Annotated in this window: 48 protein-coding genes, 1 tRNA gene, 2 pseudogenes and 1 riboswitch (2 of these 52 only partly in view); of the genes and pseudogenes, 14 read left to right on the top strand and 37 right to left on the bottom strand. The window is 53.9% G+C overall.

Annotated features, from left to right (window positions below; all coding sequences use genetic code 11):
• From coaBC to CBW42_RS02125, 15 genes are all read right to left on the bottom strand, one after another.
• Positions 1-38, bottom strand: the beginning of a protein-coding gene (gene coaBC / locus CBW42_RS02195) for a bifunctional phosphopantothenoylcysteine decarboxylase/phosphopantothenate--cysteine ligase CoaBC (RefSeq protein WP_087017312.1). Its footprint begins 1,171 nt before the window's first position; the window shows 38 of its 1,209 coding nt (coding positions 1-38); the start codon lies at positions 36-38; its stop codon lies off the left edge, out of view.
• A 3-nt stretch (positions 39-41) separates the two neighbouring features.
• Positions 42-374 carry a DNA-directed RNA polymerase subunit omega gene (rpoZ, locus tag CBW42_RS02190; RefSeq protein WP_087017310.1) on the bottom strand — a complete coding sequence of 111 codons (333 nt, stop codon included), beginning with the start codon at positions 372-374 and terminating at the stop codon, positions 42-44.
• Positions 375-425: 51 nt separating this feature from the next.
• On the bottom strand, positions 426-1,010 hold the full coding sequence (gmk, locus tag CBW42_RS02185; RefSeq protein WP_087017308.1) for a guanylate kinase: 585 nt from the start codon (positions 1,008-1,010) through the stop codon (positions 426-428).
• On the bottom strand, positions 1,003-1,269 hold the full coding sequence (gene remA / locus CBW42_RS02180; protein ID WP_087017306.1) for an extracellular matrix/biofilm regulator RemA: 267 nt from the start codon (positions 1,267-1,269) through the stop codon (positions 1,003-1,005). Before remA ends, gmk begins: the two co-directional genes overlap by 8 nt.
• Before the next feature lie 16 nt (positions 1,270-1,285).
• Complete coding sequence (locus tag CBW42_RS02175; protein WP_087017304.1) at positions 1,286-2,152, bottom strand: YicC/YloC family endoribonuclease; 867 nt, start codon at positions 2,150-2,152, stop codon at positions 1,286-1,288.
• A 362-nt stretch (positions 2,153-2,514) separates the two neighbouring features.
• The gene (locus CBW42_RS02170; RefSeq protein ID WP_087017302.1) at positions 2,515-3,018 is read right to left on the bottom strand and encodes a hypothetical protein; all 504 of its coding nucleotides are present in this window, start codon (positions 3,016-3,018) and stop codon (positions 2,515-2,517) included.
• A 49-nt stretch (positions 3,019-3,067) separates the two neighbouring features.
• Positions 3,068-3,481 (bottom strand): EamA family transporter, encoded by a 414-nt coding sequence (locus tag CBW42_RS02165; RefSeq protein ID WP_087017301.1) that lies wholly within the window; start codon positions 3,479-3,481, stop codon positions 3,068-3,070.
• 94 nt (positions 3,482-3,575) lie between these two features.
• Positions 3,576-4,190, bottom strand: coding sequence for a J domain-containing protein (locus tag CBW42_RS02160; protein ID WP_087017299.1), 615 nt, complete (start codon positions 4,188-4,190; stop codon positions 3,576-3,578).
• Positions 4,177-5,055 carry a DUF5685 family protein gene (locus tag CBW42_RS02155; RefSeq protein WP_087017297.1) on the bottom strand — a complete coding sequence of 293 codons (879 nt, stop codon included), beginning with the start codon at positions 5,053-5,055 and terminating at the stop codon, positions 4,177-4,179. Before CBW42_RS02155 ends, CBW42_RS02160 begins: the two co-directional genes overlap by 14 nt.
• A gap of 75 nt (positions 5,056-5,130) precedes the next feature.
• Positions 5,131-5,532, bottom strand: coding sequence for a SoxR reducing system RseC family protein (locus tag CBW42_RS02150; protein WP_087017295.1), 402 nt, complete (start codon positions 5,530-5,532; stop codon positions 5,131-5,133).
• Positions 5,533-5,534: 2 nt separating this feature from the next.
• A complete protein-coding gene (locus CBW42_RS02145) occupies positions 5,535-7,142 on the bottom strand; it encodes an NAD(P)/FAD-dependent oxidoreductase (protein ID WP_087017293.1) in 1,608 nt (535 codons plus the stop codon).
• Positions 7,139-8,380, bottom strand: a complete 1,242-nt coding sequence (locus tag CBW42_RS02140) for a CdaR family protein (RefSeq protein WP_087017290.1) — start codon at positions 8,378-8,380, stop codon at positions 7,139-7,141. The genes CBW42_RS02145 and CBW42_RS02140 overlap by 4 nt, the downstream gene beginning before the upstream one ends.
• Positions 8,377-9,246, bottom strand: coding sequence for a diadenylate cyclase CdaA (gene cdaA, locus CBW42_RS02135; RefSeq protein ID WP_087017288.1), 870 nt, complete (start codon positions 9,244-9,246; stop codon positions 8,377-8,379). Before cdaA ends, CBW42_RS02140 begins: the two co-directional genes overlap by 4 nt.
• A gap of 116 nt (positions 9,247-9,362) precedes the next feature.
• Positions 9,363-10,523: an aminotransferase class V-fold PLP-dependent enzyme gene (locus CBW42_RS02130; RefSeq protein WP_087017285.1), complete on the bottom strand. Its 1,161-nt coding sequence runs from the start codon at positions 10,521-10,523 to the stop codon at positions 9,363-9,365.
• Entirely contained in the window at positions 10,520-10,747 is a 228-nt protein-coding gene (locus tag CBW42_RS02125; RefSeq protein WP_087017283.1) for a putative Se/S carrier-like protein, read from the bottom strand. Before CBW42_RS02125 ends, CBW42_RS02130 begins: the two co-directional genes overlap by 4 nt.
• Positions 10,748-11,020: 273 nt before the next feature.
• Here CBW42_RS02125 and CBW42_RS02120 point away from each other — a divergent pair, with 273 nt between their 5' ends.
• Positions 11,021-12,250 (top strand): ATP-binding protein, encoded by a 1,230-nt coding sequence (locus CBW42_RS02120; protein WP_087017280.1) that lies wholly within the window; start codon positions 11,021-11,023, stop codon positions 12,248-12,250.
• A gap of 67 nt (positions 12,251-12,317) precedes the next feature.
• On the opposite strand, the gene CBW42_RS02115 is transcribed toward CBW42_RS02120, so the two are convergent.
• On the bottom strand, positions 12,318-12,779 hold the full coding sequence (locus tag CBW42_RS02115) for an Lrp/AsnC family transcriptional regulator (protein WP_087017278.1): 462 nt from the start codon (positions 12,777-12,779) through the stop codon (positions 12,318-12,320).
• 314 nt (positions 12,780-13,093) lie between these two features.
• Between CBW42_RS02115 and CBW42_RS02110 the strand changes: the two genes are divergently transcribed.
• On the top strand, positions 13,094-14,689 hold the full coding sequence (locus CBW42_RS02110; RefSeq protein ID WP_205703597.1) for an acetamidase/formamidase family protein: 1,596 nt from the start codon (positions 13,094-13,096) through the stop codon (positions 14,687-14,689).
• A gap of 51 nt (positions 14,690-14,740) precedes the next feature.
• Here the strand turns inward: CBW42_RS02110 and CBW42_RS02105 are convergent, their stop codons facing one another.
• Complete coding sequence (locus CBW42_RS02105; RefSeq protein WP_087017274.1) at positions 14,741-15,325, bottom strand: TetR/AcrR family transcriptional regulator; 585 nt, start codon at positions 15,323-15,325, stop codon at positions 14,741-14,743.
• A 211-nt stretch (positions 15,326-15,536) separates the two neighbouring features.
• Here CBW42_RS02105 and CBW42_RS02100 point away from each other — a divergent pair, with 211 nt between their 5' ends.
• From CBW42_RS02100 to CBW42_RS02090, 3 genes are read left to right on the top strand one after another with little or no spacing between them, the layout of a single operon-like run.
• Positions 15,537-15,833 (top strand): hypothetical protein, encoded by a 297-nt coding sequence (locus CBW42_RS02100; protein WP_087017272.1) that lies wholly within the window; start codon positions 15,537-15,539, stop codon positions 15,831-15,833.
• A gap of 17 nt (positions 15,834-15,850) precedes the next feature.
• Complete coding sequence (locus CBW42_RS02095) at positions 15,851-17,938, top strand: efflux RND transporter permease subunit (protein ID WP_087017270.1); 2,088 nt, start codon at positions 15,851-15,853, stop codon at positions 17,936-17,938.
• A 16-nt stretch (positions 17,939-17,954) separates the two neighbouring features.
• Positions 17,955-19,940 carry a hypothetical protein gene (locus tag CBW42_RS02090; RefSeq protein WP_087017268.1) on the top strand — a complete coding sequence of 662 codons (1,986 nt, stop codon included), beginning with the start codon at positions 17,955-17,957 and terminating at the stop codon, positions 19,938-19,940.
• A gap of 85 nt (positions 19,941-20,025) precedes the next feature.
• On the opposite strand, the gene CBW42_RS02085 is transcribed toward CBW42_RS02090, so the two are convergent.
• The 5 genes from CBW42_RS02085 to CBW42_RS02065 form a co-directional block, all read right to left on the bottom strand.
• The gene (locus CBW42_RS02085) at positions 20,026-20,577 is read right to left on the bottom strand and encodes a nitroreductase family protein (RefSeq protein ID WP_087017779.1); all 552 of its coding nucleotides are present in this window, start codon (positions 20,575-20,577) and stop codon (positions 20,026-20,028) included.
• A gap of 53 nt (positions 20,578-20,630) precedes the next feature.
• Positions 20,631-21,149: an O-acetyl-ADP-ribose deacetylase gene (locus CBW42_RS02080; protein WP_087017266.1), complete on the bottom strand. Its 519-nt coding sequence runs from the start codon at positions 21,147-21,149 to the stop codon at positions 20,631-20,633.
• A 149-nt stretch (positions 21,150-21,298) separates the two neighbouring features.
• The gene (locus CBW42_RS02075; protein ID WP_087017264.1) at positions 21,299-22,555 is read right to left on the bottom strand and encodes a 2-hydroxyacyl-CoA dehydratase; all 1,257 of its coding nucleotides are present in this window, start codon (positions 22,553-22,555) and stop codon (positions 21,299-21,301) included.
• Complete coding sequence (locus tag CBW42_RS02070; protein ID WP_087017262.1) at positions 22,539-25,505, bottom strand: acyl-CoA dehydratase activase-related protein; 2,967 nt, start codon at positions 25,503-25,505, stop codon at positions 22,539-22,541. The genes CBW42_RS02075 and CBW42_RS02070 overlap by 17 nt, the downstream gene beginning before the upstream one ends.
• Positions 25,506-25,747: 242 nt before the next feature.
• Positions 25,748-27,184 (bottom strand): AMP-binding protein, encoded by a 1,437-nt coding sequence (locus CBW42_RS02065; RefSeq protein WP_087017260.1) that lies wholly within the window; start codon positions 27,182-27,184, stop codon positions 25,748-25,750.
• A 205-nt stretch (positions 27,185-27,389) separates the two neighbouring features.
• Positions 27,390-27,490: riboswitch (SAM riboswitch) on the top strand.
• 87 nt (positions 27,491-27,577) lie between these two features.
• Here CBW42_RS02065 and metK point away from each other — a divergent pair.
• Positions 27,578-28,768, top strand: coding sequence for a methionine adenosyltransferase (gene metK, locus CBW42_RS02060; RefSeq protein WP_087017258.1), 1,191 nt, complete (start codon positions 27,578-27,580; stop codon positions 28,766-28,768).
• Positions 28,769-28,891: 123 nt separating this feature from the next.
• Here metK and CBW42_RS02055 read toward each other — a convergent pair whose 3' ends face one another.
• From CBW42_RS02055 to ppdK, 6 genes are all read right to left on the bottom strand, one after another.
• A complete protein-coding gene (locus CBW42_RS02055; protein WP_087017256.1) occupies positions 28,892-29,878 on the bottom strand; it encodes an ABC transporter permease subunit in 987 nt (328 codons plus the stop codon).
• Between the two features lie 19 nt (positions 29,879-29,897).
• Positions 29,898-31,397, bottom strand: coding sequence for a sugar ABC transporter ATP-binding protein (locus CBW42_RS02050; RefSeq protein ID WP_205703604.1), 1,500 nt, complete (start codon positions 31,395-31,397; stop codon positions 29,898-29,900).
• Positions 31,398-31,531: 134 nt separating this feature from the next.
• Positions 31,532-32,569 carry a sugar ABC transporter substrate-binding protein gene (locus tag CBW42_RS02045; protein ID WP_087017253.1) on the bottom strand — a complete coding sequence of 346 codons (1,038 nt, stop codon included), beginning with the start codon at positions 32,567-32,569 and terminating at the stop codon, positions 31,532-31,534.
• 175 nt (positions 32,570-32,744) lie between these two features.
• Positions 32,745-32,912 (bottom strand): hypothetical protein, encoded by a 168-nt coding sequence (locus tag CBW42_RS14590; RefSeq protein ID WP_165761014.1) that lies wholly within the window; start codon positions 32,910-32,912, stop codon positions 32,745-32,747.
• A 387-nt stretch (positions 32,913-33,299) separates the two neighbouring features.
• The gene (locus CBW42_RS02040; protein WP_087017251.1) at positions 33,300-34,319 is read right to left on the bottom strand and encodes an aromatic acid exporter family protein; all 1,020 of its coding nucleotides are present in this window, start codon (positions 34,317-34,319) and stop codon (positions 33,300-33,302) included.
• A 90-nt stretch (positions 34,320-34,409) separates the two neighbouring features.
• Positions 34,410-37,034: a pyruvate, phosphate dikinase gene (ppdK, locus tag CBW42_RS02035; RefSeq protein ID WP_087017249.1), complete on the bottom strand. Its 2,625-nt coding sequence runs from the start codon at positions 37,032-37,034 to the stop codon at positions 34,410-34,412.
• Between the two features lie 392 nt (positions 37,035-37,426).
• Here ppdK and CBW42_RS02030 point away from each other — a divergent pair, with 392 nt between their 5' ends.
• The 5 genes and pseudogenes from CBW42_RS02030 to CBW42_RS02010 form a co-directional block, all read left to right on the top strand.
• A complete protein-coding gene (locus tag CBW42_RS02030) occupies positions 37,427-38,413 on the top strand; it encodes an LCP family protein (RefSeq protein WP_087017247.1) in 987 nt (328 codons plus the stop codon).
• 204 nt (positions 38,414-38,617) lie between these two features.
• Positions 38,618-39,715 (top strand): glycerol dehydrogenase, encoded by a 1,098-nt coding sequence (locus CBW42_RS02025; RefSeq protein ID WP_087017245.1) that lies wholly within the window; start codon positions 38,618-38,620, stop codon positions 39,713-39,715.
• A gap of 220 nt (positions 39,716-39,935) precedes the next feature.
• Complete coding sequence (locus CBW42_RS02020; RefSeq protein ID WP_087017243.1) at positions 39,936-41,903, top strand: hypothetical protein; 1,968 nt, start codon at positions 39,936-39,938, stop codon at positions 41,901-41,903.
• Between the two features lie 154 nt (positions 41,904-42,057).
• Positions 42,058-42,133 (top strand) — tRNA-Pro (locus tag CBW42_RS02015).
• A gap of 500 nt (positions 42,134-42,633) precedes the next feature.
• Positions 42,634-42,882, top strand: a pseudogene (locus tag CBW42_RS02010) (transposase); the annotation flags it as partial.
• Here the strand turns inward: CBW42_RS02010 and CBW42_RS14905 are convergent.
• From CBW42_RS14905 to CBW42_RS02000, 3 genes and pseudogenes are all read right to left on the bottom strand, one after another.
• Positions 42,875-43,201, bottom strand: a complete 327-nt coding sequence (locus CBW42_RS14905; RefSeq protein WP_242969774.1) for a hypothetical protein — start codon at positions 43,199-43,201, stop codon at positions 42,875-42,877. The pseudogene CBW42_RS02010 and the gene CBW42_RS14905 sit on opposite strands and share 8 nt — an antisense overlap.
• Positions 43,202-43,303: 102 nt before the next feature.
• A pseudogene (locus CBW42_RS15140) lies at positions 43,304-43,609 on the bottom strand (transposase); the annotation flags it as partial.
• A 168-nt stretch (positions 43,610-43,777) separates the two neighbouring features.
• Positions 43,778-44,401 carry a formate/nitrite transporter family protein gene (locus CBW42_RS02000; RefSeq protein WP_087017236.1) on the bottom strand — a complete coding sequence of 208 codons (624 nt, stop codon included), beginning with the start codon at positions 44,399-44,401 and terminating at the stop codon, positions 43,778-43,780.
• A gap of 279 nt (positions 44,402-44,680) precedes the next feature.
• Between CBW42_RS02000 and CBW42_RS01995 the strand changes: the two genes are divergently transcribed.
• Complete coding sequence (locus CBW42_RS01995; protein ID WP_087017234.1) at positions 44,681-46,144, top strand: GH25 family lysozyme; 1,464 nt, start codon at positions 44,681-44,683, stop codon at positions 46,142-46,144.
• Positions 46,145-46,197: 53 nt separating this feature from the next.
• On the opposite strand, the gene tsaA is transcribed toward CBW42_RS01995, so the two are convergent.
• The 6 genes from tsaA to CBW42_RS01965 form a co-directional block, all read right to left on the bottom strand.
• The gene (gene tsaA / locus CBW42_RS01990; RefSeq protein ID WP_087017232.1) at positions 46,198-46,884 is read right to left on the bottom strand and encodes a tRNA (N6-threonylcarbamoyladenosine(37)-N6)-methyltransferase TrmO; all 687 of its coding nucleotides are present in this window, start codon (positions 46,882-46,884) and stop codon (positions 46,198-46,200) included.
• A 6-nt stretch (positions 46,885-46,890) separates the two neighbouring features.
• Positions 46,891-49,986 (bottom strand): AAA family ATPase, encoded by a 3,096-nt coding sequence (locus CBW42_RS01985; protein WP_087017230.1) that lies wholly within the window; start codon positions 49,984-49,986, stop codon positions 46,891-46,893.
• Positions 49,973-51,133, bottom strand: coding sequence for an exonuclease SbcCD subunit D (locus CBW42_RS01980; protein ID WP_087017228.1), 1,161 nt, complete (start codon positions 51,131-51,133; stop codon positions 49,973-49,975). The genes CBW42_RS01985 and CBW42_RS01980 overlap by 14 nt, the downstream gene beginning before the upstream one ends.
• 9 nt (positions 51,134-51,142) lie before the next feature.
• Positions 51,143-52,012: a DegV family protein gene (locus tag CBW42_RS01975; RefSeq protein ID WP_087017227.1), complete on the bottom strand. Its 870-nt coding sequence runs from the start codon at positions 52,010-52,012 to the stop codon at positions 51,143-51,145.
• A gap of 120 nt (positions 52,013-52,132) precedes the next feature.
• Positions 52,133-52,738 (bottom strand): TetR/AcrR family transcriptional regulator, encoded by a 606-nt coding sequence (locus CBW42_RS01970; RefSeq protein WP_165761013.1) that lies wholly within the window; start codon positions 52,736-52,738, stop codon positions 52,133-52,135.
• Complete coding sequence (locus tag CBW42_RS01965; protein WP_087017224.1) at positions 52,731-56,675, bottom strand: efflux RND transporter permease subunit; 3,945 nt, start codon at positions 56,673-56,675, stop codon at positions 52,731-52,733. Before CBW42_RS01965 ends, CBW42_RS01970 begins: the two co-directional genes overlap by 8 nt.
• Positions 56,676-56,889: 214 nt before the next feature.
• On the opposite strand from CBW42_RS01965, the gene CBW42_RS01960 reads away from it, so the two are divergent.
• Together CBW42_RS01960 and CBW42_RS01955 are read left to right on the top strand one after the other, a co-directional pair.
• Entirely contained in the window at positions 56,890-57,516 is a 627-nt protein-coding gene (locus tag CBW42_RS01960; RefSeq protein ID WP_087017222.1) for a flavin reductase, read from the top strand.
• A 65-nt stretch (positions 57,517-57,581) separates the two neighbouring features.
• On the top strand, positions 57,582-57,671 hold the 5' end (the start) of the coding sequence (locus CBW42_RS01955) for a tRNA 2-thiocytidine biosynthesis TtcA family protein (RefSeq protein WP_087017219.1). It continues 744 nt past the right edge of the window; only the first 90 of its 834 coding nucleotides appear in the window; the start codon lies at positions 57,582-57,584; its stop codon lies beyond the right edge, outside the window.

Raw genomic sequence — 57,671 nt, 5'->3', positions numbered from 1 at the left:
GTGACACCAAGTACCACGGTTTTGCCGGAAAAATCCATCTCTTACAGATCCTCCAGCACCGGCGCTTCGTCTGCCTCATCATCCAGAGAAACAACTTCATCCTCTGCGCTCATCAGCATATCGTCCGCCGCGCTGATGTCCTGTGCGCTCGCTGCTGCCAGCAGATCCTCTGCCTGCGGCTTCGGGCCCGGACGGTACTCAATCTTGTCGTCGCAGATTTCATCCAGTGCAATCTTGATCGGTTTCTCTTCCAGCTTGACGCCGGAATTTTCTTCCTCTGCGGACAGATCACGCGCGCGCTGTGCGGCGAGGTTGACCAACAGATAACGATTGTTGACTCTCTTCATCAGATCCTGCATAGACGGCTTTAACATACTATTTTCGCTCCTTCTATTGTCATCGGCGGCACAAACCGCCTGCTTGTTTTACTTAATTTCTACTTGTGCCGCGCGGCAGTTCTCCGCGCGCAGAATCGCCAGCACATCGGCTGTCGCCTGTTCCACAGTGTTGTTGACAACGATGTAATCAAACTCCTTTGCCAGCGTCAGCTCATGCTTCGCGGTCTCCAGACGGCGGCGCACCGCGTCGGCATCCTCTGTCCCGCGTCCGGTCAGACGACGTTCCAACTCGGCAAAGCTCGGCGGTGCGATAAAAATGCGCACAGCATCCGGGCGCATCTGGTGTACCTGCATCGCACCCTGTACTTCGATTTCCAGCATGACGTCGTGCCCCGCGTCCAGCTGCGCATCCACCGGTTCCGCCGGTGTTCCATAGCAATTCCCGCTGAACTCCGCATGCTCAAGAAAGCCGTTTTCCGCGACCTTCTGCTCGAACTGCTCACGCGTCAGGAAATAATACTGCACACCGTCCTGTTCACCCGGGCGCGGTTCGCGCGTCGTAGCAGAGGTGGACAGATACAGCTCCTTCTGCTTGCACACCTCCGCGAGGACCGTTCCCTTGCCTACACCGGACGGGCCGGTCAGGACAAAAAGAATTCCCTGCTTACTCATCGTCATTCACCTCGTTTTCGTTCTCGCGGTTTCCCGCTCTGCCGGAAATGGTCTCCGGCAGGATTGCGGACAGCACCACATGATCACTGTCCATCACAATGACGGCGCGTGTGCGCCTGCCATAGGAGGCATCAATCAGCATATTGCGCTCACGCGCCTCCTGTACAATGCGTTTGATCGGCGCAGAATCCGGCGAAACAATCGCAATCAGCCGGTCTGCGGAAATCATGTTGCCAAACCCAATGTTGATGAGCTTCATCGGAATATGCCTCCGGTTATTCGATATTCTGGATCTGTTCGCGGATCTTTTCGATCTCCGACTTGATGTCCACAACGATTTTTGCCAGCTCGATGTCATTTGCCTTCGAGCCGATGGTATTCGCTTCGCGGTTCATCTCCTGGACGAGGAAATCCAGCTTGCGTCCGATGGGCTTTTCCTCTGCCGCCATAACCTCCATCTGGTGCATATGGCTGCGCAGGCGGACGGTTTCTTCGGCAACCGCCGTTCGATCAGCATAAATAGCTGCCTCCGCCAGAATGCGCTGCGGATCAATCGTCGTATCCGCGAGCACCTCATTCATGCGCGCGGTCAGCTTGGCGCGGTATTCCTCCACCGCCTGCGGCGAGCGCTGTTCCACCTCGGCGACCAGCTTCAGGATGGTCTGTCCGCGGGACAGGATATCCTCCTTCATCTTGGCGCCCTCGCGCGCGCGCATCGCGCAGAAGTCCGCGCCAGCGGCAGCCAGTACCGCCAGTACATCCTTTGTCAGCTCGTCGGCATCCGCCTCCTGTTTTTCGGAAGAAAAGACATCCGGCAGGCGTGCCAGGCTCATTACACTGATGTCATCTGCCAGCCCATACTGGTCGCGCATCTCGTGCAGGGCGTCCAGATAGCCCTCCAAAATCTTGTGGTTGAGCGAAATGCGCACATCGCCCGACGCACCGGAATCGATGGAAATAAATACATCTACCTTTCCGCGCGCAATCAGCGCAGCGACAGCAGTTTTCGCCGCCTCTTCCAGAAAGCCATAAATGCGCGGTGCCTTCACATTGACGTCGAGATATCGATGGTTGACGGAACGGAGCTCCACCGTAATGTCGCGCTCATGCAGCGTCTGGCGGGCTCTGCCGTATCCGGTCATGCTTCTCAAGGAAATTCCTCCCATATTCACAAATTCAAAAATCCCTTTTGCTCTCTTTGCTCGCTCTCAAAAGGGGTTTCCATGTTATTTTAACAGCCCGCATCACTTGTGTTCAAGCGAAACGGGCCATTTTCTTACATTGTATACAAATTTTTCTTTCTTTTTCTCCTTTTCATTGTGATCTATGCTAGTTTTATATATAGGACGTATCTGAAAAGTCGAAAATTTTGACTATTTCTACAAATACGGGTCGCTTCCTCGTTAACAACACTTGAAATCCGGAAGGATTCCCGCATGTTGTTGTCTCGAATCGACCTCGTCTTTGCGAAATATTCGTCATTTTCTTGGTTTTCAGATAGCGCCTAGATATGCAACCGTTGAAATAGATAAACAATCAGTTTTGAGAAAACAATATCATACGCGGCAAAAACGAAGAGCACAGCCGGAAGGAACAGCCAGATATGGCTGGCGAGTACAGCCGGCACCATAGCAAGCACACTGTCAGCAAACAGGAACAGCAACGCAGAGACAATCCCGCAGAACAGCAGCTTGAGCACCCATTCCAACGGAAGGTTATGCAGGCGCTCGATCAGATTCTTCACCAGCGTATACGGGCCGAAAAAAGCCGCATACAGCAGTGCAATCTCCTTTGCCGGCACGATGAGCGCTGACAACAGTGCCGTCGCAATGACGGTCAGCAGGCCGTAAGCCAAATTGCCCTGTACAACAGTCAGCGCGGCGACAACACCGGCAATCGCCGTAAATGCAACCCACATGCCCGGCATCATCGACCCCATCATCAGGAAAAGAATGCCCAGCGCGGTCATCATCGCACAGAAAGTCAGAGTTTTTGTCTTGCTTTGCATAAATGGTCACATCCTTCTGTCTTTCAAAAAAATTTGGCTGGCAGCATATCTATACCACCATGACCAGCGTCCCTGCCGTGATGAGCGCCGCACCGATCAGTGATTTCGCGGTCATTTTTTCATGCAGGAAAACAACGGCCAGCACCAGCGTGATAACTACGCTGAGCTTATCCACCGGCACAACCTTCGACGCCTCACCGATCTGTAACGCCCTATAATAGCACAACCATGATACACCGGTTGCCAGGCCGGATAAAATCAGAAAAATCCAGCTCTTTCTGCCGATTTGTGCAATTCCTCCCTGCGTATTGGTCAGAAAAACCATGCCCCATGCCATCAACAGCACAACTGCCGTGCGGATGGCGGTCGCCAGTGTGGAATTGACACCTTCAATCCCCACCTTCGCCAATATAGAGGTGAGTGCCGCAAAGATTGCGGACAGCAGTGCGAAGACAAACCACATTCCGTTATTCCTCCCGCTCATTTCATTCTCTCCCTATATCTCTGTTGATCTGTGAAAAAAGGACTGCCGTCCGGCAATCCCCTTCGCTTCTGAATCAGCAGCCTCCGCCTCCGCCGCAGCAATTGCACAGGCAGTTGAGGCACAGCATTTGCGTACAGCAGTCCATGGCATCGTTCTGCTGCATCGGACGGTACCCGCCATAGGCAGAGCTGTTGCTCAGCATGCTCTGCATACGGCGGTATTCCGTGTTATTCGGTGCCATCGTGCACGCCTGATTGATCTCCTGCATCGCCTCATCAAACCAGCCCTTTCGGTAGCAGACCGCTGCGCGCAGATAATGCCATTCGGCATCGCGCTGTGAAATGCGGGAGAGCAGTTCCTCTGCCATGCCGATATTGCCGACATTGATCGCATTGCGCACCTGATTGTAAATACCGGCGTTTGTCCCACTGTAGCCGCCATAGCTTCCGCTGTAGCCACCCTGCTGGGTGTAGCTCTGCCCGCTGGAGGAAGCTCCTCCATTCTGACGCTGTTTCATGATGGTATCATAGGCGTCATTGATCTCCTGCATTTTTTCCTTTGCAAGATCTGCAAGCGGGTTATCGACATAGTTGTCGGGGTGATATTTGCGTGCGAGGTCGCGGTATGCCCGCTTGACCTCATCATCCGAAGCCGACGGCGAAACGCCGAGTACTTTATAAGGATCCATGCCTGTTCTTTCCTCCGTGATTTGTAAACGTGCCATTCAGTACCTGCCGTGTGATTTCCGGCAGACCCTGGCACAATATATTCTCTATTATCCCCGCGTCCCGGTACGGACGCAGCAAAACATATGCGTGATACGACGCCGCCAGCGATTGCAGCAGCGTGTGATTCATGGCCTCTCTGACCGGTTCAATGGACGGCTGTGTGAGCTGCCAGCGCAGAACAACCGGGTTATAGCTGCCGGACTGGAAATCCTCCGCCACATCATCGCAGGCGTCAATTAAGTAAATCCATCTTCCGGTGTGATAAAACATCTCTTCCAAAATACGGCTGTCTGCGCTGTAATCCGCAACAGCCGCGCGCAGAATACGTGCAAATGCGTCCGCCGGGCGGTCAAGGGAGGCTGTTTTCTGCCGTTCCAGCTGCCCGAGCTCGTCGAGACATGTCCGTGTGCACACGTCAAACGCAGGCAGGTCACGCGCTGCCTTGCGATATCCACGCCGCAGCAGAAATTGCAGGGCGCGTGCGCCGAGCCGTTTGAACCCGCGCTCATCGTGCGCATTGTCCTCCAGCTTATGCCACGACAGAATGACGCTCACCGCTGCCGCGCGGCGCATGCCATCGCTCTCTGCCGCACAGGTGCGGCGGCGCAGCGGGTGCATGATACACCGTTTTTTGCAGCTTCCGCCCTCTTCCTCCAGCGCACACAGTACCAGCGCCAGATAGGTACAGTCATAGCTGTGCATGACTGTCTGAAGCAGCCCATAATGGCTGCGGATGGTATGGCAAAGCCCGCAATAGACGCTCTGGAAGCGCTCCCATTCGCGAACCTTCAGCTCGCCGCGCAGCGGGCGGACAAATCCGAACATGCTTCACCTCACTGATACATTTTACTGTATCTTGCCAAAGAATACAAGGCTGACGCAAGTGTCAGCCCTGAAAGTTTACAATTTTGAAATAGTATACACCGGCTTTTTATCCTTCTGCCGGTCGTTCACTTTTTTCGCGGCAAAGATGCCGCCAAAGAAGCCGATGCCGCCCCACAGCCCCGGAATCGGGAGCGAAAGCACGGCAGCAACGCCGTAAAGGGCAAAGAACAACACAACCGGAACGACATAGAGCACGGCTGCCAGACCGAGTACCTGCTTCGAGCTGCCGGTAATCATGACCGCTTCACCGACCTCTGCGCCAATGGAATTGTCTGCAATCACCAGAATCGGCTTGGAAACAATCTCGCCGCAGCCGCCGCAGTTGGAGCAGTCATGCCCACAGGCTGTCTGCCGCGACACTTGCAATTCCGCCTGATTGTCCGGCAACAGGCGCTTGACAACAGCAATCTGCTGCATATTTAATCTCTCCTTTCCTCGAGAGGACAAAAATTCTGTAAAATTTCCTGTGCGCAGCCGATGCCATCCACCGCCGCACTCAGGATACCGCCTGCATAGCCCGCGCCTTCGCCGCACGGGATAAGGCCGGAAATCTGCCTGCTATGGCGGTTTTCCAACCGTGTGATGCGCACCGGCGAGCTCGTGCGCGTTTCCGGACCGGTGAGCAGCGCATCCGCCGCATCAAAACCGCGAATTTTTCTGCCGAATACACGGAGCCCGCCCTGCATCTGCCGCACAACAAAATCCGGCAGAATGCCCTCCAGCGTACCGTACTGCACGCCGAGCGGATAAGTCGGACGGACTTTGCCCGCGCGACGGGTGATCGTCCCGTCCAGAAAATCGCCGATCCGCTGGCACGGCGCCTGATAGTTCCCAGTCACCCGGAAGGCCTGCCGCTCTATCTGGCGCTGGAAGGCCACACCGCCGAGCGCATCCGCTGTTGGGAAATCCGACGGGTCAACTGACACGACAATGGCGGAATTTGCATTGCGCCCATCGCGGGCATGATAGCTCATGCCGTTGGTCACAATCGAATCCGGCTCGCTCTGTGCTGCGACGACCTGCCCGCCGGGACACATGCAGAAGGAATAACACGCGCGCCCGTTCTCGCGGTGCGACAGCGTGTATTCTGCCGGTGGCAGAGCCGGATGCCCCGCGAGCTTACCGAACAGGCCGCGGTCGATGTCGCGCTGCAAATGCTCGATGCGCGCACCAACCGAAAACGGCTTGGGTTCAAAATACACACCCTGTGCATGCAGCTGTTCAAAGGTGTCGCGTGCACTGTGCCCGATTGCAAGAATCAGTCGTTCACATGGAAGTTCCTGCCCGTCCACAACCGCCGCTGCCAGCGCGCCGCCGCGCTGGATCATACCGGTCAGCGCACAGCCGAAACGCACTTCACCGCCCATGCGGATGATATCCTCCCGCATCCGACGCACGACCTGCTTGAGGATATCCGTGCCGATATGCGGCTTCGCACGACACAAAATCTCCTCCGGTGCGCCGTGCGCGACAAATGTGCGCAGCACAAACTCGCTCAACGGATCGTTGATGCGCGAGGTCAGCTTGCCGTCGGAATACGCACCCGCACCGCCCTCACCGAACTGGATGTTGCTGCACGGATCAAACGCACCGCCTGCGGCAAAGGCTTCTACTGCGCGGTCACGGCTGTCAATCGCCTGCCCGCGTTCGATGACAAGCGGCCGGTAGCCGTTTTTTGCCAGCACATATGCGGCAAACAGCCCGCCGGGGCCAAAGCCTACAACGACCGGGCGGTGTTCCAGCCGCTGTGTTCCCGTCGGGACTGGCTCCTGAACCGGTTTTTTCAGCCGCACATCCGGCTTTCCAATGCGCTGCACGGCGGCGGCTTCTGCGTCTGCACTGTCCAGCTCCAGCAGGACGGACAGCACGCGTGTGATGCGTCCGCGCCGTGCATCAATCGACGCACGGTAGAGGTGTGCCCGCCTGACTGCACTGCCGGACAGCTCACATTTTTTCCGCGCCGCCGCAAAGGCATCCTCCTCAGATGCCTCCAGCGGAAGGCGGATATTTCCAACTAAAATACTCATGATCCTTCTGATGTTTTCCGTGTAATGCGTACCGTGACGCTGTAGGTGCCGATGACGGTAGAACCATCCGGGCTGCTGATTGTCGCGCCGATGGTGTGCTGTCCGTCGGACAGATCCTGCGATGCGATTTCCGCCACTGCGCTGATGTCATCGGCGTCGATGGAATCGAGCAGCTTCTGCGACCCGCTCAGTGTGACCTCCAGCGATTCGGTCTCCAGTGTTACCTCTGCGGTATCGTCTTTCTTGATATCGTCCAGGCTGATATCTGTGATGGTAAATTTCTTTGTCGCGGCATCGTTAATGGAAACTGTGACAGTCGCCGTCGTCGGCTGTCCGGCGTTAAGTGAAACGCCGGTCGGCACGCTGATATCAAAATCATAGGTGTCGCCGTTTTCCGCCGTGTTGACATTGATCGCGCCCAGCGTGATGGAATCGATATCCTTCACGGTCGCCGGATCGCCGATGATCTCCACTTCCTTCGGCGAAATGGTCGCTGTGACATCAGTTCCCGCATCCTCTGGCGAGAATGTCACCTGAAGCGGAACCTTTTTTACCTGCTTAACCGGAATGGTCACAGTAATGCTGGCGACGTTGCGCGAAATATTGTTGCTGTCGACTGCGTCGCCGTTTTTATCCACCAGCTTGTAGGAATAATTATCGGTCAGCGTCTGTTTCAGCTTTTTGGTGTTGATATTGATGACGGCAGAGGAAACCTTATCCAGTTCGGTCTCCGGTCCGGTGATCTCTACGGACTCCGTAGACAGCGATGCCTCTTCAAATACATAGCCATCCGGCGCGTCGTTGGAATATTTGACCGTGACTGGGACAGTCTTGGATTCTATACGGTCGACTGTGATCGTAATGGTCTCCGGTGTGCGCCCGACACAGGTCATGCCACTTTCCGGGAGAATAACATGATACGGGATCTCATACGTGCCCGGTGCCGTGATGGTGTCGGTCAGATCCGCCTTCACCTTAATCTGCGACACGGTCAGCGTCGCAAGGCGATTGCTCGAACCGGATACCTTGACATCAACGGTTGCATCCGCGCCGCTGATGAGCTTGAGGTTATAGGAATTGTACAACTCATCCACACCAGTGAGCTGTACGGAGAGATTTTTATATTCCAGCGTTCTCGTCGGGTTCTGAATGCCCATGAAGTAGCTCCACAGGATAACCGCGGCAATAATCGAGAGCAGCTTGGTAAAAATATCATGCTTTACAATCCAGTTTTTCATCGTTTCTTCCCCCCGAAGCCCTGGATTTTATCCATGATTTTCGCAAGAACAGTCATTTCCTCGTGCTGCTGCTCCAATTCCTCCTTGACCAGAAGCTCCGTGCGCAGGATCTCATCCAGCTGCTCCGGCACAAGATGGCGCTGGAGCTGTCCGTCAATTGCAATGGAAATGGAGCCGGTCTCCTCCGACACGACCAGACTGACTGAATCGGCATTCTCGCTCATGCCGACCGCGGCGCGATGGCGTGTGCCCAGCTCCTTTGCGAGGTTGGGGTTGGGGGACAGCGGAAGCACACAGCCTGCGGCGTGCACCCGCCCGCCGCGGATAATCATCGCACCGTCATGCAGAGGTGCACCCTCATAGAAAATGTTGCGCACCAGCTCGTCCTTGACATCCGCATTGACAATGGTACCCGTGCGGATGACATCCTCCAGACTCTCCTTGCGCTCAAAAATAATCAGCGCGCCGGTGCGTGACCACGACATTTCCGAACAGGCATGTACAATCTCGAGAACCGCCTTTTCCTCCACCGGAATGGTATCATTGCGCAGCATCAGCGACGACAGCTTGCTTTTGCCGACACGCTCCAGCACACGCCGCAGCTCCGGCTGGAACACAATGGCAATGACCAGAATGCCCCACGTCAGCACGGTCTGGAACAGATAGTTGACCATTGTAAGCTGGAGGATGTTGGAGATCCACATGGCGACGATCAAGACAATGACGCCGCGGATAATGCGGGCGGAGCTCGTTTCCCGTACCAGTTTTACGACCTGATAGATGAGAAACGAGACCACCGCAATATCAATGATATCGGAAACCGTAATCGATGTTAAGTTTTGCCACAGCAGTAAAATGGAATCCATAAATCAGTTGATTCTCCCAGTTCCTGCATATAAATGCAGGTTTGTTTATCAAGATATGCATGAAACAATCCATGCGTATTTTTATTGTACCACAACTCCGACAAGGTGTGAATAGCCTACTCCAAATTTTGCGTCGATTCTTTTCCGCTTATCACAGCAATCCGGGCTGCAAACCGTCTCATTTGATGCTCTGTCTGGAACCAGCCGGGCGAAATCCGCACGGTTCCGGTGCGCTCTGTCCCCGCTGTTTTGTGCGCAAGCGGCGCACAATGCAGCCCTGCGCGGACACAGATATTCTGCTCCGCCAGACGCTGTGCGACGGTTTCGACGGGGAGCTGGCGGCTGTAAAATGACAGAACACCGGTCTGTCGATTCATATCGGGCGAGACAAACGACACGATACCCGGAATTTGCCGCAGTTCCTCCGCTGCAATGCGGCACAATGCGCGTTCATGTCGCAAAATTTCTTGCTCACCGAGCCGCTGTACAAATTTCATGCCTTCAAACAGTCCGGCGACACCTGCAATGTTCTGCGTGCCGCTTTCCAGCCGGTCGGGCAGGAAGTCCGGCATTTCCGTCTGTTCTGACCGGCTGCCCGTTCCGCCGGGCAGCAGTGGGTACGGCATGTCATCCGACAACCACAACAGCATACCGGTCCCCGGCGGGCCATACAGTCCCTTGTGCCCAGGCATACAGACCGCTGCCAGACTGGGCAGCTTCGACACATCAATGGGCAGCACACCTGCCGACTGCGATGCGTCGAGAATCAGCGGAATGCCCGCTTCCGCCAGCAGAAGGTCAAGCTGCTCCAGCGGCTGGATATAGCCGAATACATTGGAAATATGGCACAAAACAAAGCAGTCCGCACCGTCTTCGATGGCTTTTTTCGCTGACTCAAGCAGCAGCTCATCGTTCCAGAGCTCGCCCTTCAAAATCGTCAGCCGTTTGTTTCCCTGTCTGACAATGTCAATCACCGGGCGCAAAACAGCGTTATGTTCAAACGGTGAAATGGCAAAATGCCTGCATTCCTGCATCGAATGCAGCGCAAGGCACAATGCATGTGTTGCGTTGAACGTAAATACCACGCGGCGCGGATCCTCCATTCCGAACAGCTCTGCCGCCAGCGCACGCGTGTCATATAATATTTCTGCGCCTGTCATCGCCGGGAAATGGGCACTGCGCCCTGCGCCCGCCGCATGCCCCATCGCCCAGCGCGCTGCACTCCCGACCGCCGGCGGCTTCTTCAGCGTTGTCGCTGCGTTGTCCAGATAAATCATCCGCCATCCTCCCAGCTCCAGACATCGGGCGGCATGTCTGCCAGGCAATCTGCCGCCCAATCAGATGCCTGTGTTTCTATTTCAAGCCCCCAGGAACAGGAACGCACCTTCGGCGAACGCGGCGGGCGCGCAAGTCTTGCGTCAATGCCGCATGCGGACAGCTTCCGCGAAAGAAGCAGCGCCTCGCTCTGGGAGCGGCACAGAATCATTCGACTCTGTTTCATCCTACGCACCTCCGAAATTCTTTCTCTTTCCAGTATAGGATGCAGCGGCATATTTTGTGCCTGTCCCCCTGCGCTGCCATGCGGCTTCCGAAACGGCGACGACACCGCCATCTGCGCGGAGAATCACATAAAACGAGCTTCTTTTATACAAATCAGCGACAAATTGAGCGTGAAGCTGCCGTTTTCTATATCTCATTGCCCTTGCAAAGCATATTGCTTTGTGTTATCGTTAAATACGAACAAAATTGATGCAATATGAGGTGACAGATACCTATGTTAACCAGTTCTTCCCTCCGCCTGCGCACCGAAGCGATGACCATTCTCGGCGGCCTGCGCAGTACGGATGTTTTTTCTGTCTATGCGGATGCGCTGTCCGCGCTGGACGATTCTCCGGCTGCCTTCTGCCGGAGCTATGCGCGCCTGTGCCAGTTCCACTACACCCATGGTGACCTTGGCAAGCTGTTTGCGCGCGAGATCCACTATGATACCAATGTCCTGACCCAGAGTGTGGACAAGCCGGTTTCTGACGATGTGCGCGCCGCTGCGGATTTCGACCTGTATACAATCAACTCACTCATTTCCCTCTCGGGCTCGGATTTTCTGGACTTTGCCCGCAAGGCTTACCGCAGCTGCGCCGACCTGTTCGACGCCCTGCCGGGCTTCTCTGCCGGCACACCGCTGCCGTTCGGCAACTGCGAAGGCCTGCTCCAGATGTACCGCAAAAAGGGCTCAGGTTACTTCGCCCGCGCAAATGCCTTCACCATTATCGACGGCATGCCGCAGCCGATTGCCAATCCCGACCCCATCCGCCTGTCCGACCTCAAGGGATATGCGGTACAGAAAAAAGCCATCCGCGACAACACATTGTCGCTGCTCGCCGGCAAAAATGCCAACAACATCCTGCTCTACGGCGACAAGGGCTGCGGCAAATCGTCGACTGTCAAGGCGATCGCCAATGAATATGCCGACCGCGGCCTGAAAATCATCGAAATGCCAATGGATCAGATCAAACAGTTCCCGGCAATCTGCTCGATGATCGAACGCAGTCCGTTCACCTTCATTCTGTTCCTCGACGATCTGTCGTTTACGGCAGAGGATGAGCGGTTTGTCGCTCTGAAGGCATTTATCGAAGGCGGCGTGGCAGGCAAGCCGCACAACATGGCGATTTATGCGACGTCTAACCGCCGCCATATTATCCGTGAAAACTTCTCCGACCGCAACGGTGACGATGTCCATGTCCGCGACGCGATGCAGTCCGCTTCCTCGCTGTCCGACCGCTTCGGCATTGAAATCACCTTCTCGAATCCGGTTAAGAACGAGTATCTTTACATCGTTGACCGTCTCGCCGAGGACTACGGTCTGGATCTTCCGGAGGAGCGCCTCCACCTGCTGGCAGAGCGCTTCGCCATCCGCAAGAATGGCCGCTCCCCGCGCACCGCACGCCAGTTCATCACACACCAGCTCGCGCTGGAAAACGGCGACAAGGAAACAGAAGAAAACTGATCTTTTCTGCAATGCAATGCGCCCCTCCCGTCAGGCCGACAGGAGGGGCGCTGTTTTTTTGTGTTCGTTATAATTTCAATCCGATGATATCTTTATATCGCTTGAGGATGACCGAGGTGTCCAGCTTTACCAGGCCGGGCAGCTGATACAGCACCTCATTGATAAAGGTTTCATTTTCCTCCTGCGAGGATGTAACTGCGTGGACATGCAGGCGGGAATTTCCGCTCAGATGGTACAGCTTTGTGACCTCCTCGCAGTTCATCAGAATATCGACAGCCTGCTGGAAGCATTCCGGGCGCACCTCTACGTCAAAATAGGTCGAAATCGTCCGCCCCATAATTTTGGTGGGATCGACAATGATACAGTATTCCTCAATGACGCCACTTTCTTCCAACGCCTGAATGCGCGCCTTCACAGCGACGCGCGACAGTCCAACCTGCTCCGCGAGATCGACATAGGAGATGCGCGCATTGTGTGTCAGAATCTCAATAATTTTCCGATCGATATCATCCAAACCGCTCAGATACATGTGTTAGTTCCTCCACCTTTCAGATACTGTTATTATACCGAATTTATGCTGTAAAAGCAATTCTTTCGTCCTCAACAAAAAGAAGTACTTTTCTTACATTTCAGGAAGTATTTAGGAGTATATGTCGACAAAACGATTGTGTATAATGTCAAAATGTATCGAAATCACAAAATTTTTTCTCGTATATTCTGCGAATTGCACAGTCTGCCTGCATTTTGTATACTGGTTACAGACAAAGAGGTCTACGAAAGCGCGCATCGTAGACCTCTGTTTTTTTACACAAAAACCAACTGGCATGAAAAAGGATGAATATGATGAATTACAGACGATTGACAGCAATGCTGCTGGTGTCCGGCCTGCTGACCGGCGCTGTAGCAGGCTGCGGCAGCAGCACCCAGACAACGGACAGCGGCTCCGGTACCACTGCACAGACAGCTGCACAGGACGACACCTTTGAAATCCTTCAGACCAAGGACGACGGCACGATCATGGGCGACTACTATGTCGGCTCGAATGAAGACACCATCAACTGGGGCCGCCTGCCAAACCGCGATACGGAACCGGTTCTGACGGTGGAATCGGGCAGCACGGTCACGTTCGACACGGTATCTCACGAGGGTCTGCTGGAAGATCAGGGACGCGACGCACTGGAATATTTCACAAGTCAGGGTGTATCCGAGGATGAAATCCTGACCGACGCCATCAATATCACTGACTCTGACATCGCGCACGATTTCCTCGAAGACGGCCCGCACATCGTCACCGGCCCGGTTGAGGTCGAGGGCGCAGAGCCGGGTGACGTCCTGAAGGTCGAGGTGCTCGACCTCCAGCCGCGCGTTCCGTATGGCGTCATCTCCAACCGCCATTACAAGGGTGCACTGCCGGACGAATTCCCCGAAAACTCCCCGCGCTATGATGACGCTTCCGCAGAGGAACCGGAAAAGTACGGCGATGTCTCCAAGTTCGCTCCCATCAAGAAAGTTGATGATGTCTGGTGTTCCTATTACGAGGTAGACGGCAAAGAAGTCACCTATGAGCTCGACCCGTTCCTCGGCATCATGGGTGTTGCCACTGACACGGAGGAAATGCTCAGCTCGGTTCCGCCGACGGAGCAGGGCGGCAACCTCGATATCAACGAGCTGGGGGAAGGCTCTACGCTGTACCTGCCGATTGAGGTAGAAGGTGCAATGTTCTACACCGGCGACCCGCATTTTGCACAGGGTGACGGCGAGGTTGCGCTGACCGCACTGGAAGGCTCCCTGCGCGGCACGGTTCGTCTGACCGTCCTCAAGAATGGTTCGGAAGAAATTGTCGGCGACAGCGAGAACTTCACTCAGCCGTTCGGTGAAACCGAAGATTATTGGATTCCGATCGGTCTGGATGAGGATCTGGACGAGGCCATGAAGGAAGCCTGCCGTGAGTCCATCGACTTCCTCAACGAACAGCTTGGCGTTGACCGCGACATGGCATACGCTTACCTGAGCGCCGCAACCGACTATGAAGTTTCCCAGGTTGTCGACAAGACCAAGGGCATCCATGCACTTATCAAGAAGACGGACTTCATCAACCTGCTGGACATCAACCTGACCGCCGGAGATACAAAACAGGATGTCGCGGTCATCGACCGCACGTTCTACACTCCGCTGGAAGACACTGTGAAGGCGCTGGGCGGCTCGGTCAAATGGAATGGTGACACCGCAACCGTCACGCTCGGCTCAGTTGAAGCCACAATGACCAAAAACAGCAACATTTACTATTCCAACGGTGCAAAGGTCGTACAGGATAGCGCCCTTGTCGAGCAGGACGGTACGGTTCTGATTCCGGTGCAGGCCCTGAACGAGGTTCTGAATGCCGCTGTCAACTGGTCGACTGTCGGCAAGAGCCTGAACGGCGTTGTAACTGCCAAGTAAACAAGCCCCCGCAAGCCAAAAGCGTGCGTTTCCGCAGGGAAGCGCACGTTTTTATAATCCCTGCTTTTCCGCCTCGCGGAGCGACGCCAGAATGGAGGAACGCAGGATTGTTGTGATATAGGTCAGCGCCTGATCCCGATCCCACTTCTGCCCCGGGCGGAATGATTCAATCAGGACGCCCGCCAGTGCTTCCGTAAACAGCTCGCACAGGAACTGCCGGAATTCGTCCGAGGTGTGCGTGCCGTATTCGCGTTCGATGCCGTCGACCATCATATGTGCAATGCCAATGAAATCCTGATAGAAAAACCTCTTGAGTCCCGTCCGGCCAACGGAATCCACCGCACAATTCAAAATGTGCTTGTTCTTGTCTACATAATCCATGACAAAGGCAATCGCGTCGCGGTAATCAACGAGAAGGTCGAACTGTTTGAACACCTCGATGGCCTCCTGCTCCAGCATCCACTTGAGCAAGTCATACACGTCCTCAAAGTGGCAATAAAACGTCTTGCGGTTGACGCCGCAGTCCCGTGTGATTTCGCTGACTGTAATTTTGGAAAACGGCTTGCTCTGCATCAGGTTTTTGAGCGATTCGGCAAGTGCCTTCTTGGTGCGCAGCATTGTCACATCATGTTTCATTGTGATACCTCCCGTTTTCGTTCTGTTTTATTTCTCTCCGTTCATTATACAGATGTCCGAAAAAGTTTCAACTGTCCGGCAAATGATTTTGCCCGTCAATATCACCTCATTTGTCCGTTTTTGCCACACCTGATGGTCGATTGCCCATTGCGGCACATCTGTGCGAACGGTACAATGGGAGCCGTCAAAGAAAGAAAAAGGGGAACACGATATGCCGCAATACCAATACCATGTGACGATGAAAACGCCGCTCGGGCCGCGAAACGGGCACCTTCTGCTGTCCATGCGCGGCGCACGTATCTACGGGACGCTCCGCATCCTCGGCTCCAGCAACACAGTCAGCGGCAGGCTTTTGCCGGACGGCTCGTGTACACTGGCCGGGAAAATACAGACACTTGTACGCACCATTCCGTACACCGCAGACGGACGCTATGATGCCGCGTCCATCGAACTGACCATACACGGGGAACGGAATACCATGCCGCTGCAAGGCACATCAATCCCCTGAAATGAAAGGAGAATACTATGCGGCGCTTTTATACTGCCATTGTGCGCCATCGAAAAGCTGTTTTGTGTCTGTTCGCCGTGCTGGCTGTGATCTGTGCCCTCTGTAAGCAGATGGTCTCTGTCAATTACGATATGAATGACTATCTCCCGGAGGACACCGCTTCCACGGTGTCGCTCGATGTGATGGAGGAGGAATTTTCCGGCGGCATCCCGAACGCGCGTGTCATGATTCACAATGTCTCTGTTCCGGAGGCATTGGAATACAAACAAAAGCTGTCAGAGGTCGACGGTGTGACCGATGTCATGTGGCTGGATGACGCCGCAGATGTCGCGCAGCCGCTGGAAACACTGGACGCAGATACCGTCGACACATACTACAAGGACAACACGGCGCTGTTTACCGTCACCATGGAAGAGCACAAGCGCGTAGCAGCGGTCGATGATATCCGTGCACGGATCGGCGACGACAATGCCATGAGCGGCACGGCGGTTTCCACCGCAGTCGCCACCACCAGCACAGTCAGCGAAATCTCAAAAATTGCTGCCTTTGCTGTCCTGCTTGTCCTGCTCATCCTGTTGCTGACCACAACATCATATATAGAACCTCTGGTCGTCCTGATCGGCCTCGGCATCGCAATCATCATCAACGCCGGCTCCAATCTGCTTTTCGGTGAAATTTCCTTCGTCACCAATGCCGCAGGAAATATTTTGCAGCTTGCTGTCTCGCTGGACTATTCGGTCTTCCTGCTGCACCGCTTCACGGAATGCCGGGAAAAAGCAGAAAATGTGGAGGAGGCGATGGTGAATGCGCTGTGCAAGTCTACCACATCCATTCTGTCGAGCGGTGCCACCACTGTCATCGGCTTTCTCGCGCTGTGCCTGATGCAGTTCCGCATCGGCCCGGATCTGGGTCTTGCACTCGCAAAAGGCATTGCCATCAGCCTGATTACGGTATTTACCTTCTCCCCCGCACTGATCCTGTCGGTATATCGCTGGATTGACAAAACCGAGCACCGCTCGTTCATGCCGGATTTCCACGGCTTTGGCCGCTTTGTCTACCGCGTCATGCTGCCGCTCGTGTGTGCATTCGTTCTGATTGTTGTACCGGCGAACCTTGCTTCCAGCCACAACGACTTTTACTACGGCTCTTCCCATATTTTCGGGCCGGAAACACAGCTCGGTGCTGATACAAAGGAAATGGAAGACATTTTCGGCAAACAGGATACCTATGTCGTACTGGTTCCAAAGGACAGCACCGCCACACAGGTAAAACTGTCCAACGAGTTACAGCAGCTGCCGCAGATATCCAGCATGATCTCCTATGTCGATGCCGCGGGCGCGGAAATCCCGACGGAATATCTGGATGAAGACACACTGTCGCAGCTGATTTCTGAGCATTACAGCCGTCTGGTACTCACCATCGACGCGGATTATGAAGTCGAAGAAACTTTTGAGCTGGTTCAGCAGATCCGTGATATTACAAACTCGTATTATCCTGACAGCTATTATCTCGCAGGCGAAGGTGTCAGCACCTACGACCTGATGACCACCGTCACGCAAGACATGAACAAGGTAAATCTCGTCGCAATTGCGGCAGTCTTCCTTGTGCTGGCGCTGACGATGGGATCTGTCATTCTTCCTGTGATTCTGGTCATCTGTATCGAAACCGCGATCTGGATCAACCTCGCCATTCCATATTTTATGGGTTCCCCGCTGTTCTACATTGCATATCTGATCATCAGCTCGATTCAGCTCGGCGCTACTGTGGACTATGCCATCCTGCTGACCGACCGCTATCAGGAATGCCGCCGAAAATATGATAAGAAGACCTCGATTGTTGAAACCATTTCGGCAGTCACAGTGTCCATTCTCACCTCCGGCATCACACTGGTCATCGTTGGCTTCCTGCTCGGCTTTATTTCCACACACGGCCTGCTGTCGCAGCTGGGTATCCTGCTCGGACGCGGTTCCCTGTGTTCCATCTTCAGCGTCCTGTTCGTCCTGCCGGGTCTGCTGTATCTGTTTGACGGCGTGATAGATCGAAAAAATAAAAAAAGCAAGCTGTACCGGCGGCATGAACAGCCGGATGCGCCGCTGACTGAATGAAAGGAGTCATGTTTCAATGAAATCATTATATAAAAGGGCGGTTTCCCTGACCATGTGCGCCGCACTGGCAACTTCGGCAGCACTCCCGGCATTCGCCGCCGACACAGAAAAATCCGGTAAGGACGAAGTCGTCTATGTCATGACCGACGCCGGCGGCAAGGTTTCCGGCGTGTATGTCGTCAATATCTTTGACGGCGGCAAAATGATCGACTACGGCGATTATTCCGACGTCAAGATGCTGACCACCGAGGATAAAATCTCGCAAAACGGCGATAAAATTACCTTTTCGTCCGATGCGGATCGCGTCTATTATCAGGGCACGCTCAAGAATACCACCATTCCATGGAACATCTCCATTCGGTACGATCTGGATGGCAAAGAATACCAGCCCGATGAGTTGGCCGGCAAAAGCGGTTCTCTGCGCATCCACCTGAAAATTACAGAAAACAAGTCGTATGAAGGCTATTTTTACGGCGATTACGCACTTCAGACGACATTTATGCTGGATACCCAAAAATGCTCCCGCATCAAGGCAGAGGATGCAACTATGGCGGATGTCGGCAGCGACAAACAGCTGTCCTACACCATCCTCCCCGGCAAAGGCATTGACACAGAAATCACAGCCGACGTCAAGGACTTCGAGATGGACGCTGTATCCATCAATGGCATCCGAATGAACCTCGATGTCGAGATCGATGACGAAGAGATGCTCAACCAGATCGGCGACCTGATCGACGGTATTGTTGATTTGAATACCGGTGCCATTGAGCTGAACGATGGCGCTGTCGAGCTCAAGGACGGCAGCGGATCGCTCAAAGACGGCGCAGCTGACCTGAGCAGCGGCGCGGCAGAGCTGGACAACGGTGTCAAAAAGCTGCAATCCGGCATCCGAACCGCACAGGCTGGCATGAAAAAGCTGGATGCACAGTCCGGAACACTTTCCTCCGGTTCCTCCCAGATGAAAAAAGCGCTGAATACGATCAATTCCTCGCTGTCCGACAGCGCAGTTTCCGCCGACAAAGTCAGTGAGCTGACAGCTGCCTCCGGCCAGATCAAATCTGCAATCTCTGAGATCACCGAAGGCGCAAACTCCCTCCAGTCTGCCATCAGTTATGAGGGCTATGCGGATGCCATGGCGAACAAAGGCATCCATATCAGCGGTCTGAGCGCCAAAGACGCGCAGGCAGCTTCCAGTCTGGGCGGCGTCATCGCCTCGCTCCAATCGGTTGCCGCCACGCTGGGCAGCTCGGAAGAATATGCAGCGCAGGCCGCAGTCATCCGCAGCCAGATCGGGCAGTTGGAATCCACACAGTCACTGATGCAGGCAAACGCCGCCGCACTTGCGGGTACAGAAGCCTACTTCAATGCACTGTCCGGCAAGGCTGGCGAACTGTATCAGGCTCTTGCACAGCTGGAAAAAAAGTATGCAGAATTTGACGCGACCATCCGCCAGATGAACGAACAGCTGGTTGCAATCGCGGACAACCTCACAGCCCTGACCAAGGCAGTCAATCAGGTAACCAGGCAGTATGAAAAGCTGGATGACGGCATTCAGGCATACACGGCCGGTGTTTCTCAGCTGGTTGCCGGCTACAGCGAGATTGTCGACGGTGTTGCAGATCTTGCCGTCGGCAGCAGCCAGCTGCGCACCGGCTCAAATGACCTGTACAGCGGCAGCAAATCGCTGTATAACGGCGTAGCTTCGCTGTGCGGCGGTGCTTCCCAGCTCGCAGACGGTACCACTGAGCTGCGCGGCCAGACCGACGGCATGGACAAAGAAGTTGAGGACAAAATCGACGAAATGCTCTCGTCTATTCAGGGCGGCGACGGTGACACGGTTTCTTTCGTTTCCAGTAAGAATACCGATGTCAATGCGGTTCAGTTCGTCATCAAGACGGATGCCATCGCACCTGCTGACGAGGAAGAGACCGAAGAGGAACCGGAGCCTGCCATGACCTTCTGGGATAAGGTGCTCAACCTGTTTGGCCTGTATGACAACTGACCAACTGACCCTTTCATTGATTATTTCACACAGAGAAATGCCGAAGCCAAAAAATCTGGCTTCGGCATTTTGCTTTTTCATCAAATTACCACTTGTTGAAGCTGCAAACCTCTTCGAGCGGCTTGCGCACCTTTGCGCGCGGCTCCTTGTCCTCTGCGCTGTAGCCGACAGCGAGAACCATGCGCACCTCATGTCCTTCCGGCACACCGAAATACTGCTCCATCTTCGCCTGATCGCACATACCCAGCACACAGGTCGACAGTCCCAGATCCATGGCCTCATAGCACATATTCATGGCGGCCATACCAATATCTCCCTGTGCAAAGCGCTGCGTATCGCCGTAGTATTCCTTTACTGCCGGCATGACCTTTGCAGGCTGCTCGACCAGCGCGATAAACGCCGGGACGCTGTCGCGCCACGGGCAGCCGGTTGCACCGCCCTCAACTACCAATGCGTCGCTCATCTTTGCCTTTGCCTCCGGCTCATCGATGATGATGAATTTCCACGGCTGCGCATTGCAGCCGCTCGGAGACAGACGACCCGCTTCGACAATCTTCAGCAGCTGCTCTCTCGAAACCGGCTTGTCCTGATAAGCGCGGCAGCTCTCACGCGCCTGTAATGCCTGCATAAAATCCATGAGATATCCCTCCTGTTTTTTGATTGCTTCTGTACGGTGAAACAGCGTGCGGCTCAATCGAGAAATTCCCGCGCCGCCGTGTCATATGCCCAATGCGTTTGGTCATCAAAACACACCATCGTCACGCGCTCCATATCCGGGTGTTCGTCCAGAAAATCCAAAATCGTGCGCACTGCGATGCGTGCCGCCTGCTCCAGCGGAAAATGATACACGCCAGTGCTGATCGATGGAAATGCCACGGTTCGGCAGCCATTCTCCCATGCGACAGTCAGGCTGTTGCGATAGCTGTTTTCCAACAGCTGCTCCTCTCCGGCGTGTCCGCCGCGCCAGATCGGCCCTGGTGTATGCACCACGTGCTTTGCTGGCAAACGATAGCCGCGCGTAATTTTCGCCTCGCCGGTCTTACAGCCATGCAGCGTGCGGCATTCTGCCAGCAGCTCCGGTCCTGCGGCGCGATGAATTGCGCCGTCTACACCGCCACCGCCCAGAAGCGTTGTATTCGCCGCGTTGACAATCGCATCGACGGCATAGGTTGTAATGTCCCCCTGTTCAATAAAAAACCGCTGTTTCATATTGTCCTCCTGTCATTGGTTGATCGATCTGAAAAGCTGTTCTATATCCTCTGTCCCTTATTTTACCACAGTCCGTGCCATCCTGCCACCGGATTCTCTCCCGAACGAAAAAACCGGCACGGAAACCTCCGCGCCGGTAGAATTTCTGTTTACTTTGCGGCAGACAGCATCAGCTTGATGCGGTTCTCCTGATTGATGCGAGATGCGCCCGGGTCATAATCGACGCTGACAATATTTGCCTGCGGGTACGCCGCGCGGATCTTACGGATCATGCCCTTGCCTGCAATATGATTCGGCAGGCAGCCGAACGGCTGGGTCAGGACGATATTCGGCACGCCCTCTTCGATCAGCTCGACCATTTCAGCCGGCAGCAGCCAGCCCTCACCCATTTTGACGCCGGGGCTGATGATCTTCTGCGACAGCTTGCGCACCCGGTCAAACTCCATCGGCGGGCGGAAATGCCCATCGCGCCGGATGACGCGGATCATATCCTTCTGCTTGTCCAGCAGGAAACGGTAAACCGCCTGCATCACGGCTGCATTGCCCGCATTGCGTCCATACAGGTTGAAGTCGATGATGCCGTTATAAATACAATACAGGCAAAAATCCAGCAGGCCGGGCAGTACCGGCTCCGTGCCCTCGCTCAGCAGGAACTTTTCCAGATTATTGTTGCCGAGCGGCGAGAACTTGACATAGATTTCACCGACGATGCCGACCTTTTTCTTCGAGCCAAAGTCCTTCAGCTCAACCTGCGCAAAGCGCTTGCAGATGAGAAAATACAGCATCTTTACCTGCTTGTAGCGAATAAACTTATCACCTGCAAAATCTTGCGAAATCTTGCGCACCAGATCATCAACTGCCTTGTCGCAGTCGCCCTTGTGCACCTCATACGGGCGGCACTGGTTGTGAATCTGCATGATGAAGTCGCCCAGCAGCACGCCATATGCGACCTGAATCAACGCCTTCGGTGTCAGCTTGAAGCCCGGATTTGCGTCCTTCTCCAGGCCGGAGAAATTGACGGAAATGACCGGAATATAACCAAAACCGCTCTTAATCAACGCCTTGCGCAGCAGATGAATATAATTGGAGGCACGGCAGCCGCCGCCTGTCTGCGTAATCATCAGCGCGACCTTATGGGTGTCGTATTTGCCCGATTCCAGCGCATCGATGAACTGTCCGATGACAAGAAGTGCCGGATAACACGTGTCATTATGTACATTCTTCAGACCACACTCCGCGATGTTCGGCCCTTCGGTCTCGAGCACCTCCATATGATAGCCATAGTTTGCCATAATTGCGGTAACCAGCTTGAACTGTACCGGCAGCATATTCGGTATCAGGATGGTGTAGTCTTTTTTCATTTCCTCCGTAAACGGAACGTGCGGAAGCTTACGATTTTCCGGCATTCTTTCTTCCCTCCTCTACTGCTGCAATCATACTGCGGATACGGATTTTCGCCGCACCGAGGTTGTTAATTTCATCAATTTTCAGCTGTGTATAAATTTTGCCGCCGTCTTCCGTGATGGCACGCATTTCGTCGGTTGTGATGGCATCAATGCCGCAGCCGAACGAAACCAACTGAATCAGCTGTGCATTCGGCCTGTGTACCGCCCAGTTTGCGGCGGCATACATGCGGGAATGATAGGTCCACTGGTTGAGGACATTGACAACCGGCATGTCTCCCAGCGGTGCAACGGCGTCCTCGGATACAATGACCATGCCATAAGACTGAATCAGACGGTCAATGCCGTGATTGATCTCCGGGTCAATATGGTACGGACGACCTGCAATAACGGCGATATCCAGCCCGTGCTCATCAGCATAGGCAATTGCCTTTTTGCCCTCCGCAGCAACATCCGCATAGTAGCGGTCCAGCTCGGCATAAGCCGCGAGTGCCGCGTCCTTGACCATGCGCTTGTTGATATGCTTGTATTTCTTCGAGAACAGCTCACCTGCGGATTTAATAAAGTCCTTCTGGCGTCCCAGCTCATAATATGGCATCATGAAGTCCACATCCTTGAGGTGGTTCATGTTGGCGATCAGCAGTTCTGGATAATACGCGACAACCGGACAGTTATAGCAGTTATCCGTGCGGTGCTCATCCAGATTATATGTCATACACGGATAAAAAATCGCATCTACGCCCTTGCTCAGCAGATTTTCGATGTGTCCGTGCATCAGCTTCGCCGGATAGCAGACAGTATCTGACGGAATGGAATTCTGTCCCTGTGCGTACAGTGCACGCGTGGAAACATCCGACAGCACGACCTCAAAGCCCAGCTTGGTGAGGAACGTATGCCAGAACGGCAGCAGTTCAAACATGTTCAGGCCAAACGGTAGGCCGATGCGCGCGACACCCGGCTTGCTCTTCTCGCGGTACTCCTGCAAACGGTTCAGCTTGTATTCATACAGGTTCGGCAGCTTGAGCTTGTCCCCGCCGCCCAGCGGGCGCTCACAGCGGTTGCCAGAGATGAACTTGCGCCCACCCGGGAACATAGATACCGTGAGCGAGCAGTGGTTGGTACACATGCCGCACTTGACTGTGTTTGTTTTGTGCGAAAAATGCTCCAGCTCGTCGCGGGAAATCAGCGTAGAGGCTTCGCCGCAGTTTACCTTTGCATGCAGCGCTGCACCATATGCACCCATCAAACCGGAAATCGCCGGACGGGTGACATTGCGCCCGATTTCCATCTCAAACGAACGCAGAATGGCGTCATTGAGGAAGGTACCGCCCTGTACGACGATATGCTTGCCCAGATCATCCGGCGAATGTGCACGGATAACCTTATACAATGCGTTTTTGACAACGCTGACTGACAGACCGGCAGAAATTGCGTCAATGCCTGCGCCATCCTTCTGTGCCTGCTTGACCGACGAGTTCATGAAGACCGTGCAGCGCGAGCCGAGATCAATCGGATGCTCCGCGAACAGACCCAGACGGCAAAATTCCTCGATGCTGTAGCCCATCGAACGCGCGAATGTCTCGATAAACGAGCCGCAGCCGGAAGAACATGCCTCATTCAGAGAAATATTGTCAATGCAATTGTTTGCAATTTTAAAGCATTTGATGTCCTGACCGCCGATATCGATGATAAAATCGACATCCGGTTCAAAATGGCGCGCCGCCTTGAAGTGTGCCATCGTCTCGACGAGTCCGAAATCTACACCGAACGCATTGAGAATCAAAGCCTCACCGTAGCCGGTAACCGCAGACCCGACAATCTGAATGCGGTCACCGCACAGGTCATACAGCTTGAGCAGCTGTTCCCGCACGACATCCACCGGATTGCCCTTGTTCGGGCTGTAATAGTTGTACAGCATCTGGCAGTCCTCACCGATGAGGACGAGCTTGGTCGTTGTCGAACCGCAGTCGATGCCAAGATATGCCTTGCCGCTGTATACCGTCACGTTCTGGCGCATGATATCGCTGGAATTGTGGCGGCGGCGGAATTCCGCATACTCCTCTTCGCTGCGGAACAACGGGTCAAGTGTTGCGGTTTTGACCGGCTCTCCCGCCGTTTTTTCCAGCGTGTCCAGCAGCTCATCATAGCTGTACGTGCGCCCATTGGTATCCTTTGCATAGCACGCCGCACCTGCCGCAATTGCATATGGTGCAATCTCCGGGAAATGCGCATGCTCGTCCGACAGCTCCAGCGTCTCCTGGAAGCGCTTTTGCAGACCCTTAAAGAAGAACAGCGGGCCGCCGAGGAACAGCACATCGCCCTCAATCTCGCGTCCCTGCGCCAGTCCGGTCAGTGTCTGATTGACGACCGCCTGGAAGATGGATGCCGCGACATCCTCCTTGCGCGCGCCCTCATTGAGCAACGGCTGGATATCACTCTTGGCGAACACGCCGCAGCGCGAAGCGATGGTATAAATGCGCTCCGCATTCAGCGACAGGCGATCCATTTCGTCCGGACGGACGTCGAGCAGCACTGCCATCTGGTCAATAAAAGCACCTGTACCGCCGGCACAGGAGCCATTCATTCGTTCTTCCAGCTGGCCAGTCAGGAACACAATTTTCGCGTCCTCACCGCCCAGCTCAATGACAACATCTGCCTTCGGCACAAAGGTACCGACGCATTTACGCGTTGCAAAGACCTCCTGCACAAAGTCGACACCGCTTGCCTTCGCCACGCCAAGGCCGGCGGAGCCGGTAATCGCCGCGCGGATATCCGCGTTTCCGATCACCTTTTTCGCATCGCGCAGCATCTCGCACGCCTTCTCCCGCACCTTGGAGAAGTGACGCTCATATTTCTGATACAAAATTTCCAAACGGCCGGTTTTTTCGTTCTCCCCGGCCGCGACAAGTTTTACTGTGGTTGATCCAATGTCAATTCCTAAATACACATTCATACAATATCCTTTTCCAACCTCCGCCTGCCTGACGGAACGGCAAATGAGATAAAATACAATACTATTATCAATATCTTAGCGATTTCGCGAGAAATAGTCAATAATTCTCGGCATCCTTCCGTTAAGATTCTGTTTTTTTTACAGAATCGAAACACGTTCCCTTCCCAGCAGAACAAAAGATGCACAAAGCCGGTGACAAAACGTCACCGGCTTATCAAATGCAATTCAATTTGTTAGAATCTTTACTCCAGGCGGTCGCGGTCGAGCTTGCCGTTTTCAGTCATCGGCAGTGCATCGACGATGCGGACAATACCCGGAATCATATGACTCGGCAGATGCGGACGCGCAGCGGCACGCACCTGTCCCGGCGTCATCTCGCGGTTCAGCGTGACATATGCAACCAGATGGCCATAGCGCTCCACAACGCCGCAGCCTGTGACACCCTTGATGTGGCACATATGGTTTTCAACGTCACCCGGCTCGATACGGTAGCCGTTGACCTTAATCAGGCTGTTCTTACGATAGCTCCAGAACAGGCGGCCGTCCTCCGTGATAAAGCCGATATCACCTGTACGCAGTGCCGGCTTGCCGTCAATCGTGCAGTAACCACCGCTCTCTCCACGGCCATAGCCAGCCGTAACGCTGTCGCCGATCAGAACGATTTCACCCTCATCATTCGGTGCCAGAACGGCATCCCCCTGCATGATGCGGATCTCGGTGGCGGCAGTCTCCACAATGCCGACCGGCAGGCGGTCGTCGCACATATCATCCGTAATCTGCGCAGCGCACACGTTGCAGGTTGCCTCGGTCGGACCATAGGCGTTGAATACCATCAAATCTTCATCAAAGCGCTGTAACAGGCGGCGCACGGTGCCCGGATGCAGCGATTCACCGGACAGATAAATGACACGCAGCTTGGGCATCATCTCACGCTTAAACCGGCCGCTGCGCATGAGGAATTCTGCCATGGTTGGCGTAATGACCATCAGCACCGCATCGCTCTCCGTAATATGCGGATACAGATCGGACAGGTGCTGCTGCTGCTCAGAGGTCGTCGTCACCAGCGCACGTCCGTGGGTCAGCGCGTAATAAATATCCACCATCGACAGGTCGATGGAGAACATCGCCATATTGAGCACGTTGCCTTCCATCTCATCGGTCAGCGGAATGGCGCGGTCAATCCAGTCGATAAAGTTGTTCAGATTGCGGCGGGTTGCCTTTACGCCCTTCGGCTCACCCGTGCTGCCCGATGTATAGATGATATATGCCAGTACATCATCATCGATTTCTTCCGGCAGTGTGACAGCCTCTTCCGGCGGGTTTTCCGACAGTGCAACGATGTTCTCGGTGCGGATTTCCCCGGCGCCGGCAAAGCCGCGTCCAACCGCACACAGCACAAGTCCTGCTTCTGCCTGTGCCGCAATGGCCTTGCGGCGGGATACCGGCTGCGCCGGGCTGACCGGAATATACGCTGCGCCCGCGCGCAGGCAGGCAACATATGCAACTATCATACTGTATTCCTTATGTCCATAAACAATGACACGCGATGCACGGCATGCAACAATATGCTTTGCAAGATTTTCACTCCTGCGGTACAGCTCACCGTATGTGATGGAACCTGCGGATGATACGCACGCCACTGCATCCTCAGGATAGGAAAAAATCGACGAAATATTCATTGCACTTTCTCTCCTGTCTTATCAAAATTTGTACGGAGTATGCCCCGTTATCCAAAAGTTCCACTTGGTTACATATAAAAATATACCATGTAAACCACTTTGTTTCAACCGAATTTTGCGATTTTCTAACTATTTTTGAAGGAATTTAGAATTTACTCTTGACAGTTACCATGAAATGAATTAGGATATTACCAACAACGAAATATCCTTATCAAGAGAGGTGGAGGGATCGGCCCTATGAAGCCCGGCAACCTGCGTCCGTGCAAGGTGCCAAATCCGACGGCGTATCAGATCGAGAGATGAGGTAGTTCTTCAACGCTCTGCTTACGCAGTGCGTTTTTTATTTTCTGATTTTGTTATCAAAATATCCCAACGAAAGAGAGGATTCCAACTATGGGCAAATTTTTATTTACATCTGAATCTGTAACCGAAGGACATCCGGATAAAATCTGCGACCAGATTTCCGACGCTGTCCTTGACGCAATCCTGGAAAACGATCCGCAGGCGCGTGTTGCCTGCGAGACCACCGTTACCACCGGCCTGATCTCCATCATGGGCGAGATTTCCACCCACTGCTATGTAGACATCCCGAAAATCGCACGCGGTGTTGTGCGCGAAATCGGCTATGACCGTGCAAAATACGGTTTCGACTGTGATACCTGCGCCGTTGTTACGACGCTGGACGAGCAGTCCTCCGATATCGCAATGGGCGTCGACAAGGCGCTGGAAAGCAAGGCGGATGAGACAGCCGATCTCACCGGTGGCGCCGGCGACCAGGGCATGATGTTCGGTTATGCCTGCAATGAAACGCCTGAGCTGATGCCGCTGCCGATCTCTCTCGCTCACAAAATGGCAAAGAAGCTGACCGAGGTACGCAAGGCCGGTGTTGTGGATTACCTCCGTCCGGACGGCAAGACTCAGGTGACGGTTGAGTATGACAAGGACACCAACAAGCCGGTTCATATCGACACGGTTGTCCTGTCCACCCAGCACGGCCCGGAGGCTTCCCTCGAGCAGATTCGCAGCGATATGATCGAGTATGTCATCAAGCCGACGCTTCCGGCCGATCTGTTCGATGAGAAGACTCGCATCTTTGTCAACCCGACGGGACGCTTTGTCATCGGCGGTCCGCAAGGCGACTCCGGTCTGACCGGCAGAAAGATTATCGTCGACACCTACGGCGGTTCGGCTCCGCACGGCGGCGGTGCATTCTCCGGCAAGGACCCGACCAAGGTTGACCGTTCTGCTGCTTATGCTGCACGTTATGTCGCCAAAAACATCGTCGCAGCTGGCCTCGCAGACAAGTGCCAGATCCAGCTCGCCTATGCCATTGGCGTGGCACAGCCGGTTTCCATCCTGGTTGACACCTTCGGCACCGGCGTTGTCGACGACGAAGTGCTCGAAACCGCAGTGGAGAAGGTCTTCGACCTGCGTCCGAGTGCCATCATCCGCGATCTCGACCTGCGCCGTCCGATTTACCGGAAGCTCGCGGCGTACGGTCACATGGGACGCACTGACCTCGATGTTGCATGGGAAAAGACCGACCGCATCGACGCGCTCAAGGCCGCTGTCGCTGCCCGATAAGTTCAACACAGACATCAAACTACGCCCGCAAATGCGGGCGTAGTTTTTTTGCATATAGGCATAAAAGCGGGCTGTGGATTTCTCCACAGCCCGCTGTCCTTCGTTTTGAAAAGAGAAAAGATCTTACGGCTTCTTCGCGTTCTTTCTCATATCAACAACTACGGCGCCTACGATGATGAGACCCTTGATAATCTGGGTCAGGTTATCGTTTGCACCCAGCAGAACCAGGCCGTTGTTGATAACGCCGAGAACGAGGATACCGGACAGAACGCCGGACATCCTACAAACACCACCGGTCTGGGAGGTGCCGCCTACGGTAGCTGCTGCGATTGCGTCGAACTCGTACTGCAGGCCGTTGGTGGACGGGTCAGCAGAACCGGTACGTGCTGCCAGCAGAGCGCCTGCAAGGCCTGCACAGATGCCGGACCACATATAAGTCAGAACGAGGTTCTTCTCTACGTTGATACCAGCTACGCGAGCTGCCTGATCGTTGCCGCCGATTGCGAAGATATTCTTACCGAACCGGCACTGGGTCATCATAAACCAGGAGATGATGAAGATCAGCAGGAAGATGAATACAACCATCGGGATGCCTGCAATCTTGTAGATTGCGAAGTTACGGAAGCTCTGATCCAGATTGGATACCGGAGCGGACGAATACATCTTAGCAAGTGCACGGCAGATCAGCTGAGAGCCGAGGGTTGCAATAAACGGATGAATGTGGGTGTAAGCTACCAGCCAGCCAACGATAATACCGATGACAGCACCGATAATCATACCGATAATGATACAAACAATTGCCGGCAGATGGATGCTGTGCAGTCTGTTCAGCGCGTCGGACTGCTGTGCAAAGGATGCGGAAATAACTGCTGCGAGAGCTGCTACGGAACCGGGGCCAAGGTCGATGCCCTTGGACAGGATGCACCAGCAGACACCACAGGTGATAATACCCTTAATGGATTCGGATGTAAACAATGTAGTCATGTTTGCGACCGTCAGGAATGCCGGACGCGCAATCGTCAGCAGGACTGCCAGAACGATGAGGACGAACCACATTGCGTTGTTAGACATGAATTTTTTGAAATCAAAGCCCTTTTTTGTTGCTTCCATGTTTCAGTCTCCCCTTTCTTTACTTTGCGGTAGCGAAATCGTTCTTTTCGCCGTGCGCATATTTCATGACTTCGTCAGAATCAAACGGTGTATCGCTTTCGCGGTTACGGTTGAGGATACCCATCATATGTCCTTCGTACATGACGATCATGCGGTCAGCCATACCGGATACTTCCGGAAGCTCGGAGGAAATCATGATAATTGCCTTGCCTTCACCGGCGAGCTTCGTGATGATGGAGTGAATTTCTGCCTTTGCACCGACGTCGATACCACGGGTCGGTTCATCGACAATCAGGATGTCCGGATCAAGCAGCAGCCAGCGCGCTACCAGAACCTTCTGCTGGTTACCACCGGAGAGGTTCATGATCTTCTGCTCCATGGAAGGAGTCTTGGTGCGCATTGCCTTATTCCACTTGATGGCATCTTCCTTCATCTTCTTATGATTCTGGGGGAAACCATAGTTCTTCAAGTTAGCCATAACGGTGTTCTCGGTAATGTCAAGCAGTCCGAAGATACCGTTTCCTCGACGGTCCTCGGTGAGAAGACCAATCTTGTTCTTGATCGCATCCTCCGGGCTCTTGATATGTACTTCTTCACCATTGATAAAGATCTGGCCAGCCGTTCTCTGGCGGATACCAAAGATGGTCTCTACAATTTCAGTACGGCCTGCGCCGACCAGTCCTGCAAAGCCGAGGATCTCGCCGCGGTGCAGGTCGAAGCTGACATGCTCAAACGCTCTGCCGGATGCCAGATCCTTGACCTCCAGAATAACGTCGCCGATCGGGCAGTCAACCTTCGGGAACATGTTGCCTACCTGGCGGCCTACCATCATGGTAACGAGCTTGTCTACGTCCAGATTTTCCGCACGGTCTGTACCGACGTACTCGCCATCGCGGAATACGGTAATATCATCACTAATGCGGAAAATCTCATCCATCTTATGAGAGATATAGATAATCGCAACGTTTTTCGACTTCAGATCAGCAATGATGCTGAACAGGTGCTCAACTTCCGTCTCAGTCAGAGCGGAGGTCGGTTCGTCCATAACGACGACCTTTGCGTCATAGGAAACTGCCTTTGCAATTTCTACCATCTGCTGCTTCGCAACCGTCAGATCCTTCATCATATCGTCCGGATTCAGATCGAGCTTCCACTTTTGGAACAGATCGAGTGCTTCCTGACGCGCCTTTTTGTGGTCGCACATGAGGGGATTCTTCATCGGGAAGCGACCAAGCCACAGGTTTTCACAGACGGTGCGTTCCGGGACCGGAGAAAGCTCCTGATGGATCATGGTAATACCGGAATTCATCGCCTGCAGCGGGTTTTTAAACTCTACTTCTTTGCCGTCGAAAATAATCTTGCCAGAGGTCGGCGGCTGAATGCCAATCAGACACTTCATCAATGTCGACTTACCTGCACCGTTCTCGCCCATGAGGGTATGGACAGTGCCGGGGCGAACCTTCAGCTGGACACCTTTCAGCGCCCGGACACCCGGGAATTCCTTGACAATGTCTTGCATTTCGAGGATATACTCTTCACTCACGTTTTGTTCACCCTGCCTTTCCTACTTGATAATTGGGGACGCCAGACATCGTCCGACGCCCCCAACGTCTCAACTCATTTTTCGTTGATACAGTCTCTCAAATGTACAACTTACATGTAATCAGCTACGTTATCCTTGGTTACCGGCTCGAACGGAACCCAGATAATGGAATCGCTGTAGGACTCGCCGTTGCTGTCCAGATCGTAATCCGTGCCTTCGTTGATTGCCTTACCAGCGATCAGGTTTGCGCATGCCATAACAGCACCAATGCCCTGGCCTTCCGGATTCTGGAATACGGTCATAGCCATCTTGCCGGACTCAACAGCTGCTGCGCCGTCCTTGGTGCAGTCGATACCAACGATCGGGAAATCGATGGTGATGCCTGCGTTCTCGCATGCTTCAACTGCGCCCAGAGCCATCGCGTCGTTGTTCGAAATGATGCAGTCGAATTCCTGACCAGAGGTCAGAACCGGGCTGATCTTGTCGATTGCCTTCGCGCGGTCGTACTCAGCTGCCAGCTCAACAACCGGAGTTGCCTTGATGCCGTTGTCCTCAAGAGCCTTTACAACGCCTGCGCAGCGCTTGATCTGGGAAACCTGACCAAGAATACCTTGGAGAAGGATGTACTTGATTTCGGTCTGGCCCTTGTCCTTGTAGTACTGTGCCAGATACTCGCCCTGGAAGTAACCGGAGGTGTCCTCATCGGAACCAACGAATGCTACGTTCTCTGCGTCGAGCACGTGGAGATCCGTAGGCGGACGGTTAACGAATACCAGCGGCATGTCGCCAGCTGCATCGACAATAGACTGAGCTGCATCGGAGTCAACCGGGTTGACGATTACAGCGTCTTCGCCGCCATTCTTAGCGGTTTCAACGAACTGAATCTGCTTCTGGGAGTCAGACTGTGCGTCCTGTGCGGTCAGCTTGTAGCCCTTTTCCGCTGCTGCCTTGGTAGCTGCTGCTTCGAGCGTGGACAGGAACTCATCGCGCTGTGCCATAACGAGCGTGATTTTTCCGCTCTCGCCAGAACCAGTAGATTCTGCTGAGCCATTGCCGCCGGAAGAACTGCCAGAGCTTCCGCAACCTGCCATCATGCCGACACAAGTGGCGCCGACAAGAAGCATTGCCATCATTTTCTTCAGTTTCATAGTTCTTCTCCTCTTCTTTTTTCGCCATGCGCGCTTGGGATTCACGCATGACTTTTTGGATGTATTCAGAATATCACTCAAATGTTACAATTGCAAGCGTTTCGGGAATTGTTTTGGTAAACTCACAAGATTTCATGCAACTTTTCCAAGAAAAACGCTCCGTTTTTGTATATTATTAACATCCATTTTTTTGCTCAAGCTCAATTGCATTTTTTCTTTTCTTCAATTGTCTGTGAAATATAGGATAATTTTTCCCATTTTCCACCATTCTCCCTGAATATTCTATAGAAATATTGCGTTCTGTTGTGATTTTTTGCGATTCTTTATTTGTGCAATCTGTCATTCATTTCCTTTTTATCCATGTTTTTTCTCGCTTTTTCTTCCAAATATTATCACTTAATTGCTGTTTTCTTTACTTTTTTCCTTTGGTTTTTTCCAATAATTAGTTTTTTCCGATAGATGCACACTGCACGCGTGCGCGTGCACATTGCGTGCATTCCGTCATTTTCTTAACGAATATGGATAAATGTCTCGCTGTTGCGTGTGCGTGCACGCTGTCTGTATTTCTTCTTTCCGTTTCGATTTCTCCCGCTCTCCGGCTAGCCCGTGCCGCATTGCCGCGCTTTCGCAAAATATTTCTTTTTACCGCATTCTATTTGTAAAAGAAAAAACAGCGGTGCAGGGGCTGTTTCGCCTCTGTACGCACTGTTTTCTGTCCCGGACTCCCATTTTACCGCCCGGATGTATTCCAGTAAATTTTTTTCTGCTTTTCGTCCAGTGTTTCGACAAATCGCTTTTTCAGCAACAAAAACTCCTCGATATCCATGAGAATGTGATACAAAATGGCACGATTTTCAAATTCCTGTCTGTCCTTCGGAAGCGGCTGATACTGCATCTGCTGAAAAATCTGTGTCAGTTGCTCCATCTGTGCATCCGTCGCATTGATTTCCACAACGTATTGTCTGAGATACAAAAGATAGCCGGATACAATCTCTGCCTGTCGCGGCATACACCGTATCCTGCGCATTTCCTCATGCAGATTGTGCAGCAGGCTGCACTGCCGCGCGCGCATTTCAAAATACCGGATATAATACGCCGGATGAGAGGCCCAGGTGTTGTCCTGATATTCATAGGCGCGTGCAACTGCACGCTCCAATTTGTCCTCCAGTTCCGTGATTTCCTCCCAGACACTGCGATCCATTTCACGGCCATGCAGATAATCCGCCAGCCCTTCCATAATGTCCTGCAACATCTGTTCCGTCTCACGCATACTGCGTATAATGGTCTTCTTCTGGTCAGGAAACAGCAGATTGAGCACAATTGCGATACAGATACCGATGCATACCAGCTGAAATTCATTTATCACGGCAGCCCCGGTAAATTCCTCCGCCATCACCAGATGGGCGCCCGCCACGACATTGACTGAAATGGACTGATCCCATTTGAGCATGTAACTGATAATGACAACGACAAACACATACACACCAAAAGCGAGCCAGGTGCTTTCCATATAATAGACCACCGTGCGCGCAGCTACCACAGCAAAACCAAACGACAGCAGGCGCGCCGATGCCAGCCGGACGGTTGCCCATTTTGTCGTAACGATGGAGAGCAGCGCAATCGTGCCCGCCGAAATGGCATAGTCCAGCTGCAACAGTTCCGCAATAAAAATTGCCATACAGCTGCCGATCGCAATTTTCAGCGCACGCACGCTGTTTTTTCTCCAGATTTCCCAATCCCAGCCTGTCATCCCGCGCCCCTTTTCCATTCTTCTTTTGAGAAAGCAGGGCACACCGCCGATCTCTCAGCAATGTGCCCTGCATATCAACCGTTTAACCGTTTATTTGTCTTCCAGTGCTGCCTGTGCTGCCGCGAGTCGTGCAATCGGCACGCGGAACGGCGAACAGGAGACATAATTCAGGCCAACCTTGTGGCAGAACGCAACCGAGGACGGGTCGCCGCCGTGCTCACCACAGATACCCATCTTGATATCCGGGCGGGTTGCACGGCCATTCTTTGCCGCCAGCTCGATCAGCTGACCAACGCCGCTCTGGTCGAGACGTGCAAACGGGTCGGATTCGTAAATCTTGGCGCCATAATAAGAGGTAAGGAACTTACCTGCATCGTCGCGCGAGAAGCCGAATGTCATCTGGGTCAGGTCGTTCGTACCGAAGGAGAAGAACTCTGCCTCCTCGGCAATTTCACCTGCCAGCAGTGCCGCGCGCGGGATTTCAATCATCGTGCCGATATGGTACTGCATATCAGAGCCCTTCTCGGCCTTGACCTGCTCCGCGACCTCGACGACGATGTCCTTGACAAATTTCAGCTCCTTGCGGTCGCCAACCAGCGGGATCATGATTTCCGGAACGATATCGTAGCCCTTTTCAGCCTTGACCTCAATCGCAGCTTCCATGACAGCGCGGGTCTGCATGCGTGCGATCTCCGGATACGTGACAGCCAGACGGCAGCCGCGGTGTCCCATCATCGGGTTGAACTCGTGCAGCTCGTCACACTTCTGCTGCACCTCCTCCGGCGTCATGCCCATGTCCTTCGCCAGCGCTTCGATGTCCGCCGGATCGGTCGGAACAAACTCATGTAGCGGGGGATCGAGATAGCGCACGGTCATCGGGCGGCCTTCGAGCGCCTCATACATCGCCTTGAAGTCGCCCTTCTGGAACGGCAGCAGTTCTGCGAGTGCTGCTTCGCGCTGCTCTGCCGTGTCAGACAGGATCATCTTGCGGATCTTCGGGATGCGCTCCGGCTCGAAGAACATGTGCTCGGTGCGGCACAGGCCGATGCCTTCCGCGCCCAGACGAACTGCGTTCGCGGTGTCCGCCGGAGTGTCCGCGTTGGTGCGCACGCGCAGCTTGCGGAAGCTGTCCGCCCACGCCATGATACGACCGAAGTCGCCGCTGACCGATGCGTCAACCGTCGGGATCATACCCTTATAAATCTTGCCGGTCGTGCCGTCGAGCGAAATTTCATCGCCTTCGTGGAACGTATAGCCGCCAAGCGTAAATACCTTTGCCTCTTCGTCGATCTGGATTTCACCGCAGCCGGAAACACAGCAGGTACCCATACCGCGTGCAACAACCGCCGCATGCGAGGTCATGCCGCCGCGGACGGTCAGAATGCCCTCAGATGCGTGCATGCCTTCGATATCCTCCGGCGAGGTCTCCAGACGGACAAGAATGACCTTTTCGCCGCGCTCTTCATGCGCTGCCTTGGCTTCCTCTGCGGTAAAATAAATTTTACCTGCCGCCGCACCGGGGGATGCCGGAAGCGCCTGTCCGATTTCCTCACCGTTCTTCAGGCCGTACGCATCAAAGGTCGGATGCAGCAGCTGGTCGAGCGACTTGGCTTCGATGCGCAGAACCGCTTCCTCCGGCGTAATGCGGCCCTCATCGACGAGGTCACATGCGATCTTCATTGCCGCAGCCGCCGTGCGCTTGCCGTTTCTGGTCTGGAGGAAGAACAGATTGCCCTCCTGAATCGTGAATTCCATGTCCTGCATGTCGCGATAATGATCTTCCAGGCGGTTTGCAATATCCATAAACTGTGCATAGCACTCCGGCAGGTCTTCCGCGAGGCGGGTAATCGGCTGCGGAGTGCGGATGCCCGCGACGACGTCCTCGCCCTGTGCGTTAATCAGGTACTCGCCAAAAATACCCTTTTCACCGGTGGACGGGTTGCGGGTGAACGCAACACCTGTGCCGGAGGTATCGCCCATATTGCCGAATACCATCGACTGTACGTTGACTGCGGTGCCCCAGTCGCCCGGAATGTCGTTCATGCGGCGGTAGACGATAGCGCGCGGGTTATCCCACGAACGGAATACCGCCTTGACCGCCTCCATCAGCTGCACCTTCGGATCCTGCGGAAATTCCGCGCCCATCTTTTCCTTATAAATCGCCTTATAGCGGCCAATCAGCTCCTTGAGGTCGTCTGCCGTCAGTTCCGTGTCATATTTGACACCGCGCGATTCCTTCAGCTCAGTCAGGATGCCTTCAAAGAACGATTTACTCATTTCCATGACGACATCGGAGAACATCTGGATAAAACGGCGGTAGGAGTCATAGGCAAAGCGCGGATTGCCGGTCTTCCGTGCAAAGCCCTCAACCGATACGTCATTCAAGCCGAGGTTCAGGATGGTATCCATCATGCCCGGCATGGACGCGCGTGCGCCGGAGCGAACAGAAACCAGCAGCGGATCGGACTCATCGCCAAACTTCTTGCCGCGCTGCTGCTCGAGCACGCCGAGTGCCGCGAAAATCTGATCCTGAATCTCCTGCGAAATCTGCTTGCCCTGCTTATAATAATCGGTGCATGCTTCCGTCGTCACCGTAAATCCATTCGGAATTGGAAGGCCGAGATTGGTCATCTCCGCCAGGTTTGCGCCCTTGCCTCCCAGAAGCGGGCGCATGTCCGCATTGCCTTCATGGAACTCATAAACCCATTTTTTCATATACTTTCCTCCTGTTTTATTTTGCATCTCTTACATTGTCACATCGATTTCTTTTGTATCACATGAGGATATTATAGCACATCTTACAAATTTTTGTACCATTTCCCACAAAATTTTTCGTGATTTTTTCCATCTTTTTCTTCTGTATACCCCATATGTCCACCAATTTTCTGTTAACCCGACAATTGCATCCCTTTATCACGTTAAACTGCACGGTTACTTTTTATTTGACTTTCGGGTATGTTTTGCTCATATATCCCGTCATTCCTCTGCGTGCCCGCACACATGTCTGGACTGTCCCGGTTACATTTCCTTCTCCTTTTTGTTGCCCTTCTGTTTCTTGCTTTTTCGCCATGGCGCGTGTATACTGAATACCATGAAGGAGGCATGTTATGAAAATCAAGTCGATTATCCTATATATTTGTATTATTTTAGTCGTTCTCGCAGGTATTCTGTTCGGTGCATACCGATATTTCTTCGGCGGACTGACACAGGACAAGGCCTTTGCAGAGATCGCCGCCAATCAGGCTGACCGCCTTGCCGTCAACGACGAGACAGATCTGGAAAACGCCAACATTGTCAACATCGCAATTTTCGGCATTGACAGTCAGGATAGTGACAAAGGCCGTTCAGACGCAACCATGATCCTGTCCGTCGACTACGAACACAATAAAATCAAGCTGTCCTCTATCGCGCGCGACACGCTGGTTTACATCCCGGACAAAGATGTCACCGAAAAATTTACACACGCCTATGCTTATGGGGGCGCACAGCTCGCAGTCAAGACGCTGAACACCAACTTCAACACCAATATCACCGATTATGTTGCCGTTAATTTCAGCGAAATGGCGGAAATTATCGATTTGGTCGGCGGCGTCGAGGTCGATCTGACCGAGGCGGAACGCGAACAGCTGCCGGATAACGACAGTCTCTCTGTCGGAGAAAACATCACGCTGAACGGAAAACAGGCTGTTTTCTATTCGCGTATCCGCAAAATCGACAACGACAACGCGCGCACCAGCCGCCAGCGCGAAATCATGGCATGCCTGTTCCGCAAGGCGCGCGATATGTCTGCCACGCAATACCCGACACTCATCCGCGAATGCCTGAGTCTGTGCACCACCTCTCTGGATTACACCGAAATCCTGTCGTTCTCCCAGATTTTGCTGCAAAAAGATCTCAAACTGGAGCAGTTCGCACTGCCCGGTGATTCAGTCGACGCATGGGGCGGCATTATGTCCTCCAGCGGTGCATGGTGTTACGTCTATGACCTTCGTGAGGCGTCCGATGCTCTGCTTACCTTTATATATGAAAGCATCTACACCAATTCCGACATAGAACTCCCGCCCGCAACCGTGGACCGGAGCGCAGTAAACTGAATTCTGAATCACAGCTGCCCTGCCTTCCCAGGGCAGCTGTTTTTGTCAGCATATACCATAAAGCTCTCGAATTATTTTCCGTATTGTTTTGTTTGTTCTTTACAACAGCAGAGGATTTTGATACACTTATGGGTAAGAGAAGGGAGAATGCTGGTTTTTATTGTGCCGATTCCCCTCAGGAAATAGGAAAGGAGTCATATTATTATGTCTTACGGTATCAAATCCCCTGCAAAATATGTACAGGGCAATGGAGAGCTTGCCAATCTGGGCCGCAACGCCAAGAAGATGGGTGAAAAATTCCTCGTCCTCTGTTCTGCAAACAACAAGAAGCGTGTCGGCGACGCAATTGAGGAAAGCCTGAAATCGGTTGAGAAGGAAGTTGTTTTCTGCGAGTTTAACGGCGAATGCTCCAAGGCGGAAATTTCCCGCGTGATGGAGGTTGTCACAGAAACCGGCTGTGATGTCGTCATTGGCGTCGGCGGCGGCAAGGTCATCGACACGGCAAAGGCTGTTGTCACCAACCTCGGCGGCTATCCGCTCATCATTATCCCGACCGTTGCATCCAACGACTCCCCGTGCAGCGGCGTCGCTGTTATTTATAACGAGGAAGGTGTTGTCATCAAGGCACTGCTGATGAAGCGCAACCCGGATCTCGTCCTGGTCGATACCGCAGTCATTGCAAAATCCCCGAAGCGCCTGTTGGTAGCGGGTATGGGCGATGCGCTGGCAACCTGGTTTGAGGCGCGCGCATGCAAAAATTCCGGTGCCAAGACCATGGCACGCGGCCTGTGCTCCAACACCGCACTGATGATGAGCAAGCTGTGCTATGACATCCTGATCCGCGACGGCGCAAAGGCACTCGAAGCACTCGAGGCCAAGGAGCCGAACGATGCACTGGACAATGTTGTTGAGGCATGCATTTATCTGAGCGGCGTCGGCTTTGAGAGCGGCGGCCTGGCAGCGGCACATGCAATCAATGACGGCTTTGCCTATGTCCCGCAGGCACACGGCATGTACCACGGCGAAAAGGTTGCCTTCGGCACACTGGCACAGCTGGTGCTGGAGAAGGCATCTGAAGACGAAATGAATCAGGTTCTCGCATTCATGAAGGATGTCGGTCTGCCGATGACGCTGGCTGACCTCGGTATCACCGATGTCAAGGAAGATGAAATCCGCAAGGTTGCTGAAGCTGCCTGCGTTCCGACCCAGTCCACCAAGAACCTGCGCAAGGATATCACGGCGGATGAGGTTTATGCCGCAATCATGGAAGCGGACAAAATCGGTACCGCATACAAGGCATAAGTTTGTACCATACCCTCTGCCACGGAAGACCGGATAGAACATAAATCATGCAGCGAGGTCGGGAGAACTGCCCGATCTCGCTTTTTTACGGGCATTCGGTCCGCTGTCTGACTGATTATTACATTTTCCTGCCTGTTTCTGTCAGTTCTCTCCACACTTTCATCAGAATGCGGTATAATGTTGTATCATAATTTTTATACAGGCAAATGAGGGAATTATCATGTCAAATATCTATGACGACAGAGGAATCTATCTGGGATCTGTCGATGAAAACGGATATATGTACGACAGTAGCGGAACCTATCTCGGAAGCATCCGGTCAGACGGAAGCATTTATGACGACACCGGAAGCTATCAGGGTGTCATCCGCAGCAACGGTTACATCTATCTCCACGGAAGCTATATAGGACTGATTACAGAGGAAGGTTATATCTATCAGAACAGTACGTATGTAGGCCATATAGATGGTTACCGCGGGCCAAACGCCGGAGCCAAAACAACCGCATCACCGTCTGCCGCTCCGAAGCCACACGCGAGCCGGCGCAGCGGGCAGCTTTCCGCTGCCTCTGTGGTATCATCTGCCGCTGAGAGCAACGGCTTTTGCGGCGCAATCGTAGGAGGTACCGTACTTGTCATCATATTTGCAATCGTTGCAATTGTGACAACAATTGTCCATGCCGTAACTGCCGTGTTGCAGACTGCGGGAAATATTCTCTTTTCCCCGACGGCAGTCGTTCTGTTGCTGCTTGCTTTCGCCTCCAGCGGTACACTCTGTCTGCTGCGCGACAAACAAAAAGGCGGACAGACAGCCACTGGAAAACAGCTGCCCTTGCTCTTTGCACTCAATCTGGCATTCTTTCTCGTGTGGATTGTGCTGCTGCTGGCGTGCACAGGGAGCCAGTTTACCGGTCTGTTGCTGACACGGCATGTCGCAGCCGGTCTCCTGCTGTCCGTGCCGATGACTATCCTCTCATGGCTGATTCTTTTGTGCATCAAAAACTGTCCGCCCAGTTCTACCCTGTACGGTGCTCTGATCCTCTTCGGCTGTGGTGCGGCGGCTACCGCCTCTGCCGTTCTCTATACAACCGAAGCTCTGTATACCTATGCCTATGCAGATGTACCGGTATCCAGTGAGTCCGGGTATACGCCGACCGGAGGCGGCACCTCCGATGTCGGAACCTCCGGCACAGAATGTGATCCGGATTATCTCCTTGGTTATGCCTACGGCAAATGGTATGATCTGGACTCTGACGCATGGATTCAATATAATTCCGATGACGATTCCATTGAATTTGGATTGGATGCGAGTGATTATCAGTATTATAACAATGTCAGATTGTTTGAGCTGTCTTCTGACGAAGCGGTATTGGATTACAATTATTGCGATTATGAAACGGAAAACTGGGACTGTGACCATTATGTTTATTACCTGCTGTCCATGTATAACCCGGATGGAACTGCCTGCGACCTGCATCTGTTCCAGTCCCGTTATATTGAGCAGGGTTCCTTTGATGTTTATGACCCGGAAACAGGAGCAATCTACAGCTTCGGCGTAGATGCTTCGGAGGAAGAACCGGCTGACCGTGCAGACCTGGAGGAAACCTCCGGCAGCACAGAGGAAGAAACACGCTCCGAAGAAAGTGAGAATCCATACGAAAGTGTAACGGATCTGTCAACCTATGAAACCTATGACAGCTCTGTCTCCTCCGCTTCCGAGCTGGATGACCGGTTTTCCTTCAGCTATCCGGCAGAGCTGTTCGATGATGTCGAGGAATTTGATTTGCTGGATCCATTTGATGTAGAGCTCAGCTCGACGCAGACCAATGCAACAGCAACATTTCATTGCAGACAGGCCACCGACAGCCTGTCTTACTGTAAATCATTTTACGAGGATACCTCCGACAGCCTGTACGATCCACAGAAAATTCTGTATAACGAAAGCTGCTCCGATGGCGCGGCCCGCTATATTGTCACCGGATATGGGAACGAGGAGCATACGTCGGAAATCTATGAGCTCGGAGCTTTTTTCCCGGACGACACCCTGATGACCATTCACATCTTCTATGATGTATCCGACGGCAACACGGATGAACTCCAGTATATGGTAGAATGCATGTACCGCATGTGCGGATTTTCCAACTCGTCGCAAAGCGCACGTTCCTATGACGACTATCTGTCCGACAGGTAATTCTGATATTTCAGTTGCAATGCAAACCATCGGTCAAAATGACCGATGGTTTGCATCGATCCGCACGCAGAAGCTGAACCTGGCGGCAGACTTTTCCACAAATTGTCCTTGCAATTGGATGTACGGTGTGCTATTATAGATAAGCAAGTTATTTCCGGGTGTAGCGCAGCTGGTAGCGCGCTTGACTGGGGGTCAAGAAGCCGCAGGTTCAAGTCCTGTCACTCGGACCAGATAAACAGCCCTGTTTCGCAAGAAACAGGGCTGTTTTCATACTCTTTTCATCTTACTTAAATTAATAATCAATCTTTTACAACAATTTTGCTCCAGTATCCCGCAACTGCCCGGTGGCAGAAGTTTCTTTTCTATTGTTGTACGCTCGGGAACGCCGCAGTGCAGAAAAAGGGCAGAAAACATCGAGCGTCTTCTTTCCAAACAGCGTATACTGAAACCTGTCAAGAGGTGAAACTCTGTCTATGTACAGAGTGTGGGATGATACATCTCCCCGCATCCAACTGGAACCGCGCGGAGAGCGCGGCTATATTGAACTGCGTGCAGTAAAACAGAAGTAATTCCCCCTTCCGCATAGACGAAAACCGGTACTGACAAGCAGTACCGGTGAGCCTGTCGAAGAACCCGGCTGCGCATTAAGCGAGAGCCGGGTTTTGGCACATATAGGGAAAAAGGGGGAAAATTGGAATAGGGAAATGGATTTTCCACTTCCACATAGCCCAGCACCTTCTTCGAATATCCCATGGAGATTCGGAAGATCATATACACGACGAACATTATTGAGGGGCTGAACCGCCAGTTCCGGCAAATGACGAAGAACAAGCCGTCGTTCACCAACGACGATTCCTTGCGCCGGATGCTTTATCTGGCCTCACAGCGGATTGTGAAGCACTGGCATCCCCGGTGCCAGAACTGGGATCTGATTCTGAGCCAGTTGGAGATCATGTTCGCCGACCGCAGCGTTACCTGATTCCCAGGCTGTAGGCTTCCCGGCAGGCTCTGGCAGCATTCACGCCCTGCGGGCGCGCATATTGCAGAGCCTGCACGGGAGAACGGTAGCCAAGGGAATTCAGGCCAGCACATGCGCAGAAAACTGCACCATTCTTGACATTTGTCGAATATCGCTTACACAAAATTCTACGGAGTACCTTTCTTGGCGGTGTTGAATCGTCATCATCGTTGAATGGCTTTTTGTCGTGTTCTTCGCGATCTCTGTTAATTTCTTCCCGCAGCTCCTTTGCATATCGTTTTGCTTCAACTGGAACAGCTTTTCGTGCTTTTTTCTTCATGTTTGCACTTGCTTTGATATGTGTCCCATCGATAAAAATTGCACTCGTATCCAGAAATCCTTCCTTTGCTGCTGTGTTCAATATCCACCGAAATATATATTCTACAGTTGCTGTTGTAAAACGATGCTTAAAATGATAGCTTACTGTTGAAAAATGCGGCACCTGCTCATTCAATGGATAACCGATAAACCACCTGTATGCAACATTCATATTCACTTCTTCCAGCGTCCGCCGGAGCGATGGTATCCCATATATGTGCTGTATCATTACAATCTTAAACAATACTACCGGATCGATACTTGGCCTGCCGTTGTCCTTGCAGTACAAATCATCTACAAATTCATAAATTTGTTTGAAATCTACTGCTGCATCTATTTTCCTCAGTAGATGATCCTCGGGCACTAACATATCCAGACTTACAATCTCTACTGCCTCTCTGTTTTCCTTCCCTTTTACTATCATTTTATCACCTGTCTCTCTTATCTTTATTATAACAGAAAAAGCCGCCTTTCGGCGACTTTTTCGACAGGCTGACCGGTACTGACAAGCAGTACCGGTTTTGGGTTTTTTCGGTTTTTATTTTCCCGGGCGCAGCAGCGGGATGAGCACGCCGCCGATACCGTTACCGAGAATAATAACTGCGACACAGATCACCGTGCGCAGCGACCACGCCGACCCGGCGAAGAAATAGAACATATCCGCAATGGAGTGTTCCATGCCGGACAGGATAAACACCGGCACACACAGGAATACACCGAGAATCTTTGTCAGCGGATCGGTGAATCTGCGATAGCCATCGACCGCTATGTACATCAGGATGCCGCAGCCGATGCCGAGCACAAGCAGACTGAGCAGCGAATCCCCCGTCTTGACCGCACACATCTCCGCCGCCTTTTCACACAGGGCGGTCTGCCGTGTCAAATGCAGACCGAGACCGATGATGCCGGTACCGACCAGATTGCCTGCAATCACGACCAGCAGCCGTCCGATATAATCCAGATTGCAGTTGTCCGGCAAATAGCCGACCATGCCGGTATACAGCGCCATGCCGCGCGTCACAACCGCAAACAGGCCGACTGAGAATAAAACTGCACCAACATATTTGTTGTCACACCCCAGAAACACTACGCCGCCGATGGCAATGCATATGCCTGCCGAAACGGCGCGGCGGAACAAATCCAATAACTTTTCTGACTGCATATTTCTTTCCTTTCCAGTCTGTTTTTCCGGCTTTTCACAGGAAATGCGTGCGAAAAATTCCGCCTGCCGGTTCGCATTGTCCTCACACGATTGTACACCGCCGACCTGCTGTTGTCAATCGGGCAGCTGTTTACGTGCTCTTTATAGCGAATTTTCTATATTTTGGAGCCAAGATAAAGTTCTTGCATTATTCGGAAACCTATGGTATAACTTATTTAGTATCGTTACAATTCGGTAACATCAAAAGGAACGTATGAAAACGCAAAAGGAAGGGAAGAAATGAAAAAAAGACTGCTGGCAGCATTCCTTGCTTTCACCTTCTGCGGCTCGGCGCTCACCGCGCTGGCTATCGAAAGCACGGAACCCATAAACCCAGACACGGTTGCCGCATACTCTGAGGCAGAGGATCCGCTCACAAGCCAGAAAAAAGGAGACTTGGTTGAATACACGCCCCCGGAATTTAACAGCGATAAGGCAGCCGGTAAGACTGCGCAGTACAGCTTCCTGACCGGGGAAACCTATCAGGTTCCCTCAGGCTACAATGTATTCCACGGCATTGATGTATCCAAATGGGAAGACGATATCAACTGGAGCAAAGTAAAAAATGCCGGGATTGACTACGCCATTATCCGCGTCGGTTACCGCGGCACAGGCAACGGTGCGCTGTCCGAAGACCCGATGTTTGATACATATATGGAAGGCGCCATCCATGCCGGTATTCCGGTCGGCGTTTACATCTATTCGCAGGCTCTGACCGTTGAAGAGGCGACCGCTGAGGCAAATTTTGTCCTCGAGCGCGTCCAGGAATATCAGATCTCCCTTCCGATTGTCATGGATTATGAATTCTGTGGCAACAGCGGACGCCTGTATCAGGCACATCTGTCCAAGTCCGAAATGACCAAAAATGCGCTTGCATTTTGTGAAACTATCTCCAACGCCGGCTATCAGCCGATGCTGTATGCAAACAAGAGCTTCCTGACTGACAATATCAATGCCAATGAGGTCGAGGACATTGCATCGATCTGGCTGGCACACTATACCACCAGCACCTCGTATTCCGGTGCCTATACTCAGTGGCAGTATTCCGATACCGGCAGGGTCAGCGGCATCAACACCGATGTCGACTGTAATTTCTATCTGACCAAGGGAGATCTGGTTCCAGATCCCGGCGATTCCGTCAAGGGCTTCACCGATGTGCTCTCGAGCAACTGGTATGCAGAGGCCGTATCGTTTGTCGTTGACCATAATCTGATGTCCGGCACTTCTGCTTCGACCTTCTCGCCCAACGTCGCACTGACCCGTGTGATGGCTGCACAGATTCTGTACAGCCTGTCCGGCAAACCGCCAGTTTCTTATTCCGCAGTTTACAAGGATGTCTCGGCGGACGCGTGGTACAGCGACGCTGTCATCTGGGCATACCAGAACGGCATTATGAGTGGCTATACCAATGGCACATTCGGTGTAAACGATGTCATCACCCGTGAGCAGATTGCAACCATCCTGTACAGCTACTCCAACAGGTACGGTGTAGACACATCCTCCCTGCAAAATCTGAACAAATACACGGACGCTTCCAAGATTTCCTCTTATGCTGTCACACCGATGCAGTGGGCAGTTGCCAACGGCATCATCAGCGGACGTACCTCAACTACCCTGGTGCCGCAGGGCTCCGCAACCCGTGCGGAATGCGCGGCAATGCTGAGAAGCTATCTGATTGGGATCGGCTCCTCCCTTCTTGCGTAATCATCTGAAATTCAAAAAGGCATTTCCGTTCTCAGCGGAAATGCCTTTTTTGGCTATGTCTGTGCGCACACGCCGCAGACAGTCAGTGTATCACCGTCTACACGAAATTTGATTTCCAGTCCGGCAAATGCCATGCCATAGATGCGCGTCGGGTCATTTTGATAAGACGGACGCGGATCATGCGCCAGCACGCCGCGCAGTGCCTCCTGCCGCTCCATCGGAATTTTATCCAGCCACTCTGCCGGAATGTTGACATGCAGTGCTGCGTCGCGCACCGGATGTGCAAACCCCTCTGATGCCTCCGGATGGCTGTCCGCATACGGAAGATACGGCTTGATATCATAAATTGGCGTGCCGTCCATCAGATCCGCGCCGGAGACATACAGCACCGGCCCATCCGGTGTATGCAGGTCAATGCCCGCCAGCCGAACGCTGGACAACCCGATGGGATTGGGGCGGAACGGCGAACGGGTCGCAAACACACCCATGCGCGTATTGCCGCCCAGCCGGGGCGGGCGCACTGTTGGCGACCATGTCTCACGGATGCCCTCGGAAAACTGCCAGATCAGCCAGATATGGGAAAAGCCGTCCAACCCACGCAGCGCATCCGGGTTGCGGAATTCCGGTTCAAAAACGATGGACGCCCGGAGTGCGTCAACAATACCGCTCTGACGTGGAATGCCAAACTTGGTCGGAAAATCCGTGTGGATCCGCGCAATTATTTTCATTTGATGTTCCATATTCTATCACCCCACAATCAGTTTTGCCGTGCTGCCGGTTGAACCGCGCCCAACCACAATCTGCCGGTTGACACGATCCTTCAGCTCGGTTACGTGTGAAATAATTCCAATCAGGCGGTCGCCGTCCGACAGGCGCGCCAGCACAGAAATTGCCTGTTCCAGCGCCAAACTGTCGAGTGAGCCGAAGCCCTCGTCGATGAATACGGTCTCGACGCGCACACCGCCTGCATAGCTCTGAATGACATCCGACATGCCGAGCGCCAGCGCCAGTGCGCCAAGGAACGATTCACCGCCCGACAGTGTCTTGACCGAACGGGTTTTCCCCGTGTAATAATCCATGACATCGATATCGAGGCCGGACTGGCTGCGGTTATTTTCCGCTCTGCGGCGCCGCTGCATCTCATAGCGCCCTTGTGTCATATCGCGCAGGCGCAGGTTTGCGCGCTGCAACACGCGCTCAAAATAGGCCGCCTGCACATACTGCTCGAGCATCAGCTTCTGTTTGCCCGCGAGCTCGCCGTTTGCCGTCTGTGACAGCTCGCGCAGCGCCGCAGTCTGACGCTCAAGCTCTGCCTGCTCCGCCTGTACCTGCCCCATGCGCTGTAAAATCTCTGTATTTGCCCGCAGGCGCTCAGCACGGCTGTGAACTTCTCCCTCGCAGGCGCGGCATTCCTGCTCTGCCTGGGTGCGTATCTGTATCAACTGCTCCAAATCGGCAGGTACGATCTGTTTCGCAGCTGCTTCATATTCACATTCCAGCGAAACCGCAGCGGCGAGTTGCTGCTCAAACCGCTGCACGCGCTGTTCCAGCGCTGTCCGTTCCTCCGACGGCAGCAGCGCGTCCTGATATGCCTGCCCGGTGGCAAAGCCCGCCTGCGTGAGCGCAGCCTTCCACGCCTGTGCAGCGGCCTGCGCCGCCTGCTCGCATTGCATGTATTGCTCTGTTTCTGTTTTCTGTGCCTCTTGTGCGGCAGCGAGTGCACGCTGATGACTTTCCCACGCCTTCCTGCTGTCTTCCATCTGACGGGACAAACGGTCTCGTTCCGTCTGGCGGGCGTGGAGCTGTGCGGGCAGCGCATCTATATCGTCGAACGGGATGGCGGCACGCAGCTCCTGCGCGGACGCCGTAGCACCGGCCGCCTGCTGGCGTGCCTGCTGGCACGCCTGTTCCGCCTGCCGCGCCGCTGTTTCCAGTTCAGGCTGGCTGTCCAGCGCTGCCTGAAGTGTTTTACGCAGGGCTTCCCCCTGCTTTTCACGCGCGGCAAGCTGTTTGCCCTGCTCCAGCAGCTCTGCCGTCGTCCGGCGCTGCTGCTTCAAAGCACATTCCACCTCTGCGCGCGTCTTCTCTTCGGTCTCAAACAGCTGTTCCAGCGCACGCTGTACCGCTTCCGCTGCCGCTTCCTCCTTTGAACGTGCCACACCGCAGCGCGTACTTTGCGCCTGACAACGTTCCCGGCACTGCTCCATCTCCTGCCGCAGCTGCTTGAGCTGCTGTTCGGTAGGCACGGAACACTCCAGCTGTGCCGGATACGGGTGCTCTGTCGAGCCGCAGACCGGACAAGGCATGCCCACTTGGAGCGATTGTGCCAGAATCCCCGCCTGCCCGCGGTTCCAGGCGAGCTCGCTGTCACGGTACTGCTGCTCTGCCCGTACAAATGCGCGTTCCAGCTTCAAATATGTTTTCTGCTCCTGTGCCAGCTGCTCCGCACACTGCGCTTGTGTATCAAACAGCGTCAGTGCAGCGCTGAGCTGTTTTTCCGCCGCCTGTGACTGCTGAAATGCGGCACGCGTGTGCACCAGTGCGGCAGGTACTTCCCGGAAGGCTTCGATCTGCGCGCGCAGCTGGTCGATGCGTTTGCTGCCTGCATCGCGCCGTTCCGCCTGGTCCTGCGCCTGCTTTTGCAGCTGCCGAACCTGCTCTTCGGCCTGCTGTGCCTGTGCGCACGCCTGTTTCCAGCGTGCTGTCTGTGCCTGTGCGTCGGTCAGGCGGGTGATCTCGCGTTCCAGCTCCTCCATGCGCGGCTCAGACTGTTTTGCCTGTGCAAACGCCTGCTGTACCTGCGGCGTCCTGTCTTGCAGCTGCTGCACCGCCTGTCCGCGCCGCTCCACGCTGTCGCACAGCTGCTGTGCGCGTGTCTGTTCCGCCTGCCATGTGTTCCATTTCGGCAACACGATGTCGTGCGCCCGCCGGGCGCAGGCAAGGCGCTGCGCCTGCTGTTCCACCTCCGGCTTCTGTGCTTCCAGCTTTTCGCGCTGTTCCTGTGCCGCACGCCATTTTTCGCGCATTTCATTGTCGCGCTGCGCCTTCACGACCACTTCGATGGCGCGCGTCTGTGCCGTGCGCAACTGCTCCAACCGTGTCCTGTCGGCGGCAAGCTGTGCTTCGTCCGCCATATTCTGCCGCCGTACCGCGTCCAGCAGTGACGAAAGCTCCATCTCCTCCGGCAGTCCTTCGTCCAGCCGGAAGCCCTCGGCATATTGTGCCGCCGCACGCTGCGCATCGGCGCACTTTTTGTTATATTCCAAAAATTCTGCCTTGATCTGCTTTTGCAGCTGCACCAACGGCTCAGTATGGAATACGCGCCGGATAATTTCCGCGCGCGTCCGGCTGTCCGCTGTCAGCAGCTTCATAAATTCGCCCTGCGCAATCATCGAAATCTGCTTGAATGACTGGCAGCCGACGCCGAGAATGCGTTCGACCTCCTCGGTGACTGCCGTTGCACCTGCGACCGTCGCGCCATCCGGGCGCGTCAGCACAGCATTGGCATTCTGCGTAACTGTACCGCTGCCGCGTTTTTTTGGGCGCTCATATTTCGGTGTGCGGTGAATGATATATTCCTCTCCTGCATGCGTGAAGCGCAGGTGTACAAAGGTCTCCGCCTGCGGCTTTGCAAAATCCGAGCGCAGCTGGTCGGCGGCGCGCTGTGAACCGCTGACTTCACCGAACAGTGCAAAACAGATTGCGTCAAAGATGCTGGTCTTGCCCGCGCCGGTGTCGCCCGTGATGAGAAACAGGCCGTGACTGCCGAGCTGCTCTAACGAAAGTGACACTTCGCCGGCATATGGCCCAAAGGCGCTGACTGTCAGTTCAATTGGCTTCATCTGCGTCCTCCATTCTGCGGCAGATGCGGTCAATCACCTGCTGCTGCCATTCGCTCATTTCTTTGCCATTCTGCTCCGCAAAAAACTGCGCGAACAGCTGTGCGGGTGTCCGCTTCTGCGCGATGTCCTCCTCGCACAGTCCATCGATATCCGCCGCGCGCGTGCGCGCATTGTCAAAATCCAACCGCATGAGATTGGGATAAACTTCCTTGAGCGCGCTCTGTGGGTCATACAGCTCGTCCTCATCGGTCAGAATGACGCGCAGATAATCCTCCGGATCGCCTGCATGCACAACTAGTTCACTCGTAACATCCGCGAGCTTGCCGCGAATCTCACGCATCTCATGTCTGGGTCTCAGCGGGAGCAGTTCAACCGTGGCTTCCCCGCGTGCGCCCAGCGTCACCAGCGGGACGGATTTGGGATATTTTGCCTCAGAGAACGAATATTTGAGCGGCGAGCCTGCATAGCGCACGCTGTCGCGCCCCAACCGCTGTGCCCGGTGCAGATGTCCCAGCGCTACATAATCAAAGCGGTCAAACAGCGCCGCATCGACTGCATCCAGCCCGCCAACCGGGATGATTTCCGATTCCGACTGCTCCGGCAGCGCACCGCCTGCCGTGACAAACGCATGCGCAAGCAGTACATGCCGTGCACTGTCATCCCAATCTGCTGTCTCCAGCGCCGCCTGTACCGCGTATTGCTGTGTGCTCTCCGCCAGCCACAGCCGCTCGCGCAGCTCCATCGGACGCAGCCACGGCAGCAGATGAAACTGCACCCGGCAGCCGTCCGCGTCGCACAGCTCCACCGATTCCATGGTTTCCCCAAAGGTACCGGCGAGGTATACGCCCTGCCGCGCGAGCAAGGTCTGGCCGAAATTCAGCCGCTCGCCGGAGTCGTGGTTGCCGCTGATGGCGAGCACTGAAATGCCCGCGGCGCACAGCGACGTAAAAAAGCTGTCGAACAGGCCGACAGCTTCCCCGGGCGGTATGGATTTATCATAAATATCACCGGCGATGACAACAGCATCCACACACTGTGCCCGCGCCATCTGCGCGATCTGCTCCAGGATCACGCGCTGATCCTCCAGCATGGAAAATGCATGCACGCGCTTGCCCAGATGCAGATCGCTGAGATGTAAAAATTTCATTCTGTCTCCTCACATATCGTCGTCCAAAACCTGTACGGCTGCACCCAGCAGGTGCGGGCCGACATAGGACGCGAGTGTACAGTCAATTTCGCCGGAAAACTCGCCTTCAAAATCCGGCGCTGCCGCACGCAGCATTTCGGCAATCTTATGCCCTTCCTCCGGCGTGCCGCCATGCGCCCACATGATGTTGTAGCGCTTGCCCGGCTCGAGGTGCGAAACTGCGGTCTGCACCAGCTTTTTCATCGCCGCCGCGCGTCCGCGCACCTTATGGATGCTGGTCAGCTCACCCGTGACCGGGTCGAAGGCGAGAATCGGCTTGATCCCGAGTGCCGTACCTGCCAACGCGGTAATTTTGCCGATGCGTCCGCCGCGCTGCAAATATTCCAGTGTATCCACGGTGAAAAAAGGATAGGTATTTTTCATAATGCGCGGCGTCAGCGCAAGCAGCTGCTCCCAGCTGCGCCCCTCTTCGATCAGGCGCGCCAGCGTCAGGATCATCGCGCCCTCTCCCAGGCTGCCGCTCATGGAATCAAACACGGCGACCTCCAGCCCTTCGCAATCCTGTGCCATCAGGCGGGTCATCTGATAGCAACCGCTCAAGCCGCTGGACAGCATAATGGCAATGGCATGGGTATAGCCATCATCCTGGATTTTCCGGAAGGTGTCCGCGAGCACGGCGCCGGACGGCAGCGAGGTTTTTGGCATCTCCGTGACCTGTCTGCGATAAACCTCATCGGCAAAAATATCCACGCCGTCCTGAAACGATCCGTCCGAAAACGTAATGGTATAGGGAACCGTATAAATTGGATATCTCTGCGCCCATTCTGCCGAAAGGTCTGCACAGGAATCCGTAATCAGTGCGATTTTATCCGATTGCATGCATTCGTTCTTCCTTTCCCGACAGCCGCAGAGTATGCTCCGGCGCTGTTCCTCGGTTAAATTTCTGTTAAATGTAATTATAGCACAGCCATCCGCAAATGCAACCGACAAATGTACGGTTTATGGTCGCAGTGTCCGGCAAATCATCTCGACCATCCTGCTCCACGAAAGCTGGTGTCCGCATTCCTGACAAGCAAACATATGTGCTGCCGCCTGCCCGAACAGAGCGGATACAATGACATATTCACAAAAGCCGTCATCCAGTCCGGGGTCAATTTCCCCTCTGCGGCGCCCGGCGGAAAAAATGCGCGCCTCTGCCTGCTTCATACGCGAGAACAGCAGCTTCATATTGTCCTGCCCGCGCACCCGGATCTTCTCCCGCTGGTCGGGCGCCATGGAAGCAACCAGCATGGACAGCGCGGCAAACGGCACATCACTGTCCAACTCACTGAAAAAGTGCTCTAATGTCTGCCGGAACGTCAGGGTTTCATCCGCCGACTGTTCAAACCGGTTCATGACTCCATCCAGCGCGTAAAAAATCGCACCGGATAAAATATCCTCTTTGGAGGAAAAATATTCGTAGAGGGTACCCTTTCCCATGCCTGCGGCAGTGGCGATATCCTGCACCTTGATGCTGGAAAGCTGCCTGCCGTCTTTCGCCAAGGCAAACAAACCCTGAAATGCAGCGATTTCTTTCGGGGAATAGTTTTTCTCTGTCTCAGCCATCCAGTTCATCCTCTCCGACATCGATCTTCCGCATGGTTTCCCGGTGGTTAAACAGGTCATAGATAATCGGTACGACAATCAGCGTGAGCACGGTCGCATAGGCCAGGCCGCCAATGACGACAATCGCCATCGCCTGTCCCATTTCGCCGCCTGTGCCGATGCCCATTGCCATGGTGGACATAGCGAGAATCGTTGTCAGCGCGGTCATCAGAATCGGACGGATACGCATTTTTCCTGCCGTTACCAGCGCTTCGCGCTTGGGCATGCCCTCCAGCCGCAGGTCATTGACACAGCTGACAAATACAATGCCGTTGTTGACAACAACACCTGCCAGAATGATAAAGCCGAGCATAGCAAGCACGGAGATCTCCTGCCCCGTAATCAGCAGCGCGAGCAGGCCGCCGGTAAATGCAAGCGGCATAGTAAACATGACGATAAACGGGCTGACCAGGCTCTGGAACTGCGCAACCATAATCAGGTAAATAAACACAATTGCGAGCAGCAGCATGAGCACAAGATCCTTCATTGTGTCGTTGATGGTCTGATTCTCGCCTGTGATTTCCGCCCGGATGCCGTCCGGCATGTCATAGTTGTCCAGCATGTCCTGTACCTCACGGCTGACCAGCGTGATGTTGTGGTCTTCGTCGACCGCCGCCGTGACCGACATCGTGCGTTCATTGTTGATGCGGTTGATCGACGTCGGCGCACGGCTTTCACTCTGCGACGCAACGGTATCCAACGGAACTTCGGTCTTTTCCCCAGTCGTGGCATCGGTCGAGGTGACCGTCTGCTTCATGATATTTTCTGCCGTTATCGTCGACGGCTTGACGACAACCACCGGAAGCTCTTCCTGTCCAACCTTGAGTGTGGTGGATGTGACCTCGCTGGTCAAATCGGAGGCGAGGGAGCTGTACACCTGCGCCACGGTCAGGCCCTTGCGCATCGCCTCATCCTTGTTGACTGTGATAACCTTCTGCATATCCGGGTCTTCGTTGCCGTCGGAGATTTCCTCCAGTCCCTCAATGCTTTCCAGTTCCTTGGCCAACGCCTCGCAGGTGTCCTGCAACTCGTCCAGATCGTCGCCGTATACGTCAATCTGTACGCCGGAGCCGGTGAGCGAACTCATGTCCATGGTGGATTCCGAGACAGACAGCTCACAGTTGATGCCCTTCGTCTGTTCCATAATCTGGTCTGCAATCGCCGCGTTGTCCGCCTTTTCATCCAGCAGGATGTAAAACGATGCGGTATCACTGTTGTCCGCACCGAGCGACATCATGCCGCCGCTGCTGCGCATGGCACCGACTGTCTGCACGCCTTCAATGCCCTGCATCACTTCCATTGCCTTGTCAATCGTTGCGTCCGCAGTGACATCGTCGGTGTCCTCCGGCAGCGTCAGTGTGGCACTCATCTGATTGGACGACATTTCCGGAATGAATGTCATGCCCATGCGCGTGGTCATGCCGCACGCGAACAGAAACAGTGCGAGCGCGGCCCCCAGCGTCAATGCGCGGTGCGACAGGCACCAGCGCAGGAAACCTTCATATTTTCCGGTCAGCCAGTCAAAACGGCTGTGTGATTTTGCCGTTTCCTTCTTCAACATGGTCGAGCTCATTGCAGGGACAACCGTCAGCGCGACAATCAGCGACGCAGACAATGCATAAGCGATGGTCAGACCCATATCGGTGAACAGCTGGCGCGAAATGCCTTCCGTGAATACAATCGGCAGGAAGACACAGATCGTTGTCAGCGTCGAGGCAAAGATGGCACCGCCAACCTGCCGTGCGCCCTGTACAGCAGCCTTTGCCGGCGGCACGCCCAGACTGCGCAGGCGATAAATATTCTCAATGACGACAATCGAGTTATCGACCAGCATGCCGACGCCGAGCGCAAGACCCGACAGTGAGATCAGATTGAGCGTCATATCGCTGAAGTACATCAGCACGACAGCAAACAGCACGCTGAGCGGGATGCTGAACGCGATGATAACCGTCGGACGGATATCGCGCAGGAAAATCAACAGAACCAAAATGGCGAGAATGCCGCCATAAATCAGGTTGGACAACACATTTTCAACAATCAGGTGGATATAATCGCCCTGATCCATCAGCGGCGTGACATGAACCCGGTCGTCCTCCGCCGCAATCTCTTCTATTTCTTCTTTGATTGCATCAGTAACGGCAGAGGTGGACGCCGTGGACTGCTTGGAAAAGCTGAGCACAACCGCATCGTTGCCGTTTACCTTTGCATAGGTCGAGCTGTCCGCCTCATCCGTATAGGCAACCGAAGCGACATCGCTCAGACGAATATCTCCGATGCCATCCATATCCATATGGAACAGGATCATATCGGACAGCTGATCGACGGAATCATATGTCTCGCCGACCTTCAGGATATAGGACTGGTCGCTGCTGTCCTTGACATAGCCGGCAGGCATTTCAAAGTTCTCTGCAATCAGGATATTGCTAATCATGTCGGCCGTGATAATGCCGCTGATGTCCGCCTGTTTGTATGCCTCATCGCGCGCATCCTCAAATTCTTTGGTTGCCTCATCCAGCTGCTGCTGCGCACTCTCCAGCGATGCACTGCCGACCGCAAGCTGGGTCGAGCCCTGTGCGATGTTGAGCGTCGCCTGAATCTTGCTCGATTCCAGCTTTGCATAGGCGTCCTGTGCCTGTTTCAGCGCCTCTTCCAGCTGCGGCTTCATTGCGCCGATGGTTGCCAGCCGCGTGCTGATGTTGCGCAGTTCGGTCTGAATCTCGTCGACACGGGTCGATGCATAGGACGTTGCCGTAGCCAGCGAAACAAAGTCTGTGCGAGAAACCCCCGAAAGCTGTGACAGGTCGACTCCATCCGGCATTGCACTCGCAATCGCAGTGACTGCCTCGGCAAATGCTTCATCAGACATGTTCCCGATATAGGTCGCCGGATCTTTGAGTGCCTCCAGCAGCTGTGCCGAAGTTCCTGCGATGCTGTTGATATCCTCCGCCGTCAGCGGGAAACTGACCTCCGGAATGGATCCGGTGATGTTATAGGCGACAATAAGAACGGACAGCGCATGGATCTGGTCATTTTGATCCGCATACTTCTGGAGCTGTTCCAGCTCAGTCTGAAACGCTGTCTGATTTGCCTGAAGCGTTGTCTCCTCACTCAGGATGGCATTCAACTGCGCGTTTGCCGCATCGACCTGCGCGCTCGCATCCGCCATCTGTCCTGCCAGCTGATCCGTCGAACCGCTCAGGCTGGACTTCCCGCTGCTGATTTTCGCCTTTGCTGCATCCAGCTGTGCCTGTCCGTCATCCAGCTGTTTTTTTGCCTCCGCCAGATTGCTGTCGACCGCAGCCAGCACCTTGTCATTGAGTGCATCAATCTTGTCCTGATCCAGCGTGACCTTGACCTTGGATGCAATCAATCCGGTGGTGTCTACCGATGCGACACCGTCCAGACGCTCAAAACGGCTGAGCAGCGTATCATTGACATAATCGGACACCTCTTCCGATTCCATGCCGTCGACATCGACGCTGGCAACCATAACCGGCATCATATCCGGCGTGATCTGCATCATGACCGGCGTGCCGCAGGTATCCGGCAGCGAGCCCTTGACCTGATCGATGGTATTGCTCATCTCAATGCTGACTGCATTCATGTCGGTGCCCTGCTCAAATTCCAGAATGACAACGCTGACATTTTCATTGGAAACCGAGCTGACCGACTTGATGCCCGTCGTCGTACCGAGTGCCGATTCCATCGGCTTGGTAACCTCTGATTCCACTGATTCCGGTGCCGCACCCGGATCTGTCGTATATACAACCATATATGGCAGATCCATATTCGGCAGCAGGTCTGTCGTCATTTTGGTAAACGATACCACGCCCAGAACGAGCACAAGTATGATACCGACCAAAACCGTAAACGGTTTTTTGACGCTTAATTTTGACATAACTGTTCTCCTATACAGAATTGCAAGTCTCTTTTCCGACCGACCGGTCGGTTCTGGCTCAGTATACCATGCCGTCGTTTTCCTGTCAATGTGCGTAAATGCCGAACAGGATGTCCAAAATTTCCACTTTCTTTTTGTAACATTTTATGGTAGACAAACAGATGATTTTACCGTATTATAATAATAATGATTCTTATTTTAGGGAGGGCTCCACATGTTAGACAGAAAAGCTTTTGACAGCATTTCGTATTCCATCGCCATCATCGGCAGCTGCCTCGACGGCGCATTCCGTGGCTGCGCAGTCAACTCGCTCCAGCAGCTCACATCCTCCATGCCGGCGAAATTCGCCGTGACTCTCAACAAATACAATGTGACCGAAGCCGCTGTCGAGCAGACCGGCGCGTTCTGTGCCACCGTCGCTGCAGCAGACTGCCCGGAAGCGATCATCAAGCTGTTCGGCTACAAATCCGGCCGCGTCACCGACAAATTTGCAGAATATGACACCAAGACCGACGAAGCCGGCTGCCCGTACATCACCGAAGGCATGGCAGTACGCATGAGCTTCCGCGTCACCCAACAGGTCGATCTCGGCTCCCACGTCATGTTTATCGCGGAAGTCACTGAGGCTGAGGTACTTCTGCCCGGCGCCGTGCTCACCGTTGAAATGTTCAAGAACGCCGGCAAGGTCATTCCTGCCAATGCGCCGGTTTACCGCACGCTGGACGAGCATTACGGCTACCGCTGCACCATCTGCGGTTATGTCCACAAATCTGACACCCTGCCCGATGATTTCCGCTGCCCGGTCTGCAAGCAGCCCGCCAGCAAATTTGAAAAGCTCTGATATTTGACGCACCTCCCCGTTCCATGCTATGATACCCTCAGGCATGTACTGGGGAGGTTGTTTTTATGTCCGCACCAAATCCCGCCCAGAGGGCGATTACTACAACATTCAGCCGAAAAATCTATAAGCCCATCCGGAAAGCAATCCGGGAATAT

This window comes from Butyricicoccus porcorum, assembly GCF_002157465.1.
In the GTDB taxonomy this organism is placed as follows: domain Bacteria; phylum Bacillota; class Clostridia; order Oscillospirales; family Butyricicoccaceae; genus Butyricicoccus_A; species Butyricicoccus_A porcorum.
This window is presented reverse-complemented; position numbering and strand designations above follow the sequence as displayed.

Coding starts and splice junctions, on each gene's coding strand:
- rpoZ (WP_087017310.1), bottom strand. CDS start 374: ATGTTAAAGCCGTCTATGCAGGATCTGATGAAGAGAGTCAACAATCGT.
- gmk (WP_087017308.1), bottom strand. CDS start 1,010: ATGAGTAAGCAGGGAATTCTTTTTGTCCTGACCGGCCCGTCCGGTGTA.
- remA (WP_087017306.1), bottom strand. CDS start 1,269: ATGAAGCTCATCAACATTGGGTTTGGCAACATGATTTCCGCAGACCGG.
- CBW42_RS02175 (WP_087017304.1), bottom strand. CDS start 2,152: ATGACCGGATACGGCAGAGCCCGCCAGACGCTGCATGAGCGCGACATT.
- CBW42_RS02170 (WP_087017302.1), bottom strand. CDS start 3,018: ATGCAAAGCAAGACAAAAACTCTGACTTTCTGTGCGATGATGACCGCG.
- CBW42_RS02165 (WP_087017301.1), bottom strand. CDS start 3,481: ATGTGGTTTGTCTTCGCACTGCTGTCCGCAATCTTTGCGGCACTCACC.
- CBW42_RS02160 (WP_087017299.1), bottom strand. CDS start 4,190: ATGGATCCTTATAAAGTACTCGGCGTTTCGCCGTCGGCTTCGGATGAT.
- CBW42_RS02155 (WP_087017297.1), bottom strand. CDS start 5,055: ATGTTCGGATTTGTCCGCCCGCTGCGCGGCGAGCTGAAGGTTCGCGAA.
- CBW42_RS02150 (WP_087017295.1), bottom strand. CDS start 5,532: ATGCAGCAGATTGCTGTTGTCAAGCGCCTGTTGCCGGACAATCAGGCG.
- CBW42_RS02145 (WP_087017293.1), bottom strand. CDS start 7,142: ATGAGTATTTTAGTTGGAAATATCCGCCTTCCGCTGGAGGCATCTGAG.
- CBW42_RS02140 (WP_087017290.1), bottom strand. CDS start 8,380: ATGAAAAACTGGATTGTAAAGCATGATATTTTTACCAAGCTGCTCTCG.
- cdaA (WP_087017288.1), bottom strand. CDS start 9,246: ATGGATTCCATTTTACTGCTGTGGCAAAACTTAACATCGATTACGGTT.
- CBW42_RS02130 (WP_087017285.1), bottom strand. CDS start 10,523: ATGATTTATCTGGACAACGCAGCGACAACGCTGAAGAAGCCGCCGGCG.
- CBW42_RS02125 (WP_087017283.1), bottom strand. CDS start 10,747: ATGAAACAGAGTCGAATGATTCTGTGCCGCTCCCAGAGCGAGGCGCTG.
- CBW42_RS02120 (WP_087017280.1), top strand. CDS start 11,021: ATGTTAACCAGTTCTTCCCTCCGCCTGCGCACCGAAGCGATGACCATT.
- CBW42_RS02115 (WP_087017278.1), bottom strand. CDS start 12,779: ATGTATCTGAGCGGTTTGGATGATATCGATCGGAAAATTATTGAGATT.
- CBW42_RS02110 (WP_205703597.1), top strand. CDS start 13,094: ATGAATTACAGACGATTGACAGCAATGCTGCTGGTGTCCGGCCTGCTG.
- CBW42_RS02105 (WP_087017274.1), bottom strand. CDS start 15,325: ATGAAACATGATGTGACAATGCTGCGCACCAAGAAGGCACTTGCCGAA.
- CBW42_RS02100 (WP_087017272.1), top strand. CDS start 15,537: ATGCCGCAATACCAATACCATGTGACGATGAAAACGCCGCTCGGGCCG.
- CBW42_RS02095 (WP_087017270.1), top strand. CDS start 15,851: ATGCGGCGCTTTTATACTGCCATTGTGCGCCATCGAAAAGCTGTTTTG.
- CBW42_RS02090 (WP_087017268.1), top strand. CDS start 17,955: ATGAAATCATTATATAAAAGGGCGGTTTCCCTGACCATGTGCGCCGCA.
- CBW42_RS02085 (WP_087017779.1), bottom strand. CDS start 20,577: ATGGATTTTATGCAGGCATTACAGGCGCGTGAGAGCTGCCGCGCTTAT.
- CBW42_RS02080 (WP_087017266.1), bottom strand. CDS start 21,149: ATGAAACAGCGGTTTTTTATTGAACAGGGGGACATTACAACCTATGCC.
- CBW42_RS02075 (WP_087017264.1), bottom strand. CDS start 22,555: ATGCCGGAAAATCGTAAGCTTCCGCACGTTCCGTTTACGGAGGAAATG.
- CBW42_RS02070 (WP_087017262.1), bottom strand. CDS start 25,505: ATGAATGTGTATTTAGGAATTGACATTGGATCAACCACAGTAAAACTT.
- CBW42_RS02065 (WP_087017260.1), bottom strand. CDS start 27,184: ATGAATATTTCGTCGATTTTTTCCTATCCTGAGGATGCAGTGGCGTGC.
- metK (WP_087017258.1), top strand. CDS start 27,578: ATGGGCAAATTTTTATTTACATCTGAATCTGTAACCGAAGGACATCCG.
- CBW42_RS02055 (WP_087017256.1), bottom strand. CDS start 29,878: ATGGAAGCAACAAAAAAGGGCTTTGATTTCAAAAAATTCATGTCTAAC.
- CBW42_RS02050 (WP_205703604.1), bottom strand. CDS start 31,397: ATGCAAGACATTGTCAAGGAATTCCCGGGTGTCCGGGCGCTGAAAGGT.
- CBW42_RS02045 (WP_087017253.1), bottom strand. CDS start 32,569: ATGAAACTGAAGAAAATGATGGCAATGCTTCTTGTCGGCGCCACTTGT.
- CBW42_RS14590 (WP_165761014.1), bottom strand. CDS start 32,912: ATGACAGATTGCACAAATAAAGAATCGCAAAAAATCACAACAGAACGC.
- CBW42_RS02040 (WP_087017251.1), bottom strand. CDS start 34,319: ATGACAGGCTGGGATTGGGAAATCTGGAGAAAAAACAGCGTGCGTGCG.
- ppdK (WP_087017249.1), bottom strand. CDS start 37,034: ATGAAAAAATGGGTTTATGAGTTCCATGAAGGCAATGCGGACATGCGC.
- CBW42_RS02030 (WP_087017247.1), top strand. CDS start 37,427: ATGAAAATCAAGTCGATTATCCTATATATTTGTATTATTTTAGTCGTT.
- CBW42_RS02025 (WP_087017245.1), top strand. CDS start 38,618: ATGTCTTACGGTATCAAATCCCCTGCAAAATATGTACAGGGCAATGGA.
- CBW42_RS02020 (WP_087017243.1), top strand. CDS start 39,936: ATGTCAAATATCTATGACGACAGAGGAATCTATCTGGGATCTGTCGAT.
- CBW42_RS14905 (WP_242969774.1), bottom strand. CDS start 43,201: ATGAAGAAAAAAGCACGAAAAGCTGTTCCAGTTGAAGCAAAACGATAT.
- CBW42_RS02000 (WP_087017236.1), bottom strand. CDS start 44,401: ATGCAGTCAGAAAAGTTATTGGATTTGTTCCGCCGCGCCGTTTCGGCA.
- CBW42_RS01995 (WP_087017234.1), top strand. CDS start 44,681: ATGAAAAAAAGACTGCTGGCAGCATTCCTTGCTTTCACCTTCTGCGGC.
- tsaA (WP_087017232.1), bottom strand. CDS start 46,884: ATGGAACATCAAATGAAAATAATTGCGCGGATCCACACGGATTTTCCG.
- CBW42_RS01985 (WP_087017230.1), bottom strand. CDS start 49,986: ATGAAGCCAATTGAACTGACAGTCAGCGCCTTTGGGCCATATGCCGGC.
- CBW42_RS01980 (WP_087017228.1), bottom strand. CDS start 51,133: ATGAAATTTTTACATCTCAGCGATCTGCATCTGGGCAAGCGCGTGCAT.
- CBW42_RS01975 (WP_087017227.1), bottom strand. CDS start 52,012: ATGCAATCGGATAAAATCGCACTGATTACGGATTCCTGTGCAGACCTT.
- CBW42_RS01970 (WP_165761013.1), bottom strand. CDS start 52,738: ATGGCTGAGACAGAGAAAAACTATTCCCCGAAAGAAATCGCTGCATTT.
- CBW42_RS01965 (WP_087017224.1), bottom strand. CDS start 56,675: ATGTCAAAATTAAGCGTCAAAAAACCGTTTACGGTTTTGGTCGGTATC.
- CBW42_RS01960 (WP_087017222.1), top strand. CDS start 56,890: ATGTTAGACAGAAAAGCTTTTGACAGCATTTCGTATTCCATCGCCATC.